The sequence below is a fragment of the Stenotrophomonas sp. GD04145 genome, assembly GCF_029835135.1.
GTDB lineage: Bacteria > Pseudomonadota > Gammaproteobacteria > Xanthomonadales > Xanthomonadaceae > Stenotrophomonas > Stenotrophomonas maltophilia_P.
In genome coordinates, this window is the sequence record NZ_JAODZG010000025.1 from 1 (window position 1) to 51,338 (window position 51,338).

Sequence of the window (51,338 nt, forward strand, 5' to 3'; positions counted from 1 at the left end):
GGTCGTCGCGTCAGGGCTACACCGCTTCATCATCACGGCGCACCGTGTGGCAGGCCCGCACACGGGCCAGCGCGTCGCCGGCTTCGCGTGCCATCCGCTCATATTCGGCGCGGATCTCTTCGAGCCGCTGTTCGTCCAGTTCTTCCAGATCCAGCAGCTCGTTGTTGGCTTCCGCGGTGGCCCGGATCAGCTCGTCCAGCTTGATCTGCATCGCCGCGGTATCGGCGTTCTGCGTGTGCTGGATCAGGAAGACCATCAGGAAGGTGATGATGGTGGTGCCGGTGTTGATGACCAGCTGCCAGGTGTCGTTGAAACCGAACACCGGGCCGGAAATGCCCCACACCACCACGATGGCTACTGCGCCCAGAAAGGTCCACGGAGAGCCGGTGGCGGCCGCGGCCTTCTTGGCGATGGTATTGAACAGGTTTCTTGCTTTCACCGTCGTCGTCCCGCTGGGGTGACGTGATGATCGGCGCGTGGCCGTGCAGCCCGCGTGCAGCAGGCCTGCTCAGGCGCGCAGCCGCGGTGCGTCCTGCAGGCGCACGCGGCTGGCCTGGTAGACGTGCTGCCAGCAGCGGTCGACGAACTCGCGGGCCTGTGCTTCGCTCAGCCGCGGCATGATCTGCAGCGCATACTGGGTCTGGAACATCTCGTCACGCTGCGCGTTGCTGGCGCGCGGCTGGGTGATCAGCGAATCGCAGGCGAACTTGATCCAGGGTACGTAGGAACCGAACGAATTATGAGGCAGCGCACCGTCGGCATGCTGGCGGCGCCAGTGCTCGAGTTCCGCATCGACGTCGATGACCGGGGGAATGGCAGGGACTTCAGTGTGCATGTCGATCCAATCGGTTGAGGTGGACGTGGAGTGGGGGGAATCGCAGTGTTGCCTGATCACCGGTGGAAGCGGTGTCATCGCAATGTGGAAACAGCGTTGCGATTGCCGATCAGTTGGGCGTGCTCGACCACGCCGAGGTCTTCAGCGATGTCCGCCATCGCGTTGCACAGGCGGACGTGGTCGTGTGGATGGTCGCGCACCAGTTCCAGCTGCATGCCCTGGTAAGCGGTCCAGAACAGCGCACCGCGCCGGTGCAGCCGATACTGGTTCCGCAGCCGGGTGCGGATTGCGTCAAGGATCGGATCGGGCGTGGGGCTTGCGGCGTGCGCGCACATGGCTGGCTCCGCCGGGGTAGGAGGCCCCGGTAACCCCACCGTAGGCGCACCGGAGCGATGGGGTGTTACCGCAGCGTGTGCATGCGTGCTGACTGAGTGCGCAGCGCGTCACATCGAACGCCGCAGACGCTGACTGCACAAGGGCCTGCCGCGGATGAAGCATTCATTAAACGCGGGCTGGGGTCAGTCCACGGCACTCATTCGCCGATGTCTTCGTTCCAGATCTCGGGATATTGCGCAATGAAGCCCCCGAGCAGGTCGACGCATTCCTGGCTGTCGAGGTCGATCACATTGACGCCGTTTTCGCGCAGCCAGTCGATGCCGCCCTGGAACGTGCGGGACTCGCCGACCACCACGGTGCCGATGTTGAACTGGCGCACCAGTCCCGAGCAGTACCAGCACGGGGCCAGGGTGGTCACCATGATCGTGTCGCGGTAGCGACGCTGGCGCCCGGCCTTGCGGAAGGCGTCGGTCTCGCCGTGCACGGAGGGATCGCCTTCCTGCACCCGGCGGTTGTGGCCGCAGCCGAGCAGGCGACCGTCGTTGTGGTACAGCGCCGCGCCGATCGGCACGCCGCCCTCGGCCAGGCCCTGGCGGGCTTCGGCGATGGCGGTCTGCAGCAGGGCCTGGTAATCAGGTGTGGTGATCATGCGGGGCTCCGGAAGGTCATGGGCTGCCATGATAAGGCGCCGTTCCCCCGCAGCGGCCCTGGCGGTGCGATAATCGGGGCATGAGCGAATCCCCCTACAAATCCGGTACCACCCATTTCGGGTTCCGCGACGTCGCCGCCAAGGACAAGCAGAAGCTGGTCGGGCAGGTGTTCACCTCGGTCGCGCGCAACTACGACCTGATGAACGACCTGATGAGCCTGGGCGTGCACCGGGCGTGGAAGCGTTACTACGTGGCCACCGCGCAGGTGAAGCCGGGTGACCGCGTGCTTGACCTCGCGGGGGGCACTGGCGACATTGCCGCCCTGCTGAAGGAGCGCGTCGGCGCCGAAGGTTCGGTGGTTCTAGGCGACATCAATGCCGGCATGCTGTCGGTGGGCCGTGATCGCCTCACCAACCGCGGCCTGGTGCTGGGCCTGGACTACGTCCAGTGCAATGCCGAGGCCCTGCCGTTCCCGGACAACAGCTTCGACCTGGTCACCATCGCCTTCGGCCTGCGCAACGTGACCGACAAGGATGCCGGCCTGCGCGAGATGTACCGCGTGCTCAAGGTCGGCGGCCAGGCGCGTGTGCTGGAGTTCTCCGAGGTCACCGCCGACTGGTTCAAGCCGATCTACGACTTCCACTCGTTCAAGATCCTGCCGAAGCTGGGCAAGCTGTTCGCCAATGATTCGGACAGCTACCAGTACCTGGCCGAGAGCATCCGCAAGCATCCGCCGCAGGACGAGCTGAAGGCCATGATGGGCGAGGCCGGTTTCGAGCGCTGCCACTACAAGAACCTGACCGGCGGCATCGTGTCGATCCACTCCGGCTACAAGCTGTAAGCCTTGCCCTTGGTGGGTGCCAACCTTGGTTGGCACTCGGCCGCTGCGGTCATCCGCTCTGGTAGGTGCCGACCTTGGTCGGCACGGGCCTGCCACATGCGTTGATGGATCCGTGCCAACCAAGGTTGGCACCTACCCAGGGCGCCGCCGCAGGATCGGCCTTGGCCGCCTTACCCCGCACCGCGCAACGCCTGCGGGGCCGGAGGGAGGTACCATTGGGGTTTGCTCCCCGTAACGGTCCCGATTCATGCGCAATCCGCTGATGCTCCTTCCGTTGGCCGTGGCCCTGGCCGCTGGCTGCTCCCAGGAGGCGGCCGCGCCCGCCGCCGCCCCGACTGCCGAAAAGGCCCCCGCCGCTCCCGTGAACGCCGAGAACCGCAGCCACGACGAAAGCTCGTACGCCGAGCCGGACAAGGTCGTCATCAAGGACATCGCGCTGGACCTGAAGCTGGACTTCGACCAGAAGCAGATCGGCGGTACCGCGACCTACACCCTGGAATGGAAGCAGAAGGACGCCACGCAGCTGGTGCTCGACACCCGCGAGCTGACCGTGTCCAAGGTCGAAGCCGTTGCCGCTGACGGCGCGCGCAGCCCGCTGAAGTTCGAGCTGGCGGCGGCCGACAAGGTGTTCGGCAGCAAGCTGACCATCGAGGCCCCGCAGCAGCCGGCCAAGGTCGAGGTGACCTACCACACCGCGCCGACCGCCTCGGGCCTGCAGTGGCTGGCGCCGTCGATGACCGAAGGCAAGAAGCTGCCCTTCATGTTCAGCCAGTCGCAGGCCATCCATGCCCGTTCCTGGGTGCCGCTGCAGGACACCCCGAGCGTGCGCTTCACCTACAGCGCGCACGTGGTCTCGCGCCCGGACGTCATGGTGCTGATGAGCGCCGACAACGACCCCAAGGCCGCGCGTGATGGTGACTACACCTTCAAGATGCCGCAGCCGATCCCGTCCTACCTGCTGGCGATCGCCGCCGGCGACCTGGTGTTCGAGCCGATCTCCGGCCGCTCCGGCGTCTGGGCCGAACCGACCATGGTCGGCAAGGCGGCCAAGGAATTCGAGGACACCGAGAAGATGATCGGTGCCGCCGAGAAGCTGTACGGCGAGTACCGCTGGGGCCGTTACGACATGCTGGTGCTGCCGCCGTCGTTCCCGTTCGGCGGCATGGAGAACCCGCGCCTGACCTTCGCCACCCCGACCGTGATCGTCGGCGACAAATCGCTGGTTTCGCTGGTCGCCCACGAACTGGCGCACAGCTGGTCGGGCAACCTGGTGACCAACGCCAGCTGGAAGGACATCTGGCTCAACGAGGGCTTCACCACCTACGTCCAGGGCCGCATCACCGAAGCGCTGTATGGCAAGGAGATGGCCGAAATGGAGCGGCAGATCGACCAGACCGATCTGCTGGCGGAAGTGAAGGACATGAGCCCCGCCGACCAGGCGCTGGCGCTGCCGCCGCTGAACGAGCGTGACCCCGATGAAGCCCTGAGCCAGGTGGCCTACGTCAAGGGTTCCTGGTTCCTGGAGTTCCTGGAACAGCGTTTCGGCCGCGAGACCTTCGATCCGTTCCTGCGCGGCTGGTTCGATGACCACGCCTTCCAGAGCGCGAATACCGACCAGTTCGTCGAGTACCTGAAGAAGAACCTGCTGCCGAAGAACCCGTCGGCAGTGACGGAAGCCGAACTGAAGGCATGGCTGGACGAGCCGGGCATCCCGGCGTTCGCGGCCAAGGCGCAGTCGCGCAACTTCAGCAGCGTCGATACCGCGCGCATCGCCTTCACCAGCGCCGGCACCATGCCCAGCAGCCAGGTCATCGCTGACTGGAGCACCCAGGAGTGGGTGCGCTTCATCGACGGCCTGGGCACGACCCAGCCGCTGGACACGCTGGCCACGCTGGACAAGGCCTTCCACTTCACGGGCACGCCGAATGGCGAGATCGCCATGCGCTGGTATCCGCTGGCCATCCGCAGCGGCTACGAGCCGGCCAATGAGGCCGCGGCGGCATTCATCGAGCGTGTCGGCCGTCGCAAGCTGATCCTGCCGATCTACGCCGAACTGGTGAAGACGCCGAAGGGGCTGGAGCTGGCCAAGCAGGCCTTCGAGAAGGCCAAGCCGGGCTACCATCCGATCACCACTGCCTCGGTCCAGGACATGCTGGCCAAGGCCGAAGCCAAGTAAGAACAAGCGCCGGGCACTGCCCGGCGCTTTTTTTGTAGAGTCGAGCCATGCGCGACTTTGCAAGCATGCGAAAAACACGAAGGACCTTTGCCATGAAACGACTGATCCTGCTCACCGCCTGCACCCTGGCCCTGGCCGCCTGCAGCAATCCCGAAGAAGAGCGCAAGGCGCAGGAGGCCGCTGCCGCTGCCGTGCAGGCCCAGAAGGAAGCCAAGGCCGAGGACGTGGCCAGGCAGTACGACATGGCCGTCGCCGCGCAGGACTGGGAGCGCGCGCGACTGCATGGCGCCGCGCTGCTGGACCAGTACAAGGACACCGCCGCCGCCGAACGCATCGCCGCCGGCTTCGACGAGGTCAAGGCCAAGGGTGATGCCGCGCGCGACCTGCGCCGCATGCAGGCGCTGTGGCAGTACAACCAAATACCGGTCGGCAACAAGGGCAGCCAGGTGTCGGCGCAGATCTATAGCAAGGAGCGGGTGGACGTCGATGGCAGTGGCGCCAAGCCGGTGCAGCTGGTGTTCCGCGATCATCCGGAGTGGAAGCGGCACGCCTACCTGGTGCTGCAGGCGGGCGATTTCCGCTGCCCGCAGTGCACGGTGAAGGTGACCGTGGACGACGGCAAGCCGGTGTCGATGGCCGCCTGGCGGCCGCAGACCGATGAGGCGATTGCGCTGTTCATCACCGATCAGAAGGCGCTGTGGAAGCTGGCGCGCAAGGGCAAGTCGATCAGCATCGAGTTCCCGGTCAAGGCCGGCGGCACCCGCACGGCGGTGTTCGAGACCGGGGGCGTGGACGCAAGCCGCATGCCGTCGTGGTGGCAGTGATGCCGGGCGCGGCCACGGCCGCGCAGGCGCTGCCCGCGATCCGCCACTGGGTGTTCGACATGGACGGCACGCTGACCGTGGCCGTGCATGATTTTGCCGCGATCCGCCGCGCACTGGAGATCGCCGCCGAGGAGGACATCCTCGACCATATCGCGGCGCTGCCGGACGCGCCGGCGCAGGCCAAGCGCGCGTGGTTGCTGGATCATGAGCGCGCGCTGGCCGAGGACGCGCTGCCCGCGCCGGGCGCGGTGACGCTGCTGCGCGCGCTGGCGGCCGCCGGGTGCCGGCTGGGCATCCTGACCCGTAACGACCATGCGCTGGCGAAGCTGACGCTGGAGGCGATCGGGGTCGGGGAACTGTTCGACGATGCCGACATCATCGGCCGCGAAGAAGCGGTGCCCAAGCCCTCGCCGGATGGCCTGCAGCAGCACCTGCGGCGTTGGGGCGTTGCAGCGACGGAGGCGGTGATGGTTGGCGACCACGCCTACGACCTGGAGTGCGGCCGTGCCGCAGGCACGCACACCGTGCTGGTCAATCTGCCGGAGAACCCATGGCCGGGCCGCGCCGATTGGCACTTCGCCGATTGCCGCGCCCTGTTGGCGGCCTGGCAGGGCGCATGACCGTGTAGAGCCGAGCCCACGCTCGGCTGCTCTGCGGTCAGATCGCGCTGGCGCGCGCAAGCCGAGCATGGCTCGGCTCTACAGAGAGCAGGCAACGTGTCGGTCGGACGTTCCGGAAGTGCCGGCAGGCTTACGCGTTCAGCGCGTAACCAAACTGCTGCTTGAACTGCTCGTTGAACTCTTCAAAGGTGAAGCGCTGGTTCTGGGTGCCCGGGTGCTCGACCTTCAGTGCGCCCATCAGGTTGCCCATGCGGCCGATGGTCAGCCAGTCGTAGCCCTTCTGGATGCCGTAGATCAGGCCGGCGCGGAAGGCATCGCCGCAGCCGGTCGGATCGACCACACGGCGCTCGTGCGCCGGCGGGATGTCGTAGCTCTTGTCCGGCGTGTGGATGACCGCACCCTTCGGGCCACGGGTGGTGATGTAGGCCTGCACGCGGCTGACGATTTCCTTCTCGTCCCAGCCGGTGCGTTCCTGCAGCAGGTTCGACTCGTAGTCGTTGACCACCACGTAGTCAGCCTGCTCGATGAACTGGCGCAGCTCCGGTCCGTTGAACAGCGGCATGGCCTGGCCCGGGTCGAAGATGAACGGGATGCCGTCCTCGTGGAACTCCAGCGCGTTCTGGATCATGCCTTCGCGGCCGTCCGGGCCGACCAGGCCCAGGGTCACGCCCGGCACGCCACGCACGTGGTTCTCGTAGGAACGCATCATCGCGCCCGGGTGGAAGGCGGTGATCTGGTTGTTGTCGTGGTCGGTGGTGATGAAGGCCTGCGGGGTGAACAGCTCATCGATCACGCGCACGCGCGACAGGTCGATGCCCAGGCCATCGAAGTACTCGCGGTACGGGCCGAAGTCCGAGCCGACCGTGCCCATCGGGATCGGGTGGCCGCCCAGCAGATGCAGGTTGTAGGCGATGTTGCCGGCGCAGCCGCCGAACTCGCGGCGCATCCGCGGGACCAGGAACGACACGTTCAGGATGTGCACCTTGTCCGGCAGGATGTGATTCTTGAACTGGTCCGGAAACACCATGATGGTGTCGAAGGCAAGAGAACCACAGATCAGAGCGGACATCGATGTAAGCCTATGCGGTGAATTTTGGGGTGGGCCTGCCCGCTTCGACGGGCAAGCAAACGGCGCCCTTGGGCGCCCGACGGCGCAAAGGTTACCCGCTGGTGCCGCTCAGGGCCAGAAGCGGGTGATGCCGGATCAGGCCCAAAGCCTGTGAAGACGCGGGTTCAGCTGGATTTTTCCTTGCTCGGCGGCAGGCGGGTTGCTAGGCTTGTCGGCCTCGATTTCTGCCCATTTTTTCGCCATCCCGCGGCGGGCACGACACCCCTCAGGACTCCTTCCTCAGATGTTCAAGAAACTCCGTGGCATGTTCTCCAATGACCTGTCCATCGACCTGGGCACGGCCAACACCCTCATCTACGTGCGCGGGCAGGGGATCGTGCTGAACGAGCCGTCGGTCGTGGCCGTGCGCCAGGACCGTGCCATCGGTGGCACCCGCTCGGTGGCAGCCGTCGGCGCCGAGGCCAAGCAGATGCTGGGCCGTACCCCGGGCCACATCACCACCATCCGCCCGATGAAGGATGGCGTCATCGCCGACTTCACCTATACCGAGGCGATGCTCAAGCACTTCATCAAGAAGGTGCACAAGTCCCGCGTGCTGCGCCCGAGTCCGCGCGTGCTGGTCTGTGTGCCGGCCGGCTCGACCCAGGTCGAGCGTCGTGCGATCAAGGAATCGGCCGAGGAAGCCGGTGCCCGCGACGTGTACCTGATCGAAGAGCCGATGGCCGCTGCGATCGGCGCCGGCATGCCGGTCACCGAAGCCCGTGGCTCGATGGTCATCGATATCGGCGGTGGCACCACCGAAGTGGCGGTCATCTCCCTCAACGGCATCGTCTATTCGGCCTCCGTCCGCATCGGTGGCGACCGATTCGACGAGTCGATCACCAACTACGTGCGCCGCAACCACGGCATGCTGATCGGTGAAGCCACGGCCGAGCGCATCAAGGTGGAGCTGGGCTGTGCCTACCCGCAGGCAGAGGTGCAGGAGCTGGAGATTTCCGGCCGCAACCTCGCCGAGGGCGTGCCGAAGATGATCAAGATCAGCTCCAACGAAGTGCTCGAAGCCCTGCACGAACCCCTGTCGGGCATCGTCAGCGCGGTCAAGCTGGCCCTGGAGCAGACGCCGCCGGAACTGTGCGCCGACGTCGCCGAGCGCGGCATCGTGCTGACCGGTGGTGGCGCCCTGCTGCGCGACCTGGATCGCCTGATCTCTGAGGAGACCGGCCTGCACGTGCAGGTGGCCGACGATCCGCTGACCTGCGTGGCCCGCGGCGGTGGTCGTGCGCTGGAGCTGGTCGACATGCACGGCAACGAGTTCTTTGCGCCGGAATAAGCTGTCCCGGCCGTTCCTGCCCGCAGCGCCCCTCCGGGGTGCGGCCCGTCGCGTTGGCGGGCCGGCACCGGCGGGGCGTCCGCGTGTTTCCCCTCCGCCTTCTGCCAGTTGAATCGTTGCCGTGCCGCCCTACGCCGGTCCTCCCGTTGCTTCCCGATCCGGTGATGCCGCCAGCCCGCTGCGGCTGCTGGCCTATCTCGCGCTGGCCATCACCCTGATCGTCCTCGACGACCAGGCCGGTTGGCTGGCGCGCCTGCGTGAACAGGCCAACACCCTGGTGCAGCCGGTCTGGGCCCTGGCAGGCCTGCCGGGCAAGCTGGGCAGCCAGGTCAAGGACAACGCGGCCAGCCACAGCCAGCTGGTCAGCGAGAACCGCGAGCTGCGCAACCAGCTGCTGCTGGCCAACGCCCGCCTGACCCGTCTGCAGACCGCTGCGCTGGACAATGCCCAGCTGCGCGAACTGTTGAACGTGGCCGAGCGCAGCGGACTGGACGTGCAGTTGGCGCCGATCCTCGATATCGACCTGGACCCGGTGAAACAGCGTCTGGTACTCGACGCAGGCAGCCGCGAGGGAGTGCATGTCGGCCAGGCGGTGATCGACGCCGGTGGGCTGATGGGCCAGGTGATCAGCGTTACCGGCGGCACCTCTACCGTGCTGCTGCTGACCGACCCCGACCATGCCGTGCCGGTGACCGTGGCCCGCAACGGTGTCCGCCTGATCGTCTACGGTCGCGGCGATACGCTGGAACTGCGCGACATCCCGCTCAGTGCCGGGGTGGAAGTGGGCGATGAGATCGTCACCTCCGGTCTCGGTGGCCGTTTCCCGGCCGGTTTCCCGGTCGGCACCATCACCGCGCTGCGCCCGGATGACACCCATGCCTTCCTGGTCGGTGAGCTGAAGCCGGCCGCACAGCTCGACCGCGGCCGCGATGTGCTGCTGCTGCGCCCGGGCGCAGCGATCCGCATCCCGCCGGAAGTACGCCTGCAGCTGGAGGACACCGCGCCGGGCGGGCCAGCCAATGCCGCAACCGTGCCGGTCCCGGCAATTCCGGCAGCAGCACCGGCAGCAGCACCGGCAGACACCCGCGCAGGGCAGCCGTCGGCGCCGGCCGTCACTCCGGCGTCTTCGACCGCCCCGGATCCGCAGCCGGCAGCCGGACCGGCCGCCGCCGCAGAGGTCCAGCGATGAGCCGCCTGCGCGACAATCCCTGGGTGCTGCCGGCCAGTCTGGTGGTGGCCCTGCTGCTGGGCCTGCTGCCGCTGCCGGCCCTGCTGCAGCCGCTGCGCCCGTACTGGTTGGCGCTGGTGCTAGCGTACTGGGTGATCGAAACGCCCGAGCGCGTTGGTCTCGGCATCGCATTCGCCAGTGGCGTTGTCGCCGACCTGCTGTATGGCGGGGTGCTGGGTGAACAAGCGCTGCGCCTGGTGATGCTGGCCTTCATCCTGCAGCGCTTCCGCGCCCGCATCCGCTTCTTCCCGATGTCCCAGCAGATGCTCGCCATTGGTGGCCTGCTGTTCAACGACCGCATCGTCAGCGCGCTGGTGCACATCGTGGTGGATGAGCCGACGCTTCCGTGGTCGTACTGGTGGGCGCCGCTGCTGGGCATGGGCCTGTGGCCGCTGGTATTCGTGCTGCTGGACGCGGTGCGTTTCGGCAAACGCGGGCGTTGAGCCATGATTCCGCGCCGCCAGGTCAAGAACCCGCACGCTGAAGCCGAGCAGTTCCGCCGTCGTGCGGCGCTGGGTTTCCTGGGGGTGCTGGTATGCCTGCTCGGGCTGGGCGGCTGGTACTTCAAGCTGCAGGTGCTGGACCACGACATCTACGCCACCCGTTCGGAAGCCAACCGCATCAAGCCGCGGCCGGTGGTGCCGGGGCGCGGCATGATCTACGACCGCAACGGCCGCCTGCTGGCCGAGAACGTGCCGGCTTTCCGCCTGGACGTGACCCCGGACAAGGTCAAGGACATGGATGCCACGCTGGAAGGACTGGCAAAGATCATCGAGATCAGTCCGGAAGAGCTGGAGGCGTTCAACAAGTCGCGCAAGGCGCGCCGGAAGTTCCTGCCGGTCACGCTCAAGCTGCGCATGACCGACGATGAGATGGCACGCTTCGCCGTCGATCGCTGGCGCTTCCCGGGTGTCGAGCTGGAGCCCTACCTGACCCGTCGTTATCCGTACGGCGATCTGTTCGCGCACATCATCGGCTACGTCGGTCGTGTCGATGACAAGGATCTGGAGATCCTTGGCGAGGGCAATGCCGCGTTGACCCACATCGGCAAGTCGGGCCTGGAGCGCTATTACGAGCAGCAGCTGCGCGGCAAGGTCGGTTACGAGCAGGTGGAGACCAACGTGCAGGGCCGTGCGATCCGCACCATCGGCCGCGTTGCCGCGCAGTCCGGTGTCGACCTGCGCCTGTCGATCGACGCCGACCTGCAGCGGGCGATGGTTGCCGCCTTCGGCGACCAGGAAGGCTCGGCGGTCGCGATGGACCCGCGCACGGGCGAGGTCCTGGCGATGGTCAGCCTGCCGTCGTACGACCCGAACCTGTTCGTCAACGGCATCTCCCACGCCGATTTCAAAGCGTTGAACGACAATCCATCGCGCCCGCAGTTCAACCGCCTTGTACTGGGCGGCGTGGCCCCCGGCTCGACGCTCAAGCCGCTGATCGCACTGGCCGGTCTGGACGCCGGTGTGCGCCGCCCGGAAGACAAGATCCTGTCCACCGGCATGTTCTACCTGCCCGGCACCAGCCGCGGCTGGGGCGATGCCAACCGTGGCGGCCATGGCTGGACCGACCTGCGCAAGTCGATCTCAAATTCGGTCAATACCTATTACTACCGGCTGGCGCTGGACCTGGGCATCGAGCGTTTCGACCATTACATGGACTATTACGGTTTCGGCCAGCCGACCGGCATCGACCTGACCGGCGAGATCGGCGGCATCCTGCCGTCACCGGCGTACAAGCGGAAGACCCGCAAGGAAGCGTGGTACCCCGGCGATACAGTCAACATCAGCATCGGCCAGGGCGACTGGAAGGTCACTCCGCTGCAGCTGGCGCGGGGCGTCAGCGGTCTGGCCAGCGGGCAGCTGCGCACGCCGCACCTGGTCATCCAGCAGCGCGAAGGGTTCGACAGCGAGTGGACCGGGGTGCCGGCACGCGACAGCAAGCCGGTCAGCCCCAATCCGAACAACGTGCAGGCCGTGCGCGAAGGCATGATGGCGACCATGCAGCCCGGCGGCAGCGGCTGGCGGGTGGCGGTCGGGGCGCCGTACGTGATGGCCGGCAAGACCGGCACCGCGCAGGTGGTCAGCCGCCGTGGCACGGCAGCGGTGAATCCCAAGAGCCTGCCGATGCACCTGCGCCACCGTGCGCTGTTCGTCGGCTTCGCGCCGGCCGATCAGCCGGTGATCGCATTGGCGATCGCGGTGGAAGGCGGCGGTTACGGCGGCTCGGCAGCTGCGCCGATCGCACGCAAGGTGTTCGATGCCTGGCTGCTGGGCAAGATGCCCGATGGCATCCAGCCGCTGGACAGCGAACGCGGCACCACCGCCATCGGTGCGACCGCTTTCGACAACGAGGACGTGGGCGCCCGCCACGCGGGGGATGCTGCCGCCGCACAGGTCGGTGAGCATCCGGTGCTGATCGGCGCTGCGGTCCCGCAGCCCCAGCCGCAGCCGGGAACACCCGCTGCGCCGGCACCGGCACTGCCTGCCGCGCCGCGTCCACCGGCGGCTGCGGAGGCGACGCGATGAGGGCCTTCCTGCGATGGGCCGGGGACATGCTGCGGCGCTTCTTCAGCACGCTGGACTGGGTACTGTGCCTTGCCCTGGGCGCGCTGATGATGATCGGCCTGGCCACGCTGAAGAGTGCAGGCGGCGACAGCCTGGTAATGGCGCAGGGCGCCCGCTTCGCCGTGGGCATGGCCGCGCTGTGGGCCATCTCGCGGGTACCGATCCTGCGCATCCGTTCGGCGACGCCGATGATCTACGCGATCTCCATGATCCCGTTGCTGGCGGTGTTCGTGCTCGGTACCGGCAAATACGGCCGGCAGTGGCTGGACCTGAAGTTCTTCTACCTGCAGCCGGCTGAACTGCTGAAGGTGAGCCTGCCGATGATGGTGGCCTGGTACCTGCACCGGGTGCCCTTGCCACCACGCATCAATACGGTGCTGGTGTCGCTGGTCATCATCGGCGTGCCGACCGGTCTGGTGATGCTGCAGCCGGACTTCGGCACGGGCGTGCTGATCGCCGCCAGCGGCGTGTTCGTGCTGCTGCTGGCCGGGTTGCCATGGTGGTGGGTGGGGCTGGGCGTGGGCGGCGTGGCCGCGGTTGCGCCGCTGGCCTGGTTCTGGCTGCTGCGGCCCTACCAGAAGGACCGCATCATGATGTTCCTCGACCCGGAAATGGATGCGCTGGGCGCGGGCTGGAACATCATCCAGTCGAAGATCGCGATCGGTTCCGGCGGGTTCGACGGCAAGGGCTGGGGCGAAGGCTCGCAGTCGCACCTGAACTTCATTCCCGAGCAGACCACCGACTTCGCGTTCTCGGTGTTGAGCGAGGAATTCGGCTGGATCGGCGTGGCCGTCGTGCTGGCGCTGTACCTGGTGGTGATCGGGCGCTGCCTGTGGATTGCCAGCCAGTCGCGCGACTCCTATTCGCGGCTGCTGGCCGGTGCCACCGGCCTGGCGTTCTTCGTCTACGTGCTGGTCAATGGCGGAATGATCTCGGGTCTGTTGCCGGTGGTGGGCGTGCCGATGCCGTTGATCAGCTACGGCGGTACGTCGGCCGTCTCGCTGCTGGCCGGCTTCGGGCTGGTGATGGCGGTGCGCAGCCACAATCCCGTGCACGGCGGCTACGGCTAGCACCTCCGGGAGCGCGCGGCCGACGCGGGTTGCTGCACCTCTGCGGTTTCGGGCAAGGCCGGGGCCGTCCAACGCTTGCGCAACGCCCTTCATGGAAGCGTTCCCATGACGACGCGCAACAGCAGGTCCGCTGACCAAAGCCCTAAAAAAACGTTATCTAGTTCACACTTTTACGCTGCGTTGATTTTGATCAATGGACTTGTCGCAATCGGCCTGCACAATGGCGGCCCGTTCGGCACGGCGCGCCGTCTATCGTTGCAGCGCGAGGGGGCGTCGGGCGGGAAGCAGTACTGATCCAACGGATACAGGGCGCGCGGGGTACTGCCACTGGGGAGCGGCAGCCGCGCGCGTATCGACCGGATCCGGTCGCCGGTTGCGTCTGCGGGGATGGGGACGCAACCGGCAACCTCTCAACTGAATACGATGGATCGCTCACATCGTTTTCACAATTTCGACTGCTTGCAAGCAAATCGTTGTGATTCATGGTGTTAGGGGTTTTAATTCATCCATGACCTGCTAACCTGCGACGATGATTCGACGCACTCTGGCCTGCATGCTTACCCTCGGCCTGGTCGCCTGCGCGACCCAGCCGACATCTCCACCGTCTTCACCGCAGGCCAGCAGCACGCCGCGCCATCCGGCCAGCAAGCCCAAGGGACCGGCCGAGGCCGCACCGGAAGCCACCGCCGCCACCGCGCCGCCGGTCGATCTCACGCCGGTTCCGTTCGAGACCGCGCGCGCCACCTTCATCGCCGATACCGCCAAGCGTTACGGACTCCAGCCCGACGAGATCCGTCGCGTGCTCGACCAGGCGCAGGTGCGCCAGCCGATCATCGCCGCGATGTCGCGCCCTGCCGAACGGGTCAAACCCTGGAACGAATACCGGCCGATGTTCATCAGCAAGGCGCGCATCGAGGGGGGCCGTGCCTTCCTCGCCGAACACCGCGCCGAGCTGGATCGCGTGCAGCAGCGCACCGGTGTTCCGGCCGAGGTGATCGTGGCGATCATCGGCGTGGAGACCAGCTATGGCAGGAATGCCGGCAACCACCGCGTGCTCGATGCGCTGTACACGCTGGCCTTCTACTACCCGCGCAGCGGCGATCCGGAGAAGCTGGAACGCGAGGTGCGCCGCGAGCTGTTCTTCCGTGATGAACTGGCCAAGCTGTTTGAACTGGGCCGCGAGGAGAAACTCGACATCACCACGCTCAAGGGCAGCTATGCCGGTGCGATGGGCATGGGCCAGTTCATGCCGTCCAGCTACCTGGACTATGCCGTGGATGGCAACGGCGACGGTCGCCGTGACCTGTTCAACAGCTACGACGACGTGTTTTCCTCCATTGCCAACTACTTCGTGAAGAAGGGAGGCTGGGTCCGGGGCGGGCAGGTGGCCGTGCCGGCGACACTCGCTCCGGGGCGCGAGGAATTCAATCCGACCGAGTGGGCACCGACCTGGTCGCTGGCCGATCTGGCCCAACGTGGCTATCAGCCTGCCGCACCGGTACAGCCGGGTGCGACGGCCACTCCGGTTACGCTCGAGGGCAGCACCGGCAAGCAGTACTGGCTGGGCTTCCAGAACTACTACGCGATCACCCGCTACAACCTCTCGAAGATGTATGCGATGGCCGTGTTCCAGTTGTCGCAGGCCATTGCCGGACAGGAGCTGCCCCCGGCATGAACATCAGATGGCTGGTCCCTGGATTGATCGTCCTCGCGCTGGCCGCCTGCAGCAGCGCGCCGAAGAAGCCGGCCACCGCCGGCCATGGTGGAACGCCTTCCGGTACGGTGGTGCAGGGCAGGGGCACGCGCCCGGCGCATTGTCCGGAGGGATCGCCCTATGCGGCGGCCAAGGAAGACCCGAACACGCGGGGCAACTACACCGCCGGCGGCCTGTACCGGCCGGGCGTGAAAGACAGCACGCCGAGCTACATTCCGAACGTGGCCTGCATTCCCGAGCCGGAAGTGACGGCTGAAACACGTTCGGCCATCGGCAACAAGTCGCCGTACGTGGTGCTGGGCAAGTCGTACAAGGTGCTCGACGATACCCGCGATTATGTCGAGCGCGGTACGGCGTCGTACTACGGCGCCAAGTTCCATGGCCGCCTGACCTCGAACCGGGAGGTCTACGACATGTACCAGTTCACCGCTGCGCACAAGACGCTGCCGCTGCCCAGCTTCGCCCGCGTGACCAATCTGGACAACGGCGAGTCGGTGATCGTGCGGGTCAATGACCGGGGCCCGTTCCACGATGGCCGCGTGGTCGATCTGAGCTATGCCGCTGCGGTACGCCTGGGCATCACCCAGCGCGGAACCGGCAATGTGGAGGTGCGCGCGCTGCAGCCGGGTGAGGGCAATCTGCTGGCGCAGAAGCCGTCGCGCCGCGAGCGCCGGGCGGCCGAAGCCGCCGCCGCTGCCGGTGCGGCGACGACGATGGCGAGCACTGTCGCCACGCGCCCGACGGCCGACAGCGACATCGACCGCCTGGTCAAACGCCTGCCTGCCGATGCGGTGCCGACGCGGGGCCAGCCGGCCACCACGCAGGCGGTGGCCAGCACGCCGCCGGACGTGGCGGTCAGCAGCCTGCCGCCGAGTGCAGTGGGCGTCCGCACTGCGGCACCTGCCGCTGCGCCGGCGAGAGTCGCCGCCACGGCGCCGCGCGCTTCCGCGGCACCGGCCAGCAGCCCCACGCTGTCGCAGCAGGTGGTGGGTGCGGTGATGGTGCAGGTGGCCAGCTTCTCCAACCGTGACAATGCCAATCGTGCGATGGGCCAGCTCAATGCGGCCGGCATCGTCGGCGCGACCATCAGCGACATCGCCGCCGGTGGCCGCACGCTCTTCCGTCTGCGCGTACCCGCCAGCGATCATGCCAGTGCCGCGGAACTTGTCGGCCGCATCGCCGGTCTGGGCCTTGGATCGCCGCAGATCGTCAAGGATTGATCCCGCCCGGGTCGGTGCTGCCGGCCCGGGCCACCCCGGCCTACAATGGCCATTCTGTTCCCCCTCCATTCCCGGCCGTCCCTGGAGCCCGCTGTCCAATGAATTTCCGTTCCGCCGCCACCGCCTTGGCCGCCACCCTGGTGGTGGGCCTGGCTTCTGCCCAGACGCCGCTGCCGACCCCGGCCGCACCTGCACCTGCCGCCGCTGCGGCTCCGGCCACCGTGGCCACGCCACCGGCCCCGGTGCCGAGTGTGTCCAAGGCCTGGATCCTGATGGACTACGCCACCGGCCAGGTGCTGGCGGGCGAGAACATCCACGAGCAGCTGGCGCCGGCCAGCATCACCAAGGTGATGACCTCCTACGTGATCGCCGCCGAGGTCAAGAACGGCAAGGTCCGTGCGGATGACCAGGTGATGATGAGCGAGCGCGCCTGGCGCGAAGGCGGTGCGGGTACCGACGGCAGCTACAGCGGCTTCCCGGTGAACCAGACCGCGCGCCTGGAAGACATGGAAAAGGGCATGGCCATCCAGTCCGGCAACGATGCCGCGATCGCCTTGGCCGAGCACGTGGCGGGCAGCGAGGAAGCCTTCGCCTCGCTGATGAACAGCTACGCCGCCAAGATCGGCATGAAGAACTCGCACTTCGTCAACGCCCACGGCCTGACCGCCGCGGGCCACCACAGCACCGCCTATGACCTGGCGCTGCTGGGCCGGGCGATGGTGCGTGATTACCCGGAAACCTACGCGTACAACAAGATCAAGGAATTCCAGGTCGGCAACATCAAGCAGCCCAACCGCAACCTGCTGTTGTGGCGCGACGGCAGTGTCGATGGCATCAAGACCGGGCACACCTCCGAGGCGGGCTACTGTCTGATGAGTTCGGCGCAGCGCGGCGACCAGCGCCTGATCGCGGTGGTGCTGGGCGGCGCCTCCGAGAAGCAGCGCGCCGATGACAGCCTGGCGCTGTTGAACTGGGGCTTCCGCTTCTTCGAAACGCACCGCCTGTATGAGCCGGGCAAGGCCGTCGCCGAGCACAAGGTGTGGAAGGGCACCAGTGACAAGGTGCAGCTGGGCGTGGCCCAGCCGATGCTGGTCAGCGTGCCGCGTGGCCGCTACAACGACCTGAAGCCGAGCATCGATGTGCCCAAGACCCTGGAAGCGCCGTTCACGGCCGGCCAGCAGATCGGCACGGTGAAGGTGAGCCTGGATGGCAAGGTGGTGGCCGAAGCGCCGCTGGTGGCGGTGGCCGCCGTCGAGCAGGCCGGCTTCTTCAAGCGCCTGTGGGACAGCTTCTGGATGTGGTGGGAATCGGAATGATGCGCAGCGCCGTGCGCTGACATGAAAAGGAAAAGGCCGGCGCATGCCGGCCTTTTCCGTTGCAGCCAATGTGCGGACCAGATGTCCGCACTGTTCTAGAGCGAACGGCTGATGGTGAAGCTGCCGAACACCGGTGCCTCGCGCTGGCCGTTGAACTCGCGGGTGCTGTGGTAGCGCGCCGCTGCGAACTTCCAGCGCCCGCGCATCACCGCGATTCCGTAGCCGCCGTAGGCCACGATGTGGCGCTTGTCGACGCTGTGGCTGTTGCGGAAGGTGTTGCCATCCAGGGTGATGTCGCGGATCACCCAGGCGGCATCGCTGGTGGCGAACAGGTGCCATGACCAGCCGCTCGGCCTGCCACCGCGGGTCGGCGCGGTGTTCTCGCCGGCAGGACGCAGCGGCGTGCTGCCGAAGTCATCCGGCAGCTTCCAGCCGAAGCGCACTTCGCCACCGATGTTGGCCTTGGTCGCCAGATTGCCGACCGAGCCGCCGTAGTGGCTGATCGCGTCCCAGCCCCAGCCGCCCGCGTTGACGCTGGCATCGCCCGGCCAACGACGCATCCGCTCATGGGTCAGCATCACCAGCGGCTCGTTGTGCAGCTGGTTGTCCCAGCCCTGGAACTTCTCGTCGCCCAGCACCTCATGCACGGCGTTCTGCACCTGCTTGCCCTGGGCCCACGGACCGACAACGCCCAGCGTCAGCTGGGTGGTCTGCAGCCGATCACCACTGCGCGCGTTGTAGCCGAAGCTGGCGATCAGCACGCCCGCGTAGGGGCGGTCATCCTTGATCAGGTCCTTCCGGGTGAAGTCGGTCGGGGTGAAGATGCCCTGGGCGATGCTGAAGATCATGTTCTGTTGTTCGAACCGGCCCGGGTGCAGGCGCTCCAGATAGCCGTTGACCCAGCGCGCCAGGCGCGGCAGGCAGGGATCGTCGGTGTAATCGACGAGGTTCGGTGATACGAAGGTCAGTTCGGCGCCGTTGGTATACCCCTGGTCCTGGTGGCGGCCGCCGAACAGGTCGTTGTCAACGCGGAAATTGATCTGCGGCGGGTGCTCACGCATGGCATCGGGGCCGCATTGTTCGGCGGCCTGCGCGGCAAGGGGGAGGGCGGCGGCCAGGAGGCCGGACAGCCCGAGGGCTGCGACGCTACGCATGGATGGAATGCTCATGGGGAAAGGGGTGGTCGTCTGTCGTTATATGCAACGACACGGTACCCCGGCCCGCGTGACGGTACGAGCGCGTCCCGGTCACTTGTCTGTTCCGAAAACGACATTGTCTCGTGACGACAACCGGCGCCGGGGCGTGCCGCGCCCCCGCGCAGCAGGAAGCTGAATGGGAATTCAGGTGCAACGCAGCGGCCTGCCGGTGTCCGTGTTGACCTGGATGAATACTCTTGGGTTTGTTGCCCTGCGGCCCGATAATGGGTCCATGGAAATCAAGTCCGACAACCCCGACCACGGCTTCCAGTTCCCCGGCCAGTTCGAGCTCAGCGCAATGGGCCCGGCCAACCGCGGCCTGGAGCATGAGCTTCCCCGACTGCTGCAGGCCGAAGGCCTGGACGTCGTGAACGAGCGCATCAGCTGGAAGCATTCGTCCAATGGCAAGTACGTGTCGGTCCGGCTGGTGTTCAAGGCCGAGACCCGCGAACAGTACGACGCCGCCCATCGGGCGCTGCGCGATCACCCGGAAGTGAAGTGGACGCTGTAGCCGACAGCTGCCCGGCCGACGCCGCTCCGGAAAACCGCCCGCCGCGTCCGGCGCTGGTGCGCGACCTTGGCCGCCAGGCCTATGAGCCGGTCTGGCGGGCGATGCAGCGCTTCACCGATCAGCGCGCTGACGAGACGACCGACGAGCTGTGGGTGGTGGAGCATGATCCGGTGTTCACCCTCGGCCAGGCCGGCAAGGACGAGCATGTGCTGGCCCCGGGGGCGATCCCGGTGCTGCACGTGGACCGCGGCGGCCAGGTCACCTACCACGGGCCGGGGCAGATCGTGATCTACCCGCTGCTGCGCCTGCCGCGCCTGGGCATCGGCGTGCGCGACTACGTGTGCCGCATCGAGCAGGCCATCATCGATACGTTGGCCGAATGGAACATCGGTGCCGAACGCCGCGAAGGTGCCCCGGGCGTCTACGTTGGCAATGCCAAGATTGCCGCGCTGGGCATCCGCGTGCGCCGTGGCTGCACCTTCCATGGCCTGGCCTTCAACGTGGCCATGGACCTGGAACCCTTCCACCGCATCAACCCCTGTGGTTATCAGGGGCTGCAGGTGACCTCGGTGGTAGACTTGGGCGGGCCGTCCGGGATGGATGCCGTCAAGACGGTGCTGCTGGAACAGCTGGCCCGCCAGTTCGGCCTGCGGCTGCAGCACGTGCCCGAACTGCCTGATCTCTCTGCGGCCGCGTGACCGCTCCCCGGAACTGCCATGACTGAAACCACTGCCCGCACCATTCCCCTGCAGATCGTGCAGGGCGACATTCCGACCGCCGCACCGTTGCAGGCCGGCGTCAAGCAGCTGGGCGGGGACAAGATCAACCGTTCGCCGGTTCAGTTCGCCGATGCACCGGTGCTGCGCAAGCCCTCCTGGATCCGCGTGCGCATTCCCTCGGGCAATGCGGTCCAGAACCTGAAGGCCAAGCTGCGCGAGAACCGCCTGGTGACGGTCTGCGAGGAAGCCAGCTGCCCGAACATCCATGAGTGCTTCGGCCACGGTACGGCGACCTTCATGATCCTGGGCGAGGTCTGCACCCGCCGCTGCTCGTTCTGCGACGTCGCCCACGGCCGGCCCAAGCCGCCGGATGCCAACGAGCCGCCCAGCCTCGGCCAGACGGTGGCCGACATGGGCCTGAAGTATGTGGTGGTGACCAGTGTCGACCGCGATGACCTGCGCGACGGCGGTGCCCAGCACTTCGTCGACTGCATCACCGCCATCCGTGAGAAGTCGCCGGGTACCCGCATCGAAGTGCTGACCCCGGACTTCCGCGGCAAGGGCCGCATGGAGCGCGCGCTGGACATCCTCGCGCAGAACCCGCCGGACGTGTTCAACCACAACATCGAGACCGTGCCGGACCTGTACCGCAACGTGCGCCCGGGCGCGGACTACCAGTGGTCGCTGACGCTGCTGAAGAACTTCAAGGCCCAGCACCCGCAGGTGCCGACCAAGAGCGGCATCATGCTGGGTCTGGGCGAGGACTTCGAGCAGATCAAGGCGACGATGCGTGACCTGCGTGCCCACGACGTGGACATGATCACCATCGGCCAGTACCTGCAGCCGACCGCGCACCACCACCCGGTGCTGAAGTACTGGACGCCCGAGGATTACAAGGCGCTGGAAGACTACGGCTATGAGCTGGGCTTCAGCCACGTCGCCTCCGGCCCCATGGTGCGCTCTTCGTACCACGCCGACGTGCAGGCCAAGGGCGCCGGCGTTTCCTGACCGGTAGCGCCGGGCCATGCCCGGCGGTTCTTTCCCGCTGCGCTCGCCGGGCATGACCCGGCGCTACCGATGGGCGTGCCTACCACCTTGGTGGGCGCGGACCATTGGTCCGCACGCCTTCGCCTGCATTCACAATTTGCTACACCGGCCCCGCTAGGCTGGTTTTCCACCGGATGCGGACGGGTGACAAACCCGGCAACTTTCGGCACTGTCGTGATGTCTGAACACCACGCAGTCTCCCCCTTGGCAAGGCGCCTTCGAGCACGTTCATGAAATTCAAAGCCCCCGCATTCCTGATGGCCCTGGCGCTGGTAGCGCCGCTGGCGCTGTCGGCCAAGGCCGATTCGCCGGCGCTGCCGGCTGCGGCGACCGCCGACCAGGTGACCACCTCCAAGCTGGTGTACGGCCTGTTGTCCGACAGCCGGTACGCCTACCGTCCGCGTGCGCTCGATGAAGCCACCTCCAAGGATGTGTTCAAGCGTTACCTGGAGACCCTGGACGGCGGCAAGCAGTACTTCACCCAGGCCGATGTGGCGCGCTTCGCACCCTTCGAGGCGAACATCGCCAATGCCATCCGTGGCGGTGAACTTGAGCCGGCCTTCCAGGTCTTCGCGGTGTACAAGCAGCGCGTAGGCGAGCGCGTGGCCTACGCACGCAAGCTGCTCAGGCAGGAGCCGGACTTCACCACCGACGAGCGCTTTGAGTACGACCGCAAGAAGGTGCCGTGGGCGGCCAGCAATGCCGAGCTGGATGAACTGTGGCGCAAGTCGGTCAAGAATGACTGGCTGCGCCTGAAGCTGGCCGGCAAGAAGCCGGACGACATCCGCAAGACGCTCGACAAGCGCTACGCGACGCTGGAGAAGTCGGTCAACGAGCTGAAGGGCGAGGATGTCTTCCAGTTCTTCCTCAACGCCTACACCAGTGCGGTCGATCCGCACACCGACTACTTCACTCCGCGTACCGCCGAGAACTTCAACCAGGCGATGTCGCTGTCGCTGGAAGGCATCGGTGCGCAGCTGCAGCGGCAGGACGACATGGTGGTGATCCGCGAGATCATCGCCGGCGGACCGGCCTCCGTGGATGGCACCCTGAAGCCGGGTGACCGCATCGTCGGCGTCGGCCAGGGCAAGTCCGGCGTGGTCGAGGATGTGATCGGCTGGCGCATCGACGATGTCGTGGCCAAGATCCGCGGTGCCAAGGATACCCAGGTCAAGCTGGAGTTCATCCCGGCCGAGGAGGGCGCCGATGGCAAGCATCACACCCTGGTCCTGACCCGGCAGAAGGTGCGCCTGGCCGAGCAGGCCGCCAAGGGTGAAACCATGACCATTCCGGCCGCCAACGGCGAGCCGGCGCGGAAGATCGGCGTGATCAAGCTGCCGACCTTCTACCAGGACTTCGAGGGCCGTCGCCGCAATGCCGCCGATTACGCGTCGGCCACGCGCGATGTGGCCAAGCTGCTGGCGGGCTTCAAGAACGACAGGCTCGACGGCGTGGTGCTGGACCTGCGCAACAACGGTGGTGGCTCGCTGGACGAGGCGATCGAACTGACCGGGCTGTTCATCGAACAGGGCCCCGTGGTGCAGGTGCGTGAATCGGGCGGCCGCATTACCGTCAACAGCGACCGCAATCAGGGCGTGGCGTGGGACGGCCCGCTGGCCGTGCTGGTCAACCGTGGTTCGGCCTCGGCGTCGGAAATCTTCGCCGGTGCCATCCAGGACTACGGCCGCGGCCTGGTGATCGGCGAGACCACCTTCGGCAAGGGCACCGTGCAGAACATCGTCGACCTTGATCGCTGGCCGAGCGGCGAAACGCAGCGCTTCGGCCAGGTCAAGCTGACCATCGCCCAGTTCTTCCGCATCAGCGGCAGCAGCACCCAGCACAAGGGCGTGGTGCCGGACCTGGCGTTCCCCGCCAGCGTCGATGCCACCGAGTTCGGCGAAAGCACCTACGACAATGCCCTGCCGTGGACCCGCATCGCCGCGGTGCCGCATACGCAGTACGGGAACTTCGCGCCGCTGCTGCCGAAGCTGGAAACCCGCCACGAGGCACGCATCGCCACCGACAAGGAATTCGTGTGGTGGAACGAGGATGTCGAACAGTTCCGTGCCGAAGCGGCGAAGAAGTATGTCTCGCTCAATGAAGCGACGCGTCGTGCCGAGCGGGAACGCCAGGACACCCAGCGCAAGGAGCGCCAGATCATGCGCAAGGAGCTGGGCCTGGCCCTGGATCCGCTGGCCGATGACAGCAGCGATGACGGCCTGACCGGCAACGAGCGCGATATCGTCAAGGATGCCGCCCGTGAGAAGGCCGCCGAGAAGCGACCGGACCCGCTGCTGCGTGAATCCGCTGCGATCCTGGCCGATGCGGTGAATCTGCTGGCCAATGATCGCCCGCTGTCGGCGCAGGTGCTGCCGCAGTCCACCGGGGCCGGTCGCTGGGCCGATTGAGCCACGCGTGACATGAAGTACCCCACGGGGCCGGCAATGCCGGCCCCGTCTGCGTTCACGGGCAGCGCCGGGTCATGCCCGGCGAGCGCAGCGGTTGGCGGAAGTTGTTGGGCCATGCGCGGCGCTGCCGGTGCATGAACCGGGAGCAACAGCGTGCGCCGCCAGCGGTGCTGTCGACCTGCCGCACACGGGGGCGGGACTACCCTTGCAGCTACCTTTCTCGCAGGAGTTCCCATGCGGGTCTCCCCTCTGTGCAGCGTTGCCGTGGGTATTGCCAGTGCCCTGATCCTGTCGGCCTGCGGTGGCCGCGCCGCCGACAGCACCGTGCTGCGCGAGTCCTTCGATTCCGGCGACACCTTCTCCCGGACGGTCGACAGCCGCCCGGCCGATGCCTGTGAAGCGGCGCGACGGGCCCTGCTCAGCCAGGGCTATGCGATCGCCCGCGTCGATGACGCGCAGGTAGAGGGGAGCAAGAACTTCCAGCCACGCGAGGACGATCACGAGCAACTGGTACTCCGCATCTCCTGCGCGCCGCGTGGCAGCCAGTCGCTGGTGTTCGTCAGCGCGGTGCAGGACCGCTATGCGTTGAAGAAGAGCCCGACCTCGGCCAGCGTGGGCGTGGGCGCGCTGGGTTCGGTATCGCTGCCGTTCGGCAGCAATGACGATTCCCTGGTGAAGGTCGCCAGCAGCACCATCACCGATGCCGACTTCTACCGCCGGTTCTTCCAGCGCCTGCAGCAGTACCTGCCGGCCGCCCCCGGTGAGGCGCCGCCGGTTCCGGAACGGTTGCCCGCTCCCCCCGTATCGGAGCCGGCGGCGGCGACGGATCAGGGTTGAGCGTGCGGCGTGGGTTGATGGTCATGGCCCTGCTGCTGGCTTCGCCGGCAGGCAGCGCGGCGGCGGCCGCGGACTGCACGCAGGGCCTGCTGCAGCGGCTGGGCTGGCGGTTTGAAGTGGCTGCGGTCAGTGCGCCGCAGATCCAGGGTGGCCCGGTGTGCACCCGGGCATCGCTGGCCGAGGCGCAGGCCGCAGGTGATATGCGTGTGCGATGGCCGCAGACGCTGGACGGGGCGCAGCGCGAGGCGCTGCTGCAGCAGCTGCTGGAGGATCCTGCCACGGTCTGTGCCTATGCCTTCGAACTGGGCGCGGCGACCCGGCGGGCCGCCACGTCGCTGCAGGGCAACCCGCAGTTCCGCTTCTCCGGCGCACAGCTGGGCTGGATCGGCTTCGGGATGCAGGGCGCACGGGCGCAGGGGTGGCAACGCGTGCGCAGCTTTGGCCGCGGCTACGTTCCCGTGGATGGCAACAGCCGCGCGCTGCAGGCGTTCTACGGCGGTGCGGTGCGTGCCGAATGCGGTGTCGGCCGCCAGGTCGCGCAGCTGGCAACGCAGCGTGAGCTGTATGGCGATGCTGCGTTCGATGCGGAGTTCACCGCAGGCGAACTGTCGATCGGCACCTTCATCGCGCTGCACGGCACCGACAGTGTCCTGCTCGGTGCGCATGCGGGCGACTTCCTTGCCGACGGCAAAGCCGTGCGCACCTCGGCGAGGGGACGTCAGGCCTTCGCGGGCGTGCCCGGCTTCATCGAACACGTATACGACAAAAGCACGCTGGACGATCTGAGCAACCAGGCCGAGAACTTCGTCGTGGTCGACGTCGGGCCGGATGCAGCACAGGCGCTTGCCCGCCACGGAGGCCTGGCCTGGTACGACCAGCGCAACGCCGAGCTGTGGCAACTGGCGCAGGGGCTGCCTCGGGTGGGGCGGCGCTATTTCGAGCGGCTCCTGTTCGAACGCGACCCCGGACTGCGGGCACGCCTTCCAGCGCGCTACCACGCCCGCCTGGCACGCATGGACCAGGTGCTGGACGATCCGTTCTACCAGCAGTTCGTGATCTACGTGCATCCGCGCGGTATACGTCCCATCGGCTACCACATCGCCCGGCTGCTCGACCGCAATCCACGGACGCCGTTTTCGATCGACCTGGCGGTGCACAATCTGCATACCACGCTCTACCGGCGTTGGCGCGAGGCGCAGCTGCGCCACTGTGCGTCAACCGGCAGGCCAGGCAGCCTGACCCTAGACCCCAACTGAAGGTGAAACAATGGATATTGCAATGATCGGCCTTGGCCGCATGGGCGCCAACATGGCCCAGCGCCTGCATCGCGGCGGCCACCGCGTGGTCGGCTACGACCCGGGCGAAGGCGCCCGCCAGCGCGCCGCGGAGGCCGGCATCGAAGTAGTCGATTCGCTGGCCGCCGCGGTCGCCGCGCTGCCGGTGCCGCGCGTGCTGTGGTTGATGGTGCCGGCGGGCGAAACGGTCGACCAGACGCTCGGCCAGCTGACCCCGCACCTGGCCGAGGGTGACATCGTCATCGACGGCGGAAACTCCAATTACCAGGACTCGATCCGCCGCGCCAAGGCGCTGGCCGAGGACGACCTGGGCTACGTCGACTGCGGCACCAGCGGCGGCATCTGGGGCCTGCAGGAGGGCTACAGCCTGATGGTCGGCGGTGAGGCGAAGGTGGTGGAGCAGGTTGCGCCGCTGCTGCGCACACTGGCGCCGGCGGAGGATCGGGGTTGGGCACGCGTCGGTCCTCCCGGTGCGGGCCATTTCACCAAGATGGTCCACAACGGCATCGAGTACGGAATGATGCAGGCCTACGCCGAAGGCTTCGCACTGATGGAACGCAAGCAGGACATGGAGCTGGACCTGGCGCAGGTTGCCGAGGTCTGGCGCCATGGCAGCGTGGTGCGTTCGTGGTTGCTGGACCTGAGTGCCGAGGCGCTCAAGCGCAATCCGTCGCTGGATGGCATCGCCCCCTACGTGGAGGATTCCGGTGAAGGCCGCTGGACCGTGGCCGAAGCGATCGCGCTGGATGTGCCGGCGCCGGTGATCACGCTCTCGCTGCTGGAACGCCTGCGGTCGCGCGAGTCGAATTCGTTCACTGACCGCCTGCTGGCGGCGATGCGCAACGAGTTCGGTGGGCATGCGATCAAGAAGTCGTAAGCGCCAGGACCGGAGCCCTTCGGCGCTGCCGTGGGGTTCCGGGCCGCGGACCGCGATCAGTTCAGTGCGATGCGCCGGGCCTCGTAAGCGCTGTCCCTGCCAGCCTGCAGCAAGCGCATTACCTGCAGCGCCTGCAATGGGCTGACCGTGGGTTCACCGTCACCCTGCATCGCCGCAGCGAACTGGGCATACAGGCGGCGATAGTCGCCCGGCAGGTTGTCGACCGTGCTGCGTTGCACGTTGTCCTCGGCATCGCAGTACACCCGCTCGCCGTGACGCGGGTCGATGCCCCAGCCCGGCGCGCCCGGCGCAACGCCGCGGCGCAGCTGTGCTTCCTGTACGTCCAGGCCCTGCTTGATCCAGCTGGCGCGGCTGCCGTGCACGGCGAACCGAGGCGTCGGTGCCGCCACCAGCGAACCGGCATGGAGGATCGCGCGGTGCCTCGGGTAATGCAGCACCGCATGGAAGTAATCGATGCCGCTGCCGCCTTCGCGCTGCACCGCCAGGTCCGCGTCGATCGCCTGCGGCCAGCCGAACAGCACCAGCATCTGATCCAGCAGATGCGGTGCAAGGTCATACCACAGGCCACTGCCAGGCCCCTCCTGCTCCCGCCAGCGCTCGCGCACGTGGGGCCGGTAGCGATCGAAATGCGCATGGCATTCGGCGACTTCGCCGAGCGCACCTTCGGCCAGCAAGGCCTGCAACGTCAGGAAATCGGCGTCGAAACGGCGATTCTGGAACACCGTGACGATGCGGTCTGCATCGCGCGCCGCCGCCAGCACGGCTTCGGCTTCGGCCACGTCCAGTGCGAAGGGTTTGTCCACCAGCACATGCTTGCCTGCGGCCAGCGCTGCCATCGCCAATGGTGCGTGCTGGTCATTCGGCGTGGCAATCACCACCGCGTCCACCGCCGGATCGTCGAATACGTCCCGGGGTGCCGCGCGCACATGTACATCGCTGAACGTGCGCAGCAGCAGGTCGCGCTGTGAACTGACCACGCTGTGCAGGGTCAGTCCCGGGGTGTGCTGGATCAGCGGCGCGTGGAAAACGCGGCCGGCAAGGCCGTACCCGATCAGGGCCAGTTGCAGGTCAGGGCGCATGGCAGTGCTCCGCGCAGATCAGGCATGCAGGGTAAACGACGGGAGCCAGGATCCAAAGCTGAACGGTTGCGTTGAAAACCGGCGCGATTCACGGCGGCGTGACCGTAGCGCCACGCCTGCTGCACGGCGCTGCGGCCACACTGGCCCCACATTCCGCAGGAGGTAACACACGATGAACAACCCGACCCGTACGCTGATTGCTTCGGCCCTCACCCTGGGCCTGGCGCTGTCCTCCTCGGCTGCATTCGCCAAGGATCCGTCAGCCAAGAGTCCGCCTGCCACCGACCATTCGGCGATGACCCACGCCGATCGCCACGACTCCAACGAGCCGGTGACCGACACCTGGATCACCACCAAGGTGAAGGCCGACCTGCTGGCCAGCAGCAATGTGCCGGGCACCGAGGTCAAGGTGGAAACCGTGAATGGCGTCGTCAGCCTCAGCGGCACGGTGGCGACCCAGGCCGAGCATGACAAGGCCGTCACCACCGCCAAGGGCATCAAGGGCGTCACCCGCGTTGATGCCAGCGCGCTGAAGGTCAACGCGGCGGCCAAGCGCTGATCCCGGGCGCCGCCCCGTCGGGGCGCTGCAATACAGCTGCATGACGGTGGAGCCGGGCCAGCCCCGGCTCCACCCATGATGTTTTCTGGAGCGTTCAGCTGCCGGGGCCAGACGTTCCAGAGGTGTGACCGCCTGCGCTATATTGCCGGTTCCGCCGCAGCTGGGCCTGTCCGGGCCCATCCCTCTGCGGCCGTGCTGATGAGGAACTATGGCGCTGGTGTTCAGTGACGACATCTGGGATCGCTGGCGATTGCCGGCCTTGGCGCTGGCCGCCGCCGCGATCATCGTCGTGCCGTGGTTGACCCAGCGCAAGCTTCAGCGTGAGAACGAAGAAGCCATGGCCTGGGTGACGCATACGCAGGCGGTTGGCGTGGCGCTCCAACAGTTGCAGGCCGATGTGCGCGATGTCGAGTCGGCGGCGTTGACGCTGTCCAAGGGCGTGGACGCGCCCGGCCTGCGCGAGCGCATGGCCAAGGCCAACGAGATTCCCGGCCGACTCGCAGAGCTGGGCCGGATGACACGCGATAATCCTGAGCAGCTGATCCGCATCGGTCGCATCGAGTCCATGCTGGAAGGGCGGCTGGCGGTGGCGCGCGCGCTGGCCAAGGCCGAACCGAACAGTGACCAGCGCGCGCTGGTACAGGACCTGAGCACCCGTTACCCGATCCGCAGCGTGGTTGAAGAGCTGCAGAACAGCGAGCAGGCGCTGCTGGCCGAGCGGGCCGAACAGGCTGCGCGGCAGCGCAGGCAGACCGAATTCGTCTCGTGGAGCTCGCTGGTGGTACAGCTGGCGCTGCTCGGCCTGGTGCTCTGGCTGCTGCAGCGGCAGATCGGTCGCCGCCTGCAGGCCGAACGGCAGTCGCTGCGCTCGGCCGCGCGCGCTGCCTCAGTGCTGCAGACCGTGCGTGAGCCGATCGTGCTGCTCGACCGCGAGCTGCGCGTGCAGCTGCACAATCCGGCCTTTGCCGAGTTGTACGGCCTGCAGGACGAACGTGCCGATGGCCTGCTGCTGGATGACGTCGGCGACGGCGCCTGGCGGGACGCCGTCGTGCGCCAGCGCCTGGTCGATGTGCTGCTGCGCGGGCGCGAGCTGTGGGACTTCGAGCACGAACAGCGCACCTCCGAGGGCGTGGTGCGCTACATGCTGCTCAACGCGCGGCGCATGCCGCTGCCGGATACCGACGATGAAGTGGTGTTGCTGACCGTCAGCGATGTCACCGTGCAGCGCGCCGTGCAGTCGCGTGTGGAGGAACTGAACCGCCAGCTGGAAGGCAAGGTGGCGCAGGTCTCGGAGGTCAATCGCGAGCTGGAAGCATTCAGCTATTCGGTGTCGCATGACCTGCGCGCGCCGCTGCGCCACGTTGCCGGCTTCTCCGACAAGCTGTCGCGCCACCTGGGCGAGAGCGCCGACGAGAAGAGCCTGCATTACCTTGGGGTGATCTCCAGCTCGGCGCGGCGCATGGCGACGCTGATCGACGATCTGCTGGTCTATTCGCGGCTGGGGCGCGCAGCGATGCGCCAGCAGGCAGTGGACATGCAGTCGCTGGTGTCCGATACCCGTGCGATGCTCGATTCCAACCTGCAGGCCGAGGCTGAAAGCAGTGGCCAGGTCCATCACGTCGAATGGAACATCGCACCGCTGCCGATCGTGGTGGCCGATGAGAACATGATGCGCCAGGTGTGGCTGAACCTGCTCGGCAACGCGGTCAAGTATTCCAGCAACCGCGAACCGGCGAAGATCCGCGTGGATTACCAGCCGCAGCCCGATGGCGGCCATCAGTTCACGGTCAGCGACAATGGTGCAGGCTTTGACATGGCCTATGCCGGAAAGCTGTTCGGCGTGTTCCAGCGCCTGCACAAGGCCAGTGATTACCCCGGTACCGGCATCGGCCTGGCCAGCGTACGCCGCGTGCTGACCCGTCATGGAGGCCGGGTCTGGGCCGAAGCCGAGCCGGACGCCGGCGCAACCTTCCACTTCTACCTGCCTCCCGCGCTCGACGCGGACAAACAAGGTCCCTCCGCATGACGACTCTGCGCACCATCCTTCTTGCCGAAGACAGCCCGGCCGATGCCGAGATGGCGATCGACGCCCTGCAGGAAGCCCGCCTGGCCAATCCCATCGTGCACGTCGAGGACGGCGTGGAGGTCATGGACTACCTGCTGCGGCGCGGTACCTTCGCCAGCCGCGAGGAGGGCCTGCCGGCGGTGCTGCTGCTGGACATCAAGATGCCGCGCATGGACGGCCTGGAAGTGCTGCGGCAGATCCGTGAGCACGAGGAGCTCAAGCGCCTTCCCGTGGTGATCCTGTCGTCCTCGCGCGAAGAGAGCGATCTGGCCCGCAGCTGGGACATGGGCGTGAACGCCTACGTGGTCAAGCCGGTGGACGTGGACCAGTTCTTCGGTGCCGTGCAGACCCTGGGCAAGTTCTGGGCACTGATCAACCAGGCACCGGAACTCGAGTAAGCCCATGCCCCTGACCGGTCCCTCCCTCGGGGCACTGCGCATCCTGCTGGTGGAGGATTCGCCTGAAGACGCCGAGCTGATGTCCGAACAGATGCTGGATGCGGGCCTGGAAGCCCGCTTCGAGCGCGTTGAGAGCGAGGCGGAACTGCGCCAGGCGCTGGCCTCCTTCCAGCCGGATATCGTGCTGTCCGACCTGAGCATGCCGGGTTTCTCCGGCGACGATGCCTTGCGCATCGTGCGCGAGACGGCGCCGGACGTTCCCTTCATCTTCGTCTCGGGCACGATGGGTGAGGAGAATGCAGTGGCGGCGCTGCAGAAGGGCGCCAACGACTACATCATCAAGCACCAGCCGGCGCGCCTGCCGTCGGCGGTGGCCCGTGCGATCCGCGAGGCGCGCAGCGCGGTGGAGCGTTCGCGCGTGGAGACCGAGCTGATGCGCGCGCAACGGCTGGAAAGCCTTTCGCTGCTCGCCGCTGGCCTCAGCCACGACCTGCGCAACATCCTGCAGCCGCTGCTGATCATGCCGGACCTGCTGAAGGCGCGCACCGATGATCCGCAGCTGCACCACCTTGCGGATGTGATCGCCGAGTGCGGCCGCCGCGGTCATGAAATGGCGGAATCGATGTTGTCGTTCGTCCGTGGCTCGCGCAAGCCCAGCGAACGCGTGCAGATCGACGGCCTGTTCGACGCGGTGGCGCTGCTGCTGCGCAGCAACGTGCCCGATGCGGTGCGCCTGCACCTGCAGGTGGAGGATGAGGGCCTGGCGGTCGATGCGAACTACACCGAGCTGCAGCAGGTGCTGTTGAACCTGGCACTCAATGCGATCCAGGCAATGCCCAGCGGCGGCCGCCTGAGCCTGACCGCAAGCCATGCCGGCGAGCGCGACGGTGTGGACTGGATGCGCATCGCCGTGGCCGATGAAGGCATCGGCATGGATGCCGATACGCTCTCGCATCTGTTCAATCCCTTCTTCACCACCAAGGCGGACGGTACCGGCCTGGGCCTGATTTCCTGCAAGCGCATCGTCGAAGGTGCTGGCGGCAGCATCACGGTCACCAGCCAGCCCGGGCAGGGCACCTGTTTCGAGCTGCGCCTGCCGATGCGTGACGCCATCGAGAGCGGCGAGCCGATCGAGCAGCTGGTGGCACTCGGCAGTGGGCAGTCGATCCTGGTGGTCGATGGCGAAGCCACGCGCCTGTCGCTGCTGGGCAACGCGCTGTCCAGCCAGGGATATCAGCTGCAGCTGGCTTCCGATGGACCGGCGGCGTTGCGCTGGATGCAGCAGGAGGCGATGCCGGCGCTGGTGATCGCCGATGCCGGCTCCAAACTGCTGCCGGCCAGCCAGCTGCTGGGCGAAATGGCCGGACTGGGTTACCGGGGGCCGGCGCTGGTGCTGGAAGACGCGTCAGTGGACGTTCCGGCCGATGCATTCCCTGATGGCATCGAGGTGCATGTGCTGCGCAAGCCGTTGCAGATGCAGCAGGTGTTCCGCGCTGTGGCAGAGGCACTGGGCTGAACTTGCGTCGCCGGGCCGTGCCCGGCGGCACGTCACGCCGGCCGTTCCGGGGTCTCCCACGGGAAGCGTGGCAGGCTGTCCACGGCCTGTTCCAACCGCCGTGACCAGTTCTGGTGGATGTCCGCGTACAGGGGCGAGTCCGCGCCCAGCCGCAGCTGCTGGGCGATCCGCAGCTCGCCGTCGCGCAGCAATGCCAGATCGATCGGCAGCCCGACCGAGAGGTTGGAACGGATGGTCGAATCCAGCGACACGATCGCCGTGCGCGCGGCGTCCTCAAGGCGCGTGGCCGGGCTGAGGATGCGGTCGAGGATCGGCTTGCCATACTTGGACTCGCCGATCTGCAGGTAGGGGGTCTCCGGCGAGGCGGCGATGGCATTGCCCAGCGGGTAGATCATGTACAGGCCGGGGCGTTCGCCGGCGACCTGGCCGCCGAAGATCAGCGTGGCCTGGGTGTTGACGCCGTCATGGCCGTGCTCGCTGTGGCCGCCGTGCACCTGGCTGTCCACCAGCAGGCGACCGACATAGGCCGCCGCTTCGAACAGATGGGTCATGTCGCGCAGGTTGGGCGTGCGCCGCTCGCCGGCGTCCCGGGTCAGGCGCGAGACCAGCAACTGGGTGGTGGCCAGGTTGCCAGCCGCCATCAACACGTAGGCCGCCTGGCCGGGATACTCGAACACGTGCAGCTTGCGGTGCACGCGCACATCGTCCAGCGAGGCATTGGTCCGGGTGTCGGCGGCGAAGACCAGGCCCTGGTCCACCTCGATTCCAACGCAATAGGTCATGTCGGTGCCCTATCATGTGCGTCCCGGATTGTAGGCAGGCCGCCGTGACGACGGCATGCCCACGCCCCCCAGACCCGTCACCTGAACCGCATGACCACCGTGCTCCTCAGCCTGGGCAGCAACGTCCAGCCCCGCCGCCATCTCCACGCCGCGGTGGCGGCCCTGCGCGAGCGTTTCGGCGCGTTGCAGGTGTCTCCGGCCTACCGCACGGCCGCGGTCGGCTTCGATGGCCCGGCCTTCCTCAACAATGGCGTGCTGATCCAGACCGATCTGCCGCTGCAGGCGCTGGATGATTGGCTGCACGCACTGGAAGACGCCCACGGTCGTGATCGCAGTGGTCCGCGCTTCTCCGACCGTACCCTGGACATCGACGTGGTGTTCTACGGCAACCACATCGTGGAAGGCCCGGGCCATCTGCGCATTCCGCGCCCCGAGCTGAAGCACGCCTTCGTGCTGAAGCCGCTGGCGGACATCGCGCCGGACTTCATCGACCCGGTCAGCGGCCTGGCCCTGGCGGCGCTGTGGCGCGCACACGCTCAGTTTGGCGAGGCATTCGAGGTGGTTGACCTGGAATGAGGGCCGCTGCGCTCGCCTACGTAGATCGGTAGCGCCGGGCCATGCCCGGCGGACTTCAACTCACCGTGCGTCCGCCATCCACGCGCAGGGTGTGGCCGGTGACGAAGCTGGCCTCGGCCACCAGCCAGTACACCGCCTCGGCGATCTCCTCGACCGTGCCGGTGCGTGCCAGCGGCGTGCGCGCCAGCAGGGCCTCGCGGGCGAAATCGTCCTTTCCCTGCTCGGGCCACAGGATCGCACCGGGGGCGACCGCATTGACCCGCACTTTCGGCGCCAGTTCCAGCGCCAGTGACCGGGTGGCCATCTCCAGTGCGGCCTTGGCCATGGTGTAGGCCACATGGTCGCGCATCGGGTCGGTGCCGTGCAGATCGGTCAGATTGACGATGCAGCCCTGCTGGCGGCGCAGGTACGGCGCGGCCGCCTGTGACAGCAGCAGCGGTGCACGCGCATTGACCGCGTACAGCTCATCCATCGCTTCGGCGGTCACCTGGCCGAGCGGGGTGGGGAAGAAGTTGGACGCGTTGTTGACCAGCGCATCGAGGCGGCCGAAGTGGGCCACGGCCTGCTCGACCAGATCGGGCAGGGCGCCGGCATCGCGCAGGTCGGCCTGCAGGGCCAGCACACTGCCCGGACGGACGTTGTCCAGGTCGAAGGCGGCCTGCTGCAGCTCGGCGCTGGACGTGTTGGCATGCAGCACCACCGACCAGCCACAGGCGTGGAACTGGCGTGCGATGGCGGCGCCGATCCGGCGCGCGCTGCCGGTGATCAGGGCCACGGGGGCGGTTTCGCTCATCGAGGGTCCTCCAAGGCTCGGCTATCCTGTGCACCATTGTCACCGCATTCGAAGACGCCATGCAGCCTACCTTCCCTCTGCCCGATGCCGACGCCCTGGCCCACAGCGACCAGCTGGCCGCCGCACTGCGCGCTGAAATCCTCGCCCAGGGGGGCGCGATGCCGTTTTCCCGCTTCATGGAACTGTGCCTGTACGCACCCGGGTGGGGCTATTACAGCGCCGGTGCCAGCAAGTTCGGTGGCGGTGGCGACTTCACCACCGCGCCCGAGCTGGGTGGCCTGTTCGCCGGCAGCGTGGCCAATGCGCTGGCGCCGGTGTTCGCCCAGCTCGGTGCGCAGTCGCGGATGCTGGAACTGGGTGGTGGCACCGGTGCCTTCGCCGAAGCCGTGCTGCTGCGGCTGGCCGAGCTGGATGCGGTGCCTTCGCGTTACGCCATCCTTGAACCCAGTGCCGACCTGCGCCAGCGCCAGCAGCAGCGCCTGCAGCAGGCGCTGCCGGCAGAGCTGGCCACGCGCGTGGACTGGATTGACCGTCCCTTCGAAGAGGACTGGGAAGGTGTGGTGTTCGCCAACGAGGTGATCGACGCACTTCCGACCCCGCGCTTCCTGATCAGGGACGGCGAGGTCTACGAGGAAACCGTGGAGCTGGACGCGGAGGGCAACTTCATCCGTGGCGCGCAGCCGGCCGATATTCTGCTCAACGGCGCCGTGCGCCACATCGAACGCTATCTCGAAAGGCCCTTCGCCGACGGATACCGCTCGGAGGTGCTGCCGCAGCTGCCGTACTGGCTGCAGGCAGTGGCTGGCGGCCTGCAACGTGGCGCGATGCTGTTCATCGACTACGGCTACAGCCGCAGCGAGTTCTACCAGCACGATCGCGACGACGGCACGGTGCGCGCCTTCTACCGCCACCACGTGCATAACGACGTGCATCGCTGGCCGGGCCTGCAGGACATCACGGCCTCGGTGGACTTCACCGCGATGGCCGAAGCGGGCCTGCACGGTGGCTTCGAGCTGGCGGGGTACTGCAGCCAGGCCAGCTTCCTGATCGGCAATGGCCTGGACCAGGTGCTGAGCCTGGCCGAGGAGCGTACCGATGAAGTGGGGCGCATCCAGCTGCGCGACCAGGTGAAGAAGCTGACCCTGCCGACCGGCATGGGCGAGCGCTTCCAGGCGATCGGCCTGCAGCGTGGAATCGACTTCGAGCCGGCGTTCGCGCTGGGCGATCTGAGCTGGCGCCTGTGAGCGCGACGCGCATGATCAAGCCGCTGCGGCGGCCGCGTCTATGGACTGCGCTGTGGGTGCTGGCCGTGCTGTTCGTGATCGTGGTCTGCCTGATTCCCCCGCCACCGATTCCCGTGCCGGAGAACGGCGACAAGGTCGAGCATTTCCTGGCGTACTTCATTCTGTCCGGCAGTGCCGTGCAGCTGTTCCGGCAAGGACGTCCGCTGCTGTGGGTCGGGCTGGGCCTGGTGCTGATGGGAATCGGGATCGAGTTCGCACAGGGGGCGCTGACACGCGACCGCATGGCCGACCCGATGGACGCCCTCGCCAACACGGTTGGCGTTCTTGCCGGATTGGGCCTCGTGCTGACCCCGCTGCGCGACCTCCTGCTGCGCTGGCGGGGCTGACACGCCTTCCCTGGTTGAAGTGGAACCGGGCATGGCCCGGCTCCACAGCCTTCCGGTTACTTCTGCAGCGTCACTTCGTCCAGCACCCACATCGCCGGGCGGGTATCACCGGTGAAGTTGATGCACAGGTCGTCGGTGCCATGCGTGCCCTTCGGCAGCGTCGCACGCAGGCTTACGAAGCCATCGGCATCGGGCGTGGCCGGCAGCGGGACTTCGGCCAGCACCTTGCCCGTGCAGCTGCCCCGGCGGATCAGCATCTCGCCGTGCGCGCGCCTGGCCTTCTCGAAGCGACGGTTCGGCTCGTCATGCGCCAGCTGGAAGTAGTAGGGGATGCGACCGGCGCGCACCTCCACGCTGCCGATGCCGTCCAGCTGCGCCTGTGGCCAGCGCCAGCAGGGCTGGAAGATGTCCACGTTGAAGACCGCGCGTGCGCCCTCGCGCGGGCCATCGTCTTCCAGGCGCAGCACCAGGCCCTTGTTGCCAACGCAGCTGAGCAGTTCGTTGCTGCGGCGGGCGAGCAGCGATTGCGGAGTGAACGCGGCTACGGTGGGCTCTGCGGCCAGCATCCGGCCCTGGTAGAACGCTGCGGCCTGTACCGTGGCGGGCACCTTCGCGGTCAGCGGCTGCTGGTACAGCGGCGACTGCGCGGTCACCGGCTGGCCATCGGTGCTGTAGCGCACCTCGTAGCCCAGCGGGTTGGCCAGCGACACCGTCACCGTGCCTGCGGCGCGATCATCGTGGTACTCCACGCCCACTTCGAACGGCGTCTGTGCATAGGCGAGTCCCCATGCGCGGTAGCGCTGCAGCTGTGACGGCAGGCGTGCCAGGAAGTCGCGGAAGTCACGCTTCCCGGGCGGGCTCCAGCCGGTCTCGGCCACCGCCGCCAGGCGTGGGAACAGGTTGTGCTGCAGCCGCGCATAGCTGCGGGTGTGCTCGGTGAACATGTTCGCCTGCAGGCCGAGGATGTGTCCGCGCTTGTCGGCGGGCAGTTCGTCCGGCACCGGCTCGAAGTTGTAGAGCTTGCCGAGGTTGACCTGCGTGGGGCGGCCCGGCGGTTCATTGGGCGAGGCGGTCTGCAGGTAGTCCAGGTACAGGTAGCCGACCGGCGACATGATCACGTCATGGCCGGCGCTGGCAGCGGCCAGGCCGCCTTCGGTACCGCGCCAGGACATCACTGTAGCCTGGGGGGGCAGCCCGCCCTCGAGAATTTCGTCCCAGCCGATCAGGCGCCGGTCGTGTTCCTCCAGGAATGTCTCCAGGCGCTTGATGATGTGGCTCTGCATGGCCATCTCATCCTTGATGCCCAGCTCGCGCATGCGCTGCTGAATCTGCGCGGACGCCTCCCACTGGTCCTTTACGGCCTCGTCGCCACCCACGTGCACGTACTTCGCCGGGAACAGTGCGATCACCTCCTCCAGCACGTTCTCGAGGAAGGTCACGGTGCTGTCTTCCACGTTGAAGAGGTTGGGGAACACGCCCCACTCGCTGAGGGGTTTCAGCGGTGTGTCGATCGAACCCAGCTCCGGATAGGCGGCGATCGCAGCGGTGGCATGGCCCGGCACGTCGATCTCCGGAATCACCTGGATGTGCAGCTTTGCCGCGTAGGCAATCACCTCGCGGATCTGCTCCTGCGTGTAGAAACCGCAATACGGGTACTCCTGTCTGGTCACCGGATCGATGCCGCCATCGCCGGCCGGCAGGCGGCAGCTGCCGACCTCGGTCAGCTTCGGGTAGCGCTTGATCTCCATGCGCCAGCCCTGGTCATCGGTCAGGTGCCAATGGAAGGTGTTGAGCTTGTGCGCGGACATCGCATCAAGCACGCGCTTGATCTCGTCCAGGCTCTGGAAATGCCGTGCCGAGTCGAGCATGAAGCCCCGCCAGGGGAAACGCGGCGCATCCTGGATCTGCACGGCAGGCAGCGCGCCCTGGCTGCCGCCGGTGGCCAGCTGGGCCAGCGTGGTGGCGCCGTAGAACAGGCCGGTCTCGTTGCCGGCCTGCACCAGCACGCCCTGCGCGGTGCTGTCCAGCGTGTAGCTCTCGCCGCTGTCGCGGAAGGTGGGAATGATCTGGAAGCGGATGCCGCCGGCCTTGGCCGCAGCCTTGCCGGTAGCCAGCGCCAGGCGCGGGCCGCCGCTGCGCGCCAGCAGGTCGGCGAATTGGGTGGCGACCCGCTGTGCGGCCTCGCCGTCTGCGTACAGCGCGGTTGTGGCGGACACAGTGATGCCACTGCCCTGGCCGGGTTGCACGCTGGCGGGGGCAGGAATCAGCATCAGGCTGTTGGCGCGCAGCTGCGGGCCAGGAGCTTCAGCGGCGGGCACCGGATCGGCGGCGAAGGCCGGCAGGGCCGGCAGCAGGGCAAACAGGCTGCCCAGCAGCAGCGCGCCGTGCATCCTGGCGTGGAAGGGCTTGACCATCGGAACGACTCCTTGGAACGGTGCGATGAACGCTATACATGAAAAACGCCGGGCCCGGAATGACCCAGGCCCGGCGTGCGTGCACGACTCGGCGATGACGCGGCCGATGGATCAGTACTTGAAGCGGAAGTTGAGGTAGTACTGGCGGCCGTTGCTGTAGAACGACGTCGGAATGGCCGCGGTCTGGTAGTACTTGTAGGTCGGGTTGTTGAGGTTCAGCGCATCCAGGCTGATGCTCAGCCAGTCGGTGGCCTTGTAGCTCAACGAGGCCGACAGCGTGCCGAAATCATCCTGGTAGTAAGGGTTGGTGCCCGACAGGCTGATCAGGAACGACGAGCGGTGCGTGTAGCTGACGCGTGCTCCGAATCGCTCGTTCTCGAAATAGGCCCCCACGTTGTAGGTGTTCTTCGAGGTACCCAGCAGGTTGTGCGAACCGTCGGACCAGGTGTGGGCCGTGGTGCCGTTGGCGTAGGTGTAGTTGGCGTTGATGCCGAAGTACTCGCCGATCGGCTGCTCATAGGCCACTTCCACGCCGGTGACCTTGCCGTCGGCATTGATCGGGGTGGAGATCTGGTAGGTCTCGAGCTGGTTGGTCAGTTCGCTGTACAGCTGGCGCGAGACGACGTCGAAGGCGATGTAGTCCTTCATGTCCATGTGGTACGCACCGACCGACAGCAGGCCGCGCGGCATGAAGTACCACTCCAGGTTGGCGTCGAAGTTGGTGGACAGGGTCGGCTTCAGGTTCGGGTTGCCACCGCCGCCGGTCTTGTTCAGGTCCGAACCCCACGACGAAGCGCCCAGCGCCGAATAATCCGGCAGGGTCTGGGTCTGCGACGCGGCCACGCGCAGCACCAGCTTGTCGTCCAGGTCGAACTTGATGTTGGCGCTGGGCAGGACGCGGTTGCGCTTGTTCTGGAAGGCGGTGCGCTCCCACATGCCGAACAGGCTGCTCACATCGGCATCGGCGGCATTGCTGACCGCGTTGTAGGTGTCGATGTCCTGCTTGATGTTGACGTAGCGCAGGCCGACGTTGCCGCTCCACCAGTCGCCGCTGAAGTTGGCCTGCACGTAGCCGGCGAAGTTCTTCTCCTTCACCTTCCACTCGGCACCGTAGTTGTGGCGGCCGGTGGGGCCATCGTTGCCGGCCAGCCAGGTGGAGTTGTTGATGATCGCGTTCTTCAGTGCATCCGGCGTGTAGTACCAGATGTTGCGCGGGAAGGTGCCGCCGACATCACCGGCGAAGCCGCTGGGATAGTTGGCGGTGGCGCTGCCCTGCAGTGCGGACCAGATGTCACCCGGGGTCGCACCTTCCGGCGAGAGCGCTTCGCGTTCGTGGTCGGCGAAGCGCACGCCGAAGTCCACGGAGTTCAGCACGCCGGTGCCGAAATACTGGCTGAAGTCCAGCGTGGCCCAGTCTTCCTTGTCTTCGGCGCGGACCAGCTGGTTGCCCCACGTGCCGAAACTGGTGACGCCGCTGGGGCTGATGTCGCCGCCGATGTTCCAGTCCACCGGCGAACCGGCGCCGTGCGTTGCCCAGCTGGCACCGCCGCCCTGGCCGAGCGTGACTTCAGCAATGAACTGGCGCGGGGTTTCACCGGTGCCCTTGGTGGTACCGGCCTGGAACTTCATGTCCAGGGTGTCGTTGATCTGCCAGTCGGCGTCGAACGTGACGTAGTTGGTCTTGGCCGTGGCTTCACGGTAGATCATGTCGTAGACACCGTAGTTGGTGCCCGGGACGCCCGCGTAGGTGGCATTGCTCAGCACGCCGTCGGTCACGGTGTAGCCCGGGTTCGGCGCCTGTGACTTGGCGAAGTTGCCGCCCCACAGCATGAAATTGCGGTTGTAGTTGTTGGCTTCCAGCTTGGAGGAGAAGCCGCTCAGCGACAGGTTCAGCGTATCGGTCGGCTTGAACTGGATGGTCACCAGCCCGCCCTTGCGTTCGCGGGTCTGTTCGAACAGGGTCGAACCCAGCAGGCCGGGGACGGCCACGCCGATCAGGTCCGGATTGGTGAGGGCCACCGGATCATCGGCGCCGATCCGGGTGAAACCGCCCGGGATTTCCTGCGCCTCGCGGCGGAGCTCGCGCTTCTGGTAGAAGGCCTGCAGCATCACGCCGAAGTTGTTGGCGTCATTCTTGTAGTTGAACAGCGCCGAGTACTGCGGGTCGGTCGACTTGGCCTGGTCCGAACGGACCGCACCCACCGAGGCTTCCGCACTGAAGGGCTTGGCGAACTCCAGCGGCTTGCGCGTGATGATGTTGACGGTACCGGTGGTGCCGCCATCCTGCAGCTTGGCCTGCGAGGACTTGTTCACCTCCACCGAGCTCACCAGTTCGGAGGGCAGCAGCGAGTAGCTGACGCTGCGGCCGACGTTGTTGCCCTGGCTGAGCACGAACCAGTCGGCCGAGCCGACGGTGTGGCCGTTGATCAGGGTCTGGGTCAGGCTCGGGCTGGTGCCACGCAGGCTGACGCGGTCGGCTTCATCGAAGCCGCCTTCGTCGGCGCTGGACGAACTGATGTTGACGCCGGGCAGGCGCTGCAGGGTGTCGGCCACATTGTGCGCCGGCAGCTTGCCGACGTCTTCGGCGGTCACCACTTCCACGCGCGCGTTGGCTTCGCGCTTGGTATCCAGCGACTTCTCCATCGAGCCACGGATGCCGGTGACGGTCACGGTGTCCAGGTCGGTTGCGGTCGGCGCAGCCTGCTGGGCATGTGCGCTGAAAGCGAGGCAGCTGACGATGGCGGCCGAAAGCAGGGTCTTGCGGGTGTTCATGATGTCTCTCCTCATCACTCGATTGGGTGCCGGCGGCGGTGTTCGGTTGCGGTTGCGTTGACGTGCGCGGGGCGGCGGCGATGTCCCGTGCATTGGCGTGCCACGTACTGCGTGCTGCGATTGCGTTGAAGCCTGTTGCGGTGTCAGGCGGCCGACTGCTGCAGGTACCAGCTGGCAGCACCGACCACGCCCAGCTGGCCGTGCTCGACCACTTTCACCGGGATGCGTGCCAGTGCTTCGCCCATCGGCCCCTTCTGCAGGTAGCGCTCGACGAAGGTGCTGGTGCGCAGGTACTCGCGGATCTGCGGCAGGATGCCGCCGGCCAGATAGACGCCCCCATGGGCGCCGTAGAACAGGGCCATGTCGCCGATGGTGCTGCCGAGCAGGCCGCAGAACACATCCAGCGCCTTGCGTGCGTGCGCATCAGTGCCGGCCATCGCCGCGGCGGTGACCGCGTCCGGACTGGCCAGGGTGGGCTGCTGTCCCTGCAGGGCGCACACCGCGCGGTACAGGTTCATCAGGCCGGGGCCGGAGATTGCGTGCTCGATCGACACGTGAGCGCGCTCGCGCTGCATGTGGCGGACGATGGCCATTTCCAGTTCGGTGCTGGCGGCCAGCGTCGGTTGCCCGGCTTCGGTAGCCAGCACGACCGGGCCATGGGCGGTCGGGATCCACAGTGCCGCACCCAGGCCCGTACCCGGACCGACCACCAGGGTCGGTCCGCGCGGGGCGCTTTCCGGCCCACACAGGTGCAGGACGCCGCTGGCGTCGACCTGTGCCGCGGCATAGGCCACCGCTTCGAAGTCGTTGACGATGTGGACCTGCTGTACGCCGACGTCGGCCTCGATCTGCCGCGCGGACAGCGGCCAGGGCACGTTGGCAGTGATGACCGTCCCGTCTTCGCGCGCATAACCGGCCGTGGCCACCACGCAATGCGCCGGGCGCGGGCCGTCGCCTAGGAAGTCGGACAGGATCGCACTCAGGCCGGCGTGGTCGGCATTGCGATACTTGCGGTATTCCAGCACCTGCACCGGATGGGCGGCATCGCCGCTGGCCTGGACCCGGGCGACACGCACATGGGTGCCGCCGACGTCGGCGGCCAGGAACGAGGGCGCGACGCGGGACAGGACATGGGCCGGGGCGGGATGGCTGGCGGTCACGCGGGCTCCTGCTGAAGAGGGGGCCGGATCCGAGGGTGAGGCCGGCTGTTGGGCGGAGTCTGTAACCCCGCTGACAACGATGTCAACGAGTTCGTGACACTTTCGTTGCTGCGGCGCAACGAATGGGGTGTGCGGTAAACGTTTCCATCGCGTGAACAGCGCCTTCACGCCGGAGCCCTTGCTGCACGGGGCTCAACGGCTCCAGCGCATTCAGCGCGCGACCGCACGCGGCGGTTGCGCGATGCAGCATGGCCTGCGCTGCCCCGCAGAGGGAAGTTGACAAACCGCCGTTGTCCATCGAAAGAATGTGACAACGTTGTTCCCAGCCACTCTCCGACGCCGCGTTCTGCGACCGTCGCCGCAGGAGCCCTCCTGATGTCCGCCGTCCCCGCTGCAAGCGCGCGCCCGAACGTGGCCACCTCCATCGCCATCGTCGGCGTCCTGTTCTTCCTGATCGGTTTCTTCACCTGGCTCAACGGCCCGCTGATCACCTTCGTCAAGCTGGCCTTCGAGCTCAGCGAGGTCGGCGCCTTCCTGGTGCTGATGGTGTTCTACCTGTCCTATTTCTTCCTGGCCCTGCCGTCGTCGTGGATCCTGCGCCGCACCGGCATGAAGAAGGGCCTCAGCCTGAGCCTGCTGGTGATGGCCGGCGGCGCGGCACTCTTCGGTGAATTCGCGACGCAGCGCTGGTACCCCGGCGCGCTGGGCGGGCTGTTCGTGATCGGCAGCGGCCTGGCCCTGCTGCAGACGGCGATCAATCCCTACATCTCCATCCTCGGCCCGATCGAGACCGCAGCGCGTCGCATCGCGCTGATGGGCATCTGCAACAAGATCGCCGGCATGCTGGCGCCGGTGCTGATCGGCACCCTGGTGCTGCATGGCATCGGTGACCTGGACAAGCAGGTGCAGGCGGCCGACGCGGTCACCAAGGTGGCCCTGCTCAATGAGTTCGCCGCCAAGATCCATGCACCGTACCTGGCGATGGCCGGCCTGCTGGTGCTGCTGGCCGTCGCCGTACTGTTCTCGCCGCTGCCGGAGATCAAGTCCTCCGAGGCCAACGCCACCCCGATGGCCGCCGGCGCAGCCGAGCGCAGCAGCATCTTCCAGTTCCCGCACCTGTGGCTGGGCGTGCTCTGCCTGTTCGTGTATGTCGGCGTGGAAGTGATGGCCGGTGATGCCATCGGTACCTATGGCCACGGCTTCGACCTGCCGCTGGACCAGACCAAGATGTTCACCTCGTTGACCCTGGCGGCGATGCTGGCTGGCTACGTGGTGGGCCTGCTGCTGATTCCCCGGGTGGTTTCGCAGTCGCGCTACCTGACCGTTTCGGCGGTACTGGGCGTGGTGTTCTGCCTCGGTGCTTGGGCCACCCACGGCTACGTTTCGGTGGCCTTCGTGGCCCTGCTGGGCTTTGCCAACGCAATGATGTGGCCGGCCATCTTCCCGCTGGCGATCCGTGGCCTGGGCCGTTTCACCGAGACCGGCTCGGCGCTGCTGGTGATGGGTATCGCCGGTGGCGCGATCATTCCGCAGTTGTTCGCCGTGCTCAAGCAGCACATCGATTTCCAGCTGGTGTTCGTGCTGCTGATGGTGCCGTGCTACCTGTACATCCTGTTCTACTCGGTCATCGGCCACCGTGCCGGCCTGCCGCAGGAGCGCTGATAGGCGATGATGGACGGCAGCCAACCCCAGGGAAAACCCATGCGCAGAGCGACCATCAAGGACGTCGCGGAGAAGGCCAAGGTCTCTCTGAAGACCGTCTCGCGGGTGATCAACAACGAGCCCTCCGTGATGCAGGCCACCCGCGCACGGGTGCTGCGGGCGATCGCCGAGCTCGACTACGAGCCCGATCCGTCCGCGCGCAACCTGCGCAGCGGGACCACTTTCGTGATCGGGCTGGTCTACGACAACCCCAACCCGTACCACATCATCGGCGTGCAGAACGGCGTGCTGGCCGCGTGCCGGGAGACCGGCTTCGGCCTGCAGATCCATCCCTGCGACTCGAGCTCGCCCCTGTTGGCCGATGAACTGGCCGACTGGGTACAGCGCTCGCGCCTGGCCGGCCTGGTGCTGACCGCACCGATGTCCGAGCGCCGCGATCTGGTGCAGGCGCTGACCGCACGTGGCATCAAGCTGGTGCGCATCATCGCGGCGACCGAGGACCCGGCGGACGGAGCCTGCGTGTTCGTCGACGACCGCGAAGCGGCCTACGAGATCACCGAGCATCTGATCCAGCTGGGCCATCAGCGCATCGGCTTCCTGTGGGGTGGCAGCTCGCACCGCTCTTCCGGCGAACGCTATGCCGGCTACGAAGCGGCGCTGAAGGACTACGGCATGACCGTGGACAAGCATCTTGTGGTGCAGGGCGACTACACCTTCGACGACGGTTTCCGGGGCGCGCGCCGCCTGCTGGCGCTGCGCGAACCGCCCACCGCCATCTTCGGTTCCAACGATGAAATCGCTGCGGGCGTGCTGGCCGCTGCCAAATCGGCGGGAATGAACGTGCCCTACGACCTGTCCATTGCCGGCTTCGAGGACAGCCCGTTCTCGCGCCAGTCCTGGCCGCCGTTGACCACCGCCAAGCAGGCCACCGAGGACATCGCACGCCACGCCGCGCGCCTGCTGATCGCGCAGCTGCGCAGCGATGCCTATGACGACGCGCCGGCACCGCTGCACAACCAGGGCTTCGTGCCGCAGCTGATCGTGCGCGGGTCGACTGCGCCGATGCGTCCCGCCGGCACCCGCCCACTCCCTTCCGATCCTGCCTGAGCCCGCCATGTCGCTGTCCGACCCCACCTCCACCCTGATGTTCGCCGAAGCCGCTGAAGCGGCCGACGTCGTCGCCCGCCAGTTCTCGCGCAACCACGCCACGATGGAGACGCTGGCTGCCAGCCTGCGCGCCGCGCCACCCCCGTTCGTGGTCACCTGCGCGCGCGGCAGCTCCGATCATGCCGCCACCTACGGCAAGTACCTGCTGGAAACCCAGCTGGGCCTGGTGGTCGCCTCCGCCTCGCCGTCTGTGGGCTCGGTGTATGCCGCGCCGCTGCAGCTGCGCGGTGCACTGTTCATCGTCATCTCGCAGTCGGGCAAGAGTCCGGATCTGCTGCGCAATGCCGAAGCGGCCAAGGCCGCCGGCGCGCGCGTGGTCGCACTGGTCAATGTCGAGGATTCGCCGTTGGCGCAGCTGGCCGACACGGTGATTCCGCTGCATGCGGGCCCGGAGAAGAGCGTGGCCGCGACCAAGAGCTACCTGGCGTCGCTTGCGGCACTGCTGCAGCTGGCCACGTACTGGAAGCAGGACAGTGGCCTGCGCGCTGCGCTGGAGCTGCTGCCGGATGCGTTGCGCGAGGCATGGCAGTGCGATTGGACGGCGCTGGCCGATGGCCTGGTGGACGCCACCAACCTGTTCGTGCTCGGGCGTGGGCTTGGGCTTGGCGCCGCGCAGGAAGCGGCGCTGAAATTCAAGGAAACCTGCAGCCTGCACGCCGAGGCCTACAGCTCGGCCGAGGTCAAGCATGGCCCGATGGCGCTGGTCGGCCGCGGTTTCCCGGTGCTGGCTTTCGCCCAGCCCGATGAGACCGGCGCGGGCACACGTGCCGTGGTGGAGGAGTTCTCAGCGCGTGGTGCGCAGGTATGGATGGCCGGCGCCGCAGGCAACCTGCCGGTGGCTGCCGCGCCGCATCCGTTGTGCGCTCCGCTGCTCACCGTGCAGAGTTTCTACCGTGCGATCAATGCGCTGGCGCTGCGCCGCGGGTTCAACCCGGACCTGCCGCCGCATCTGAACAAGGTCACGGAGACCGTGTGATGGCAACCGTGCTGCGCAATGCCCGCATCCTGGTCGGGGATGATTTCCGCGATGACCTGGCAGTGCTCATCGAGGACGGGAAGATCAGCGCGCTGCTCCCCGATGCCGCGCCGCAGGTGGGCCAGGCGGCCGAGCAGGTCGATCTCGGCGGCGGCTGGCTGCTGCCGGGTTTCATCGACGTGCAGGTCAATGGCGGTGGCGGCGCGCTTTTCAACAACACGCCGGACGTGGCGGCCCTGCGCACCATCGCGCAGGCGCACCGCCGTTTCGGCACCACCGCGATGCTGCCGACGCTGATCAGTGATGACGTGGCGGTGATGCGCGAGGCGATCGCCGCCTTGCGCGAAGCCATCGCTCAAGGCGTACCCGGTGTCATCGGCATCCATCTGGAAGGGCCGTACATCGCCCCGGCACGGAAGGGGACCCACGACGCCAGCAAGTTCCGCGTGCCCGATGCGGAGGAGATCGCGCTAGCCGCCTCGCTGGACAATGGCGTGACCCTGCTCACCCTTGCGCCGGAACGGGTACCGCTGGAGTCGATCCGCGCGCTGGTGGAGCGCGGGGTGATCGTCGCGGCTGGACATACCGCTGGAACGTACGAAGAGATCCGCGCCGGCCTGGATGCCGGTGTGCGCGGCTTCACCCATCTGTACAACGCGATGTCGCCGCTGCAGGGCCGGGAGCCGGGTGCGGTGGGTGCCGCGCTGGAAGATCGCGACAGCTGGATCGGCATCATCGTCGACGGCGTGCACGTGCATCCGGCCAGCCTGCGGGTAGCGCTGGCGGCCAAGCCACGCGGTCGCCTGCTGCTGGTGACCGATGCGATGCCGCCGGTCGGCGCCGATGATCCCAGCTATGTGCTGTATGGCGAGACCATCACTGCCGTCGATGGGGTGGTGCGCAACGCAGCTGGCGCGCTGGCCGGCTCGGCACTGGACATGGCCACGGCCGTGCGCAACACCGTGCAGATGCTCGGCCAGCCGCTTGCCGAAGCGGCGCGCATGGCCTCGACCTATCCGGCGCAGTTCCTCAATGTGGACGACCGGCTGGGCCACATCGCCGAGGGTTACCAGGCCGACCTGGTGCTGCTGGACGATGCCCTGCAGGTGCGGGGCACCTGGATTGCCGGACAGTACGAGGCCGCCTGATGAGTGCTGCGCCGTCAGCGCGCCTGGGCTCGATCGATGCCCTGCGCGGCATCACCGTGGCGGCGATGCTGCTGGTCAACAACCCGGGCGACTGGAGTGCGGTGTTCGCACCGCTGCGTCATTCGGACTGGCATGGCTGCACGCCCACCGATCTGGTGTTCCCGTTCTTCCTGTTCCTGGTCGGCGTGTCGATGGCCTTCAGCGTGGCACCGCGCGCGCTCGATGCGTCGGTGCGACCCACACTGGCGCGTGGCGTGCTGGAGCGCGCGTTGCGCATCCTGGTAGCCGGCGCGTTGTTGCATCTGCTGATCTGGTGGGCGCTGGATACGCATCACTTCCGCATCTGGGGCGTGCTGCAACGCATCGCGGTGTGTGCGGCGCTGGTTGGCCTGCTGGCGGTGTATGCGCGGCTGCACGTGCAGGTCGGGGTGCTTGTCGGGCTGCTGGTGGGCTATACCGTGCTGCTGCTCGGCCTCGGTGATCTGTCGCCATGGACCAACCCAGCCAGCCGTCTGGATACCGCGCTGTTCGCCCCGTGGATCTACCAATGGCACGCCGATACCGGGCTTGGCCATGACCCGGAAGGGCTGCTGAGCACGCTGGGCGCGCTGGCCAGCACCACCCTGGGCCTGCTGGCCGGCGCACTGCTACGCAGCGGTCGCGCCGTGGCGCTGGCGGGATTGGGCGCCGCAACGGCAGTGCTGGGCCTGCTGCTTGCCATTGTGCTGCCGTTGAACAAGCAGCTGTGGACGCCCAGCTACGTGCTGTGGACCGGAGGTCTTGCGGCGCTGGCCCTGTGGCTGGCGCATGTGCTGATCGACCAGAAGGGCTGGCCCGCGTGGGGCCGTCGTTTCGGCGTCAACGCGATCACCGCGTACCTGGGGGCCTCGGTGATGTCGGTGGCATTGTTGGCAACCGGCGCCTGGGGCTGGGTCTGGCAGCAGCTGGCGGCGGCCATGCCGGGTGCGCTGGAACTGGCGTCGATGCTGCAGGCCCTGGCCTTCGTCACCCTGTGGTGGGGCGTCGCGTGGTGGCTGGACCGGCGCAGGATCTATCTCAAGATCTGACAGCGCCGGGGTATGGACGCACCTGCGGTGGAGCAGGACCAGGCTCGGCTCATTGCTGGCCGGGGACTGCCGCTGCGGGCTCCACCAGCGCCCCCGCGTGATCGGCCAGCACCTGCACCGCATGCAGCAGCCCTTCTTCCACCTGCGGCGGGCAGTGCGCTCGGGTATCGTCCATCTCCCGCGCCGCCTGCGCGGCCAGCAGCAGTCCTGCGCAGGAAGACACTGCGGCCAGGCAGCGCGTAGCGCCGGCCAGATCACGCGCCCTCGCTTCCGTGATCCGCGTTTCCGGCCAGGGTTGGCCGTTGGCACCGTCGCCGCGCGCGATGCTGCGTAACCGGGCGAAGAATGCAGGCTGCGGCACGTTCTCGTGGGCTGCGGCCAGCGCATCTTCCAGGATGTCGGCGGCAGCGGCGGGCAGCCGCAGCCCAGGCAGGGCGTCGCCCAGCAGCGCGTGCAGGCGGGTATGGGTGGGATGGGGCAGGTTCATGGCAGCAACCTCACAGGCAAGTCCACCTGCAGGACGCAAGGTGGCGGGCGGTGCGGGTTGGCGTGCCGGTGAAGCTTTTCAACGGAGAAAAAGCCGGCGGATCCGGAGATCCCCACGCACCGCCCGCCGCAGAACGACGGAGGGTGCACTACTCGGGCCCGCGATGTTGTCGCAAGCCCACCGTTGAAAAGCTTCATTCGGGACGCCAATCCCGGCCAGCACAGGGGCGCTGGCAGATGCCACCGTCGCGCGGTCTACAGCGCGATGACATGGGCAAAGTTGCAATGTGTGTATTCGTATCGGCTGCCTTCCTCGCGCCCGGAGCGCCGTGTCGTCATCGCGCAATGCCTGCGCTGCCAGCCAGTCCAGATGCGACAACCTGCGCGATGGCCGTGCCGATCATCAACCCGCTATGCTGGGCGCCTGACTCAACGGCAAGGAACGTCGTATGCAGATCTGCAACGGAGTGCGGCGCGCGGGTGCGACGGTGGTCGTGCTTTGGGCTGCGCAGACGATGGCCGCAACGGCCTCGGCATCCGCGGTTGAACTGCCCTCACCGGAGGCGCAGGTGCAGATGCTGCAGCTGCTGGAGGCGCGCGCGCTGTATCGCGACCGTGTCGATTGGGCCGGTGTACGCGCGACGCTGGCCGCCGCAACCGATGATGCTGGCCGGCGCCAATTGCTGGATGACGCCGCTACCCGCAGCACGGGCGGCCATGGCCGCTGGATTCCGCCCAGCCTGCAACGCCAGCGTTCCGGGCGTGCGCAACGCTTGAAGGCCGGCCAGGATGCGGCGTCGCCAATGCCGTGGCAGGCCGATGCGCGCGTCGGTGTACTGCAGGTGAGCCCGTTCCTGGACGATCCTCAGGCGGGCGAGCAGGCACGGTATGACGCTCGCAGAACCTACGCGCTGGCGCTGCAGCACCGCATCGTGGCCCTGGATGACGGCACGCGGTGCGGCTGGGTGGTGGATCTTTCCGGCAATGGCGGCGGCAACATGTGGCCCATGCTGCTGGGCCTGCTGCCGTTGTTGCAGGGCACCCCGGATAAGGAAGGGGCCGTGATCGGCGGCTTCCGCAGCGCCGAGGGGCAACGGCCGTGGCGACAACGCGACGGAGAGGTCCTGGATGGCGCAAATTCGCGGCTTCGCTCGCGCCAGGCGGCCTATGCGCTGCGCGGCGGTCCCGCACCGGTTGCGGTGATGTTCGGCCCGCGTACTGCCAGTTCGGGCGAGGCCGTGGCGCTGGCCTTCCGCGGCCAGCCCGGCAGCCGCAGTTTCGGCCAGCCCAGTGCAGGCTATTCCACCGGCAATCAACCCGTGCCCCTGGTGGATGGCAGCATGCTGCTGCTGACCGTGAATGTCATGACCGACCGCCAGGGGCAGGGTGACGGTCGCCAGCTGCAGCCGGATCAGCCCACCGCCCCCGGAGCGTCCGGTCTGCAGGCCGCGCAGGACTGGCTGCTGGCCCAGCCCGCCTGCTCGGGGCGTTGATCTGCGCGCAGGAAGGTGAGCCGTGGGAGGCGCCGCTTACACCGGTTCATCGCTCGAGGGCTCGGCCTGTTAAAGTCTCTCCTGCAATCACGTAGCGGAAGCGACCATGGACCACGACACCCCGTTCGAACCCCTCAACGACCTCGAGGTGCGCCTGCTGCAGGCCCAGGATGGCACGCTGACCGCGTCGCAGTTCCTCGATGGGCTGCTGACCTCGACGGCGTTCGTGCTACTGGACAAGGCCATCGGCGAAGACGGCGCATGGGACGAGAGCATCTCGCCCCTTGTGCTGACCAGCGAGAGTGGCGAGCCGATGTTCGCGGTGTTCACCGCCCCCGAGCGTGCCGGCCTGTGGCACGAACAGCTGCCGCAGTTCGCGCATGCCATGCCGATCGCGGTACATGCGCTGCTGGCCGGAATCGGCGACGGTGTCGGCCTGGTGCTGAACCCCGGCTTGGACGTGGGCATGGAGATGATTCCCGATGCCGTGGCGCAGTTGAAGCAGCGCGCTGCTGCGATCACGCGGGGCATGGCGCACTGACCACACCGATGCCGGTGGTAGATCCGGATGCGCTCACATGTGGTGTCGCATAAGGACCGGGATTGCCGCTGAGAAGTGATTCGACGATCACTTTGAGGTTTTCATCGACAGAGAGTCGGCATTGCAGTGCGTGAGTTTCCGCGCTGGCATGTCTGCGTTGTCGTCTTTGACTCTTTCTTCTGTGCCCTGCAGCCGAACAGTCTGGCCCGTTTCAAGCCGGACGCGCGTTGCTCATGGAAGGACTTCCGCATCACCTCCGTCATGCGACGTTGCTCGCGGCGCTTGCAGCGCCGCGAAGCGACGATCGCTTTCTCAGGTTGCACACCCCCTGCGGCACTGACGTGCTGGTA

The 51,338-nt window shown here is 67.2% G+C and carries 47 protein-coding genes; 34 read left to right on the forward strand and 13 right to left on the reverse strand.

Features of this window, described 5'->3' with window-relative positions; translation table 11 throughout:
- Window positions 1-16: 16 nt before the first annotated feature.
- The 4 genes from N7367_RS12900 to N7367_RS12915 form a co-directional block, all read right to left on the reverse strand.
- The gene (locus N7367_RS12900) at window positions 17-439 is read right to left on the reverse strand and encodes a low affinity iron permease family protein (protein WP_053520445.1); all 423 of its coding nucleotides are present in this window, start codon (window positions 437-439) and stop codon (window positions 17-19) included.
- Between the two features lie 69 nt (window positions 440-508).
- Window positions 509-835 carry a hypothetical protein gene (locus tag N7367_RS12905; RefSeq protein WP_262218926.1) on the reverse strand — a complete coding sequence of 109 codons (327 nt, stop codon included), beginning with the start codon at window positions 833-835 and terminating at the stop codon, window positions 509-511.
- A gap of 74 nt (window positions 836-909) precedes the next feature.
- Complete coding sequence (locus N7367_RS12910) at window positions 910-1,170, reverse strand: hypothetical protein (protein WP_279942526.1); 261 nt, start codon at window positions 1,168-1,170, stop codon at window positions 910-912.
- 197 nt (window positions 1,171-1,367) lie between these two features.
- The gene (locus N7367_RS12915; RefSeq protein ID WP_065175170.1) at window positions 1,368-1,820 is read right to left on the reverse strand and encodes a nucleoside deaminase; all 453 of its coding nucleotides are present in this window, start codon (window positions 1,818-1,820) and stop codon (window positions 1,368-1,370) included.
- Window positions 1,821-1,900: 80 nt separating this feature from the next.
- On the opposite strand from N7367_RS12915, the gene ubiE reads away from it, so the two are divergent.
- From ubiE to N7367_RS12935, 4 genes are all read left to right on the forward strand, one after another.
- Window positions 1,901-2,662, forward strand: a complete 762-nt coding sequence (gene ubiE, locus N7367_RS12920; protein ID WP_053520441.1) for a bifunctional demethylmenaquinone methyltransferase/2-methoxy-6-polyprenyl-1,4-benzoquinol methylase UbiE — start codon at window positions 1,901-1,903, stop codon at window positions 2,660-2,662.
- A gap of 247 nt (window positions 2,663-2,909) precedes the next feature.
- Window positions 2,910-4,838 (forward strand): M1 family metallopeptidase, encoded by a 1,929-nt coding sequence (locus tag N7367_RS12925; protein WP_279942527.1) that lies wholly within the window; start codon window positions 2,910-2,912, stop codon window positions 4,836-4,838.
- A 92-nt stretch (window positions 4,839-4,930) separates the two neighbouring features.
- Window positions 4,931-5,662, forward strand: coding sequence for a hypothetical protein (locus N7367_RS12930; protein WP_279942528.1), 732 nt, complete (start codon window positions 4,931-4,933; stop codon window positions 5,660-5,662).
- Complete coding sequence (locus N7367_RS12935) at window positions 5,662-6,282, forward strand: HAD family hydrolase (RefSeq protein WP_279942543.1); 621 nt, start codon at window positions 5,662-5,664, stop codon at window positions 6,280-6,282. Before N7367_RS12930 ends, N7367_RS12935 begins: the two co-directional genes overlap by 1 nt.
- A 130-nt stretch (window positions 6,283-6,412) precedes the next feature.
- On the opposite strand, the gene N7367_RS12940 is transcribed toward N7367_RS12935, so the two are convergent.
- Window positions 6,413-7,351 (reverse strand): carbohydrate kinase family protein, encoded by a 939-nt coding sequence (locus N7367_RS12940; protein ID WP_074899818.1) that lies wholly within the window; start codon window positions 7,349-7,351, stop codon window positions 6,413-6,415.
- A 283-nt stretch (window positions 7,352-7,634) separates the two neighbouring features.
- Here N7367_RS12940 and N7367_RS12945 point away from each other — a divergent pair, with 283 nt between their 5' ends.
- The 9 genes from N7367_RS12945 to N7367_RS12985 all read left to right on the forward strand — a co-directional run bounded on the left by N7367_RS12945 (window position 7,635) and on the right by N7367_RS12985 (window position 17,793).
- Window positions 7,635-8,681: a rod shape-determining protein gene (locus N7367_RS12945; protein WP_005411077.1), complete on the forward strand. Its 1,047-nt coding sequence runs from the start codon at window positions 7,635-7,637 to the stop codon at window positions 8,679-8,681.
- Window positions 8,682-8,802: 121 nt separating this feature from the next.
- Entirely contained in the window at window positions 8,803-9,870 is a 1,068-nt protein-coding gene (gene mreC, locus N7367_RS12950) for a rod shape-determining protein MreC (protein WP_065175166.1), read from the forward strand.
- The gene (mreD, locus tag N7367_RS12955; RefSeq protein ID WP_053519639.1) at window positions 9,867-10,352 is read left to right on the forward strand and encodes a rod shape-determining protein MreD; all 486 of its coding nucleotides are present in this window, start codon (window positions 9,867-9,869) and stop codon (window positions 10,350-10,352) included. Before mreC ends, mreD begins: the two co-directional genes overlap by 4 nt.
- Window positions 10,353-10,355: 3 nt before the next feature.
- Window positions 10,356-12,434 (forward strand): penicillin-binding protein 2, encoded by a 2,079-nt coding sequence (gene mrdA / locus N7367_RS12960; RefSeq protein WP_279942529.1) that lies wholly within the window; start codon window positions 10,356-10,358, stop codon window positions 12,432-12,434.
- On the forward strand, window positions 12,431-13,543 hold the full coding sequence (gene rodA / locus N7367_RS12965) for a rod shape-determining protein RodA (RefSeq protein ID WP_279942530.1): 1,113 nt from the start codon (window positions 12,431-12,433) through the stop codon (window positions 13,541-13,543). The genes mrdA and rodA overlap by 4 nt, the downstream gene beginning before the upstream one ends.
- A gap of 105 nt (window positions 13,544-13,648) precedes the next feature.
- Window positions 13,649-13,837, forward strand: coding sequence for a hypothetical protein (locus tag N7367_RS12970; protein WP_154582383.1), 189 nt, complete (start codon window positions 13,649-13,651; stop codon window positions 13,835-13,837).
- A gap of 235 nt (window positions 13,838-14,072) precedes the next feature.
- Window positions 14,073-15,218, forward strand: a complete 1,146-nt coding sequence (gene mltB, locus N7367_RS12975; RefSeq protein WP_053519636.1) for a lytic murein transglycosylase B — start codon at window positions 14,073-14,075, stop codon at window positions 15,216-15,218.
- Window positions 15,215-16,477, forward strand: coding sequence for a septal ring lytic transglycosylase RlpA family protein (locus N7367_RS12980; protein WP_279942531.1), 1,263 nt, complete (start codon window positions 15,215-15,217; stop codon window positions 16,475-16,477). Before mltB ends, N7367_RS12980 begins: the two co-directional genes overlap by 4 nt.
- Before the next feature lie 98 nt (window positions 16,478-16,575).
- Complete coding sequence (locus N7367_RS12985) at window positions 16,576-17,793, forward strand: D-alanyl-D-alanine carboxypeptidase family protein (protein WP_053519634.1); 1,218 nt, start codon at window positions 16,576-16,578, stop codon at window positions 17,791-17,793.
- A gap of 95 nt (window positions 17,794-17,888) precedes the next feature.
- Here the strand turns inward: N7367_RS12985 and N7367_RS12990 are convergent, their stop codons facing one another.
- Window positions 17,889-18,947: a lipid A deacylase LpxR family protein gene (locus N7367_RS12990; protein ID WP_279942532.1), complete on the reverse strand. Its 1,059-nt coding sequence runs from the start codon at window positions 18,945-18,947 to the stop codon at window positions 17,889-17,891.
- A gap of 274 nt (window positions 18,948-19,221) precedes the next feature.
- On the opposite strand from N7367_RS12990, the gene N7367_RS12995 reads away from it, so the two are divergent.
- The 7 genes from N7367_RS12995 to gnd all read left to right on the forward strand — a co-directional run bounded on the left by N7367_RS12995 (window position 19,222) and on the right by gnd (window position 26,683).
- On the forward strand, window positions 19,222-19,500 hold the full coding sequence (locus N7367_RS12995) for a YbeD family protein (protein WP_053519645.1): 279 nt from the start codon (window positions 19,222-19,224) through the stop codon (window positions 19,498-19,500).
- A complete protein-coding gene (gene lipB, locus N7367_RS13000; protein WP_053519632.1) occupies window positions 19,488-20,198 on the forward strand; it encodes a lipoyl(octanoyl) transferase LipB in 711 nt (236 codons plus the stop codon). Before N7367_RS12995 ends, lipB begins: the two co-directional genes overlap by 13 nt.
- A gap of 18 nt (window positions 20,199-20,216) precedes the next feature.
- Complete coding sequence (gene lipA / locus N7367_RS13005; RefSeq protein ID WP_279942533.1) at window positions 20,217-21,227, forward strand: lipoyl synthase; 1,011 nt, start codon at window positions 20,217-20,219, stop codon at window positions 21,225-21,227.
- 269 nt (window positions 21,228-21,496) lie between these two features.
- Complete coding sequence (locus tag N7367_RS13010) at window positions 21,497-23,674, forward strand: carboxy terminal-processing peptidase (protein WP_279942534.1); 2,178 nt, start codon at window positions 21,497-21,499, stop codon at window positions 23,672-23,674.
- Window positions 23,675-23,908: 234 nt separating this feature from the next.
- Window positions 23,909-24,511, forward strand: coding sequence for a DUF2242 domain-containing protein (locus N7367_RS13015; RefSeq protein WP_053519316.1), 603 nt, complete (start codon window positions 23,909-23,911; stop codon window positions 24,509-24,511).
- Window positions 24,512-24,528: 17 nt separating this feature from the next.
- The gene (locus tag N7367_RS13020) at window positions 24,529-25,767 is read left to right on the forward strand and encodes a hypothetical protein (RefSeq protein WP_279942544.1); all 1,239 of its coding nucleotides are present in this window, start codon (window positions 24,529-24,531) and stop codon (window positions 25,765-25,767) included.
- A gap of 10 nt (window positions 25,768-25,777) precedes the next feature.
- Complete coding sequence (gene gnd / locus N7367_RS13025) at window positions 25,778-26,683, forward strand: phosphogluconate dehydrogenase (NAD(+)-dependent, decarboxylating) (RefSeq protein WP_053519312.1); 906 nt, start codon at window positions 25,778-25,780, stop codon at window positions 26,681-26,683.
- 56 nt (window positions 26,684-26,739) lie between these two features.
- On the opposite strand, the gene N7367_RS13030 is transcribed toward gnd, so the two are convergent.
- Complete coding sequence (locus N7367_RS13030; protein WP_053519310.1) at window positions 26,740-27,783, reverse strand: oxidoreductase; 1,044 nt, start codon at window positions 27,781-27,783, stop codon at window positions 26,740-26,742.
- Window positions 27,784-27,955: 172 nt separating this feature from the next.
- On the opposite strand from N7367_RS13030, the gene N7367_RS13035 reads away from it, so the two are divergent.
- The 4 genes from N7367_RS13035 to N7367_RS13050 all read left to right on the forward strand — a co-directional run bounded on the left by N7367_RS13035 (window position 27,956) and on the right by N7367_RS13050 (window position 32,321).
- On the forward strand, window positions 27,956-28,342 hold the full coding sequence (locus tag N7367_RS13035; RefSeq protein ID WP_111186190.1) for a BON domain-containing protein: 387 nt from the start codon (window positions 27,956-27,958) through the stop codon (window positions 28,340-28,342).
- A gap of 208 nt (window positions 28,343-28,550) precedes the next feature.
- Entirely contained in the window at window positions 28,551-30,368 is a 1,818-nt protein-coding gene (locus tag N7367_RS13040; RefSeq protein ID WP_053519305.1) for an ATP-binding protein, read from the forward strand.
- Window positions 30,365-30,805, forward strand: a complete 441-nt coding sequence (locus tag N7367_RS13045) for a response regulator (protein ID WP_053519303.1) — start codon at window positions 30,365-30,367, stop codon at window positions 30,803-30,805. Before N7367_RS13040 ends, N7367_RS13045 begins: the two co-directional genes overlap by 4 nt.
- A gap of 4 nt (window positions 30,806-30,809) precedes the next feature.
- On the forward strand, window positions 30,810-32,321 hold the full coding sequence (locus N7367_RS13050) for an ATP-binding protein (RefSeq protein ID WP_065175156.1): 1,512 nt from the start codon (window positions 30,810-30,812) through the stop codon (window positions 32,319-32,321).
- Window positions 32,322-32,353: 32 nt separating this feature from the next.
- On the opposite strand, the gene N7367_RS13055 is transcribed toward N7367_RS13050, so the two are convergent.
- Window positions 32,354-33,103 (reverse strand): 20S proteasome subunit A/B, encoded by a 750-nt coding sequence (locus tag N7367_RS13055; protein WP_053519299.1) that lies wholly within the window; start codon window positions 33,101-33,103, stop codon window positions 32,354-32,356.
- A gap of 90 nt (window positions 33,104-33,193) precedes the next feature.
- On the opposite strand from N7367_RS13055, the gene folK reads away from it, so the two are divergent.
- Window positions 33,194-33,679 (forward strand): 2-amino-4-hydroxy-6-hydroxymethyldihydropteridine diphosphokinase, encoded by a 486-nt coding sequence (gene folK / locus N7367_RS13060; RefSeq protein ID WP_065175155.1) that lies wholly within the window; start codon window positions 33,194-33,196, stop codon window positions 33,677-33,679.
- A gap of 55 nt (window positions 33,680-33,734) precedes the next feature.
- Here folK and N7367_RS13065 read toward each other — a convergent pair whose 3' ends face one another.
- Window positions 33,735-34,472, reverse strand: a complete 738-nt coding sequence (locus tag N7367_RS13065) for a pteridine reductase (RefSeq protein WP_053519294.1) — start codon at window positions 34,470-34,472, stop codon at window positions 33,735-33,737.
- Window positions 34,473-34,531: 59 nt separating this feature from the next.
- Between N7367_RS13065 and N7367_RS13070 the strand changes: the two genes are divergently transcribed.
- Complete coding sequence (locus N7367_RS13070) at window positions 34,532-35,716, forward strand: SAM-dependent methyltransferase (protein WP_053519292.1); 1,185 nt, start codon at window positions 34,532-34,534, stop codon at window positions 35,714-35,716.
- An 11-nt stretch (window positions 35,717-35,727) separates the two neighbouring features.
- Complete coding sequence (locus N7367_RS13075) at window positions 35,728-36,102, forward strand: VanZ family protein (RefSeq protein ID WP_279942536.1); 375 nt, start codon at window positions 35,728-35,730, stop codon at window positions 36,100-36,102.
- A 56-nt stretch (window positions 36,103-36,158) separates the two neighbouring features.
- Here the strand turns inward: N7367_RS13075 and N7367_RS13080 are convergent, their stop codons facing one another.
- From N7367_RS13080 to N7367_RS13090, 3 genes are all read right to left on the reverse strand, one after another.
- Complete coding sequence (locus N7367_RS13080; RefSeq protein ID WP_279942537.1) at window positions 36,159-38,516, reverse strand: family 20 glycosylhydrolase; 2,358 nt, start codon at window positions 38,514-38,516, stop codon at window positions 36,159-36,161.
- A 111-nt stretch (window positions 38,517-38,627) separates the two neighbouring features.
- Window positions 38,628-41,288 (reverse strand): TonB-dependent receptor, encoded by a 2,661-nt coding sequence (locus tag N7367_RS13085; protein WP_279942538.1) that lies wholly within the window; start codon window positions 41,286-41,288, stop codon window positions 38,628-38,630.
- 143 nt (window positions 41,289-41,431) lie between these two features.
- Window positions 41,432-42,448, reverse strand: a complete 1,017-nt coding sequence (locus N7367_RS13090) for a glucokinase family protein (protein ID WP_053519284.1) — start codon at window positions 42,446-42,448, stop codon at window positions 41,432-41,434.
- Window positions 42,449-42,823: 375 nt separating this feature from the next.
- Between N7367_RS13090 and N7367_RS13095 the strand changes: the two genes are divergently transcribed.
- From N7367_RS13095 to N7367_RS13115, 5 genes are read left to right on the forward strand one after another with little or no spacing between them, the layout of a single operon-like run.
- Window positions 42,824-44,110, forward strand: coding sequence for a sugar MFS transporter (locus N7367_RS13095; protein ID WP_065181756.1), 1,287 nt, complete (start codon window positions 42,824-42,826; stop codon window positions 44,108-44,110).
- A 39-nt stretch (window positions 44,111-44,149) separates the two neighbouring features.
- Entirely contained in the window at window positions 44,150-45,217 is a 1,068-nt protein-coding gene (locus N7367_RS13100) for a LacI family DNA-binding transcriptional regulator (RefSeq protein ID WP_279942539.1), read from the forward strand.
- A 7-nt stretch (window positions 45,218-45,224) separates the two neighbouring features.
- Window positions 45,225-46,253, forward strand: a complete 1,029-nt coding sequence (locus N7367_RS13105) for an SIS domain-containing protein (RefSeq protein ID WP_053519280.1) — start codon at window positions 45,225-45,227, stop codon at window positions 46,251-46,253.
- Window positions 46,253-47,401 (forward strand): N-acetylglucosamine-6-phosphate deacetylase, encoded by a 1,149-nt coding sequence (gene nagA / locus N7367_RS13110; protein WP_111186185.1) that lies wholly within the window; start codon window positions 46,253-46,255, stop codon window positions 47,399-47,401. The genes N7367_RS13105 and nagA overlap by 1 nt, the downstream gene beginning before the upstream one ends.
- Window positions 47,401-48,468: a heparan-alpha-glucosaminide N-acetyltransferase domain-containing protein gene (locus N7367_RS13115; RefSeq protein WP_279942540.1), complete on the forward strand. Its 1,068-nt coding sequence runs from the start codon at window positions 47,401-47,403 to the stop codon at window positions 48,466-48,468. The genes nagA and N7367_RS13115 overlap by 1 nt, the downstream gene beginning before the upstream one ends.
- Before the next feature lie 49 nt (window positions 48,469-48,517).
- On the opposite strand, the gene N7367_RS13120 is transcribed toward N7367_RS13115, so the two are convergent.
- Window positions 48,518-48,955 carry a hypothetical protein gene (locus tag N7367_RS13120; RefSeq protein ID WP_279942541.1) on the reverse strand — a complete coding sequence of 146 codons (438 nt, stop codon included), beginning with the start codon at window positions 48,953-48,955 and terminating at the stop codon, window positions 48,518-48,520.
- A gap of 448 nt (window positions 48,956-49,403) precedes the next feature.
- On the opposite strand from N7367_RS13120, the gene N7367_RS13125 reads away from it, so the two are divergent.
- Window positions 49,404-50,447 (forward strand): S41 family peptidase, encoded by a 1,044-nt coding sequence (locus N7367_RS13125; protein ID WP_279942542.1) that lies wholly within the window; start codon window positions 49,404-49,406, stop codon window positions 50,445-50,447.
- Window positions 50,448-50,553: 106 nt separating this feature from the next.
- Complete coding sequence (locus N7367_RS13130; RefSeq protein ID WP_005411035.1) at window positions 50,554-50,988, forward strand: SseB family protein; 435 nt, start codon at window positions 50,554-50,556, stop codon at window positions 50,986-50,988.
- Window positions 50,989-51,338: the final 350 nt, after the last annotated feature.

Excerpts from the sequence above, each read along its gene's own strand:
- N7367_RS12905 (WP_262218926.1), bottom strand. The coding sequence starts at position 835 with ATGCACACTGAAGTCCCTGCCATTCCCCCGGTCATCGACGTCGATGCG.
- N7367_RS12910 (WP_279942526.1), bottom strand. The coding sequence starts at position 1,170 with ATGTGCGCGCACGCCGCAAGCCCCACGCCCGATCCGATCCTTGACGCA.
- N7367_RS12915 (WP_065175170.1), bottom strand. The coding sequence starts at position 1,820 with ATGATCACCACACCTGATTACCAGGCCCTGCTGCAGACCGCCATCGCC.
- ubiE (WP_053520441.1), top strand. The coding sequence starts at position 1,901 with ATGAGCGAATCCCCCTACAAATCCGGTACCACCCATTTCGGGTTCCGC.
- N7367_RS12925 (WP_279942527.1), top strand. The coding sequence starts at position 2,910 with ATGCGCAATCCGCTGATGCTCCTTCCGTTGGCCGTGGCCCTGGCCGCT.
- N7367_RS12930 (WP_279942528.1), top strand. The coding sequence starts at position 4,931 with ATGAAACGACTGATCCTGCTCACCGCCTGCACCCTGGCCCTGGCCGCC.
- N7367_RS12935 (WP_279942543.1), top strand. The coding sequence starts at position 5,662 with ATGCCGGGCGCGGCCACGGCCGCGCAGGCGCTGCCCGCGATCCGCCAC.
- N7367_RS12940 (WP_074899818.1), bottom strand. The coding sequence starts at position 7,351 with ATGTCCGCTCTGATCTGTGGTTCTCTTGCCTTCGACACCATCATGGTG.
- N7367_RS12945 (WP_005411077.1), top strand. The coding sequence starts at position 7,635 with ATGTTCAAGAAACTCCGTGGCATGTTCTCCAATGACCTGTCCATCGAC.
- mreD (WP_053519639.1), top strand. The coding sequence starts at position 9,867 with ATGAGCCGCCTGCGCGACAATCCCTGGGTGCTGCCGGCCAGTCTGGTG.
- mrdA (WP_279942529.1), top strand. The coding sequence starts at position 10,356 with ATGATTCCGCGCCGCCAGGTCAAGAACCCGCACGCTGAAGCCGAGCAG.
- rodA (WP_279942530.1), top strand. The coding sequence starts at position 12,431 with ATGAGGGCCTTCCTGCGATGGGCCGGGGACATGCTGCGGCGCTTCTTC.
- N7367_RS12970 (WP_154582383.1), top strand. The coding sequence starts at position 13,649 with ATGACGACGCGCAACAGCAGGTCCGCTGACCAAAGCCCTAAAAAAACG.
- mltB (WP_053519636.1), top strand. The coding sequence starts at position 14,073 with ATGATTCGACGCACTCTGGCCTGCATGCTTACCCTCGGCCTGGTCGCC.
- N7367_RS12980 (WP_279942531.1), top strand. The coding sequence starts at position 15,215 with ATGAACATCAGATGGCTGGTCCCTGGATTGATCGTCCTCGCGCTGGCC.
- N7367_RS12985 (WP_053519634.1), top strand. The coding sequence starts at position 16,576 with ATGAATTTCCGTTCCGCCGCCACCGCCTTGGCCGCCACCCTGGTGGTG.
- N7367_RS12990 (WP_279942532.1), bottom strand. The coding sequence starts at position 18,947 with ATGCGTAGCGTCGCAGCCCTCGGGCTGTCCGGCCTCCTGGCCGCCGCC.
- N7367_RS12995 (WP_053519645.1), top strand. The coding sequence starts at position 19,222 with ATGGAAATCAAGTCCGACAACCCCGACCACGGCTTCCAGTTCCCCGGC.
- lipA (WP_279942533.1), top strand. The coding sequence starts at position 20,217 with ATGACTGAAACCACTGCCCGCACCATTCCCCTGCAGATCGTGCAGGGC.
- N7367_RS13010 (WP_279942534.1), top strand. The coding sequence starts at position 21,497 with ATGAAATTCAAAGCCCCCGCATTCCTGATGGCCCTGGCGCTGGTAGCG.
- N7367_RS13015 (WP_053519316.1), top strand. The coding sequence starts at position 23,909 with ATGCGGGTCTCCCCTCTGTGCAGCGTTGCCGTGGGTATTGCCAGTGCC.
- N7367_RS13020 (WP_279942544.1), top strand. The coding sequence starts at position 24,529 with ATGGTCATGGCCCTGCTGCTGGCTTCGCCGGCAGGCAGCGCGGCGGCG.
- gnd (WP_053519312.1), top strand. The coding sequence starts at position 25,778 with ATGGATATTGCAATGATCGGCCTTGGCCGCATGGGCGCCAACATGGCC.
- N7367_RS13030 (WP_053519310.1), bottom strand. The coding sequence starts at position 27,783 with ATGCGCCCTGACCTGCAACTGGCCCTGATCGGGTACGGCCTTGCCGGC.
- N7367_RS13035 (WP_111186190.1), top strand. The coding sequence starts at position 27,956 with ATGAACAACCCGACCCGTACGCTGATTGCTTCGGCCCTCACCCTGGGC.
- N7367_RS13040 (WP_053519305.1), top strand. The coding sequence starts at position 28,551 with ATGGCGCTGGTGTTCAGTGACGACATCTGGGATCGCTGGCGATTGCCG.
- N7367_RS13045 (WP_053519303.1), top strand. The coding sequence starts at position 30,365 with ATGACGACTCTGCGCACCATCCTTCTTGCCGAAGACAGCCCGGCCGAT.
- N7367_RS13050 (WP_065175156.1), top strand. The coding sequence starts at position 30,810 with ATGCCCCTGACCGGTCCCTCCCTCGGGGCACTGCGCATCCTGCTGGTG.
- N7367_RS13055 (WP_053519299.1), bottom strand. The coding sequence starts at position 33,103 with ATGACCTATTGCGTTGGAATCGAGGTGGACCAGGGCCTGGTCTTCGCC.
- folK (WP_065175155.1), top strand. The coding sequence starts at position 33,194 with ATGACCACCGTGCTCCTCAGCCTGGGCAGCAACGTCCAGCCCCGCCGC.
- N7367_RS13065 (WP_053519294.1), bottom strand. The coding sequence starts at position 34,472 with ATGAGCGAAACCGCCCCCGTGGCCCTGATCACCGGCAGCGCGCGCCGG.
- N7367_RS13070 (WP_053519292.1), top strand. The coding sequence starts at position 34,532 with ATGCAGCCTACCTTCCCTCTGCCCGATGCCGACGCCCTGGCCCACAGC.
- N7367_RS13075 (WP_279942536.1), top strand. The coding sequence starts at position 35,728 with ATGATCAAGCCGCTGCGGCGGCCGCGTCTATGGACTGCGCTGTGGGTG.
- N7367_RS13080 (WP_279942537.1), bottom strand. The coding sequence starts at position 38,516 with ATGGTCAAGCCCTTCCACGCCAGGATGCACGGCGCGCTGCTGCTGGGC.
- N7367_RS13085 (WP_279942538.1), bottom strand. The coding sequence starts at position 41,288 with ATGAACACCCGCAAGACCCTGCTTTCGGCCGCCATCGTCAGCTGCCTC.
- N7367_RS13095 (WP_065181756.1), top strand. The coding sequence starts at position 42,824 with ATGTCCGCCGTCCCCGCTGCAAGCGCGCGCCCGAACGTGGCCACCTCC.
- N7367_RS13100 (WP_279942539.1), top strand. The coding sequence starts at position 44,150 with ATGCGCAGAGCGACCATCAAGGACGTCGCGGAGAAGGCCAAGGTCTCT.
- N7367_RS13105 (WP_053519280.1), top strand. The coding sequence starts at position 45,225 with ATGTCGCTGTCCGACCCCACCTCCACCCTGATGTTCGCCGAAGCCGCT.
- nagA (WP_111186185.1), top strand. The coding sequence starts at position 46,253 with ATGGCAACCGTGCTGCGCAATGCCCGCATCCTGGTCGGGGATGATTTC.
- N7367_RS13115 (WP_279942540.1), top strand. The coding sequence starts at position 47,401 with ATGAGTGCTGCGCCGTCAGCGCGCCTGGGCTCGATCGATGCCCTGCGC.
- N7367_RS13120 (WP_279942541.1), bottom strand. The coding sequence starts at position 48,955 with ATGAACCTGCCCCATCCCACCCATACCCGCCTGCACGCGCTGCTGGGC.
- N7367_RS13125 (WP_279942542.1), top strand. The coding sequence starts at position 49,404 with ATGCAGATCTGCAACGGAGTGCGGCGCGCGGGTGCGACGGTGGTCGTG.
- N7367_RS13130 (WP_005411035.1), top strand. The coding sequence starts at position 50,554 with ATGGACCACGACACCCCGTTCGAACCCCTCAACGACCTCGAGGTGCGC.